This window comes from Veillonella parvula (assembly GCF_018366295.1).
GTDB lineage: Bacteria > Bacillota > Negativicutes > Veillonellales > Veillonellaceae > Veillonella > Veillonella parvula_P.
Genome location: NZ_JAGZIJ010000002.1, coordinates 1 through 57,671 on the forward strand (window position 1 = coordinate 1; position 57,671 = coordinate 57,671).

The window sequence follows — 57,671 nt, forward strand, 5'->3', positions numbered from 1 at the left end:
TTAAAGGCATCGTATACCTTGAGTTCATCCGCATCAGGAGCCACCTTACCAACGAGCAAAGCACGCACATGTTGAATGAGGGCTTCCATAATTTGCGTCGCATCGCGACCTTCTGCCAATGCATCGTGAACGTAGGATAATACTTTCGGGCCATCTCCGTTGCGCAAAGCATCTAAGAAATGAATGATCCATTCCTTACTTACAAGACCGATTAACTCTTCCACCACTTGCGGTGTAATAGAGCCCGTTGCCATACCTGCACATTGGTCTAGAATACTCAAAGCATCACGCAAACCACCGTCTGCATGAACAGCGATGAGCTGAGCCGCCGCAGAATCAAGGTCAAAGCCTTCTTTTTCTGCTACATAAGATAGACGCTGTGCGATGTCATCAGAAGTAATACGTCTAAAAGTATAGCGCTGACAACGAGACACGATAGTAACAGGCAATTTTTCAATTTCTGTAGTAGCAAAGATAAACATGACGTGAGCTGGCGGCTCTTCGATAGTTTTTAAAAGCGCGTTCCACGCCTCTGTAGTGAGCATATGGGCTTCGTCGATGATGAAAACCTTTTTACGCCCCTCAACAGGCATAAATTTGACGCTTTCACGAAGAGCACGAACCTCATCGATACCGCGATTTGATGCGGCGTCGATTTCAAGAACGTCCATGGACTGGCCGCTCAAAATCGATTTACAAGCACTACACTCGTTACAAGGGTGATCCGTTGGCCCCTGCTCGCAATTGATAGCGCGCGCAAAAATCTTCGCCATGCTCGTCTTACCAGTCCCCCGAGGACCGGCAAATAAATAGGCATGAGCTACCTTGTCTTCGCGGATAGCACGCATCAAAGTATCAGACACCTGATGCTGGCCGACTACATCGGTAAATATCTGCGGACGATACTTACGATATAGCGCAATATATGCCATTGGAACACCCCCTTTTTCCGAAACTTACAATACTTTATTATACCATATTCAAGAAAATCTGACTTCTTTAATATAGTTCTCTCCACATTTTCAAAGTGATATGTTTATTTATAAACTTTGTAGATATTTACTAGTCAAAATTCCATCATATGGTTCACAATAAAACATCGTATAGTCCAAAATAAAGTATCATACATTCCTATATTAGACATAAAAAAAGCGGCCTCACAGGCCGCCTTGCAATATTCGATCACGACAGCCCCCGGGTTCCCCGTGGCACATGAAGGTTACCGCTTAGTGCTGCTACCTCTCAGTCCTGACACGATTCACAGGCCCCCATTGCACAGGCCCGAGAACTGCCATGATCCAATATTGCAATACAAATATTATACATGAAAAAGCCTCTATAGTCAAAGCTATAGAGGCTTTTCACTGTATTCTTATATAACAAAAATTAACTAAGAAGAAATATATTATGCATATTTTTCTTTAAATGCAGCTAATTGAGCTTCCTCTAAGGACAAGCCTTGTTCTTTAAAGCGTTCAATAGCAGCTTGCATTTCCTCGTATGCTACAGGTACAACCTTTGTAAATCTGTTTACAAAGTTATTCCAGTTTTCTAAAAGGTGACGGCCTTTAGCGGAGTTAGTATGCAATACATGTTGTTCTACTAGTTCTTTAATGCGTTTAAGGTCATCATTATTGGCAGGACGTAGTTCTACGAGACCTGGATTTACATAGCGTTCATCGCAATCGAGGATGTACGCATAGCCACCGGACATACCTGCTCCGAAGTTACGGCCGATGTTACCGAGTACGAGCACTTCGCCACCGGTCATATATTCACAACCATGGTCGCCGACACCTTCCACAACAGCCGTGATACCACTGTTACGAACGGCAAAACGTTCACCAGCTACACCGTTGATGTAGGATGTACCAGAGGTTGCACCATAGAAGGCGACATTACCAATTAGGATGTTTTCGTCCGCTTCAAAGATAGATTTCTTAGGTGGGTACACCGTTATAGTACCGCCGGACAAGCCTTTACCGAGGTAATCATTTGCATCCCCTTCGAGTTCTAAGGTCATGCCTTTAGGGATGAAAGCACCAAAGGATTGACCCGCAGAGCCTTCAAAGTTCAACTTGATTGTGTTATCTGGCAAACCGCTTTCACCATAACGACGAGTCACCTCAGAACCAACCAAGGTACCTACAACACGATTGATGTTAGTGATAGCCAATTTAGCGCGAATCGGTTTTTGGTCCTCAATAGCAGGACGGCACATACGCAAGAGCTTGGACATATCCAAGATGCGTTCTAACTCGTGATCTTGGTCAACCATGTGCATATGCCCTACAGAGGCGTCGATGTACGGACGGAACAATATACGTTTAAGGTCAACGCGAGACAACTTGAAGTTATCGTCTTGCGATTTTTGACGTATAAGATCGATACGCCCAACGAGTTCAGCTACGGAGCGAATACCTAGACGAGCCATGATTTCACGCAATTCACGTGCGATGAAAATCATCAAGTTTTCAACATATTCAGGCTTACCTGTGAAACGAGCACGCAATTTTTCATCTTGTGTAGCTACACCATAAGGGCATGTATTAAGATTACATACACGAGCCATTTTACAGCCTACCGCAACGAGTGGCAATGTGCCAAAGCCAAATAACTCAGCACCGAGCATAGCGGCTACAGCCACATCGAAACCAGTCATCAATTTAGAGTCTACTTCTAATTGAACACGGTCACGCAATCTATTGAGCATCAATGTTTGATGAGTTTCAGACAAACCTAATTCCCAAGGCACACCAGCGTGTTTAACAGATGTACGACCTGCCGCACCAGTACCACCATCGTATCCGGAAATCAAGATATTATCCGCTTTCGCTTTCGCAACACCAGCAGCAATCGTGCCAACGCCTGCTTCAGATGTCAATTTAACGGAAATACGCGCATCTTTGTTGACGCATTTCAAATCGTAAATCAACTCAGCCAAGTCTTCGATGGAGTAAATATCGTGATGTGGTGGTGGAGATACGAGCTCAACGCCAGGAGTGGAGTGACGAGCTTTCGCGATTTCAGGATATACCTTTTTGCCTGGTAATTGACCACCTTCACCTGGTTTTGCGCCTTGAGCACATTTAATTTGCAACTCTTTTGCATTGATCAAATAATTCGCTGTTACCCCGAAACGACCAGATGCAATCTGTTTTACTTCGGAGTTCATGCTATCGCCGTTTGGCAATGGTTTAAAACGCTCTACATCTTCGCCGCCTTCACCAGAGTTGGATGTGGAGCCAAGACGATTCATAGCGATAGCAATGGCTTCATGTGCTTCTTTACTGATGGCACCGTAACTCATAGCTCCCGCTTTAAAGCGTTTTACGATAGACTCTTCCGGTTCAACCTCTTCGATAGGAATACCACCGCCTACAGGATAGTTCAATTCCATCAAAGAACGCAATGTAACATGGTAATCGTTGCGAATCGCTTTGGAGTATTCTTTATATTTTGCATAATCCTTTTCGATAAGGGATGCTTGTAACAGGTCGATAGTCTTAGGATTGAATAGATGCTCTTCCCCATCTTTTACTGGACCATACCAACCGCCTGGTTCGAGTACTGTTTCATCGGATTTGAAAGCCCGTTCAAAACGAGCTAATGCTTCATGTGCTACACCACCAAGACCAATGCCGCCAATACGTGTTGGTGTATTTACGAAGAACTTGTTAATAAAGTTAGTATTCAAGCCCAACGCTTCAAAGATTTGTGCACCGTGGTAGGAACGAACTGTAGAAATACCCATTTTGGACATGACCTTCATAATACCACCTACAGCGGCCTTGATGTAGTTCTTTTCTGCCTGTTCTGGCGTAATATCGCCAAGACGTTTACGAGCTTGTAAATCGCGTACAGTTTCAAGCGCCAAGTATGGGTTGATAGCTGTTACACCATAACCGATTAATGTACAGAAGTGATGAACTTCGCGTGGTTCACCAGATTCAAGGATGAGGCCAATTTCTGTACGCAACACTTTGTTAATCAAGTGATTGTGAACAGCAGCTACAGCCAACAACGCTGGAATTGGTGCATGATTTTCATCGACACCGCGGTCGGATAAGATCAACACATTTTGATCTGTACGAGCTGCTTCTTCTGCCTTTTCGCATAAATCATTTAGCGCATCGCGCAAGCCTTCAGCACCCTTAGTAGGATCGAAGAGAATTGGCAAGGTTACGGATTTCATGCGACGACAATCAAGAGCTTTGATGGACGCCAACTCTTGGTTCGTAAGGATTGGTGTGCGCATAGACAGCGCATAGGTTCCTGCTTTGTTAGGCTCTGTTAGATTACCAGAGTTACCAAGCATAACCCGTGTAGATGTAACCATCTCCTCACGGATAGAGTCGATAGGAGGATTTGTTACTTGCGCAAACATTTGCTTGAAGTAGCTATATAGCAATTGTGGTTTATCGGACAAGATAGCTAAAGGTGCATCGGCACCCATAGCACCTACAGGGTCTTTACCATCTTTTGCCATAGGCACGATCATGCGCACAAGGTCTTCTTGGGTATAACCAAAAGCTTGTTGTTCTTTAAATAAATCATCTACTTTTGGAATTGTACTTTCATCGGCTTGCGTAATTTCAGACAAATGAATAACGTGTTCCTTTACCCATTCATTGTATGGTAATTCAGTAGCGACGCGATGTTTGATTTCTTCATCGGAGATGATACGTTGCTCCTCTGTATCGATGAGCAGCATTTTACCTGGTTCTAAACGGCCTTTAGCGCGTATGTTTTCAGCATTTTCGTTTACAACGCCAACCTCGGAAGCCATAATAACGCGGTCATCTGTTGTCACATAGTAACGAGCAGGACGTAAACCGTTGCGGTCAAGGACACCGCCGATAACTGTACCATCCGTAAATCCCATAGCCGCAGGACCATCCCATGGTTCCATCATAAAGCTATTGAACTCATAGAAATCATGTTTTTCTTGGCTCATGAGATTATTGCGTTCCCAAGGTTCAGGAATCATCATCATAATCGCATGAGGCAAGGAACGGCCTGTCATGTGCAAGAATTCCAATGTGTTATCAAACATAGCCGAGTCAGAACCGCTATCATCTACTACGGGGAATACCTTTTTGATATCTGGGAACAATGGAGATTCCGCTTTACCTTCACGAGCGTTGATCCAGTTTACATTACCGCGAATGGTGTTGATTTCACCATTATGAACTAAGAAACGGTTAGGATGTGCCCTAGCCCAGCTTGGAAATGTATTCGTACTGAAACGAGAGTGCACCATTGCCAACGCAGATGTAAAGTCAAGGTCGCTCAAATCAAGGTAGAAGTCTCGCAATTGACCAGGTGTTAACATACCTTTATATACGATTGTTTTAGAAGACAAAGATGCGATATAAAAATCGCTAGATAATTCCTTGCTTAATGGAATGATGCGTTTTTCCGCCAGTTTACGGATGATATATAATTTACGTTCAAATTCCTTATTGTTAGTTACATCGGGACCTTTGCCGATAAGGATTTGAATCATCCAAGGTCGAATCGCAGCTGCCTCTTTACCGACCTTTGTACCATCAACCGGTACTTCACGCCAGCCGAGGACAACTTGCCCCTCTTCGCGTACAACCTCTTCGAGAATTCGTTTTTGCTCGTTACGGAGACTTTCATATTTATGAGCAAAGACCATACCTACGCCATATTCGCCAGCTGCAGGCAGTTGAATACCAAGCACTTCGCACTCACGCTTGAAGAACTCGTGCGGAATTTGTACCAAAATACCGGCACCATCCCCTGTGTCCTTATCGGCACCGGCACCACCACGATGTTCAAGGCGCTCCAAAATGCGCAAACCATCGTCGATAATATCATGAGATTTCTTCCCCTTAATATTAACAACGAAGCCCATGCCACACGCATCCTTTTCAAATTGGCTGCTGTACATGCCATTGGCTTCGAGTCTAGCTTGATCTAGACGTTGTTGCTCTATTGTGCTTTGCTTCATATCCATAACGTGCACTCCTTCATATCACTTGATTATTCCAAGCACTGCGGCATCGTTCCGTTCGGTCTTGGTAAAAGTATAACTAACAAACTATTTCTCTATAAAATTATCAATTTAACATTCTATAGAATTTTATGTCTATACACAGTATACTCCTGTCCACTGTGAATTGAAAATATAAAAAAAACATAGTCTATGCTTTTCATGCATAGACTATGAGTTTTTATCACTATTGTTTTTTGTATACAAGGATACAGGGATAATAAGCATCTCGTCCGATAGATGCGATAGGCATATTATTTAGAACAGAAAAATCAACGGTTATTATTCTCGACCAAAATTATCCCCTACTTCACAAGTAATCGTGATAGCTTCGTCCTTACCATACGGCACGAAGGTTAGCTCCGATGCATGTAAACATTGGCGTGTATAAGGCTTATTGCGCGTACCATACATAGCATCACCTACGATAGGATGACCAATGTGTTCCATGTGTACGCGAATTTGATGAGTTCTACCAGTCAATAACTTAAAACGTAACAGAGTATTGTCTCCCTCATGATTAAGAACAATATATTCTGTTTGAGCAGGCTGCCCAAATTCATCGATAACGCGGCGATTATCAAATACTGGATCGACCCCGATAGGCGCATCTACCATACCATCCGCATCAATACGCCCTTCTACAAGGCCTGTATAAATGCGGTCGATACGACCTGCTTGTAGCTCATCCGTATAGTATTGTTGTGCTTCTTTTGTTTTACCAAAGAGAATGCACCCCGATGTATCTCGGTCGAGGCGGTGCACAGGTCGAACCTTATGAACTACGTTTTTCTTCGCATAATACCCTGCCACATAGTTACTCAATGTACAAGACTTCGTTTGCCCTGCAGGATGAACGAGCATAAAGGGATCCTTATTTACAACTAACGTATGCGCATCTTCATAGAGAACTGTAATCGGTCCCTTTTCTACATCAACCCCATAATCCTTATCTTGTGGTAACTCCAAGGTTAATACATCACCCTTTTTAAGTGCTCGCTGCGAATGAGCCACACGGCTATTAACTTTTACCCGTTTCTTGCGAAATACCATTTGGATATCCCGAGAGGATAGGGAAAATCGTTCCTTTACATATTTAGAAACCGTCAACTCTGTCGGTTCTTTCACCGTATACGTTTTCCAGCTCATATTACCACCATTCGTTAATATATGTTTTTTGTTCAGGATAGAGAATATCGAAATAGTCTAACCATTCTTCACTTACTGAAAGTTTCCCTTCAAAAACAAGGTCTCGAGCCGTAAGAGTGCCCATTAATAACTGGCTTAATGCACCGACCTCAACGGTAATATCCGCTTCACCATCAAATGTATCAGAAATCTTTTTAACGGATGGAGTTAATGCACCGCCATATTCCACTTCATAACGGCCTTCGTTCCAGCTGCAAAGCCCATCTTTTACTGCAAAGGTCATTGTTATAGGCATCATCAATGCCTCTGGATTTACAGGAATCGCTTCAAAAGCAGCTTTTACATCTACAATACGACTCATCATATACGGCATCGTAGCGTGACCAGTTCTACCATCAGGATAAAAGCGATAGTATGTATCATGAAGACCTTCATTCCAACGAATAGAAGTGCCTTGAGAACGGTGATTATAGAAGTAGTTCAATAATGCACGTTGTGCACGGCGTGTCGTGTAAACCAATTCAGAAACAGGAATTTCAGGCTGACCTAAACGATACACTGCATAGCCTTCGATGACGTTATCATCGTTGCGCACTACAGTAATGTTTACGCCTTCTGCAAAGAAGCTGCCTAATAATCGTTTCCATTCCTTTTCACCGCGCTCTGCGTAGCCGGAAAGACGAGCCGTATAGGTTTTATATACTGGATCTAACAAAGTCCATTGATCTACGCTATTTAGCAAGCCAAAGCTCAACGTTTTATCTGTCATAGGGCGCAAGTCGTCTAGCGACATGGTGTTCACCCATTGATGAGCATAAAGTTCCCAACCATATTGTTGATAGAATGCCGCCTTGGATGGCATCAAAATCGTCATAGCTTGGCCGCGTTTACGAAGCTCTTCTAGTGCAGAGGTCAATAATGCACCGCCTACACCACCACGGCGAGCCGCAGGATGTGTTGCTACGCCTACCATATAACTCGTAGGTAATACAGCACCGCGAACGTTAAGATTGTATTGACGCAAATGAACAGTGCTCAACAATTGGCCCTGTTCTAGGCCGACCATTGTATTTTCTGGTTCATAGCAATTTGTAAAATAATATTGGAAGAATGGATCTTCCTTTGGTTCAAAGCAGTACGCCCATAGATTCTCCACATGAGGCGTATCTTGAGCCGTCGCAATTCTAAATTCCATATTTATATCCTCGTTATATCATAAGAGCCATTATCTATCTGTCGTTTCACAGCGTATAATATCTAATCTAAGCACATCGCATCGTCATATCGCCATATCGCCATATCGCCATATCGCCATATCGCCATATCGCCATATCGCCATATCGCCATATCGCCATATCGTCATGATGATACAATAGTTACATTCAAATAGATAGGCTAACAATTCTATTATAACAAAATGAGCTATGGAGCACATCGGCTTCATAGCTCAAATTTTTATTTACCGCCTGTCGCATTATCAGCTTCGTTAGCATATACTGCGTCATATTTTTCAGCAAAATGATCTGGGTTATAAGATTCTTTTGCTTGACGAAGACCAGGCAAGCCCATATCTTCTTCACGGTTGATGAATTCTACTTCGCTAAATTCATGACGAATGAATTCATTATTGATAGCTTGATACAAACCACGAATATCTGGATTTGCTTTTTCAATGTGAATCAAAGCAATTCTGTCATTGAGAAGTTCACCGATACTAAAAGCCTCAACACGGCCGAATAATTTAATGGCGCCGCCTTTAAGACCCAACACATCCCAGTTGTCAAACAACAAATTGATGGCTACCAATTCATCTTCGATACCTTCTTCATGATGCGTTTCTACCCAAGATGCTGCCGTTTCACGACATAATGGGATGATATCATCTGTAATTGGCACATATTCATAGTTAGAATATTGCATGCGGAATTGGTTTAAATGGTTTTTCTTTTGACGGAATTTCTTACCAGACAAGTTGATAAGATCTTCGGACTTGTAAATATATTCATAGTTGTCACGGTCAGGTGTAAATGCATAGCGACCAGGACATAGGTCTTCCATACGTTCTTTTACATCTTTGCTAACGCCTTTAAATCGGAACGGCAATTTATTTTCTACGAACCATTCTTTAGCACGCAACAAACCATCAAGGAACTTTGCATCTTTACCAGCAAATGGAGGCAAAAGGAATGGCTCACGCTTGCCACCACCTTGGATGTACAATACGCCATTCTCTTCAGCCCAGCGAATACCGTACGGATCTTGCCACATAAACAGTGTAGTAAAGCAATTATCGGATGCTTCATAATGATGTTGTTCAAAATACTTGTCGATTAATGGTTTATCTCGCAATTCAAAACGTTTAAATTCTAAAATAATAATCCCTCCTATCAGATTCCTCTTTTGAGGTTACTTTCACGATTTGTGAAAGTTTCGATTCTATTATGTTTAAACATAAATTCTAACAATCTAGTATTAAACCCATAGGGTTCGTAATTACAATTTTACAGATTCACCTAACTCAAAGGTGCTATCCGTTGTGATAACCTTGTCACCTTCGTTGAGTCCAGAAATAATAGCTACGTCATCACCTTCAGTAATGCCTACCTCAACAACACGTACATCAACTGTATTATTCTCGGTTAATACATATACATATTTGCCATCTTGATTTTCCCGAACCGCCTTAGTTGGAACGGTCAGCATCTTGGCTTTCACATTAGATTCAATAACAAGTGTATAGAATTCACCAGCCTTGATAAGGCCTTTCTCATTGTTGAAAGTAGCTTTTACGAGGACACTTGGCACATTTTCAGGCTGAGTAATATCTACATAAGTCAATTCACCTGGTATTTCTTGGTCCCCCACCTTGAGAAGTACCTTCATACCATTCTTGGCTTCAGCTGTACCTAACTTCATAGCCGCATCACGGGGAATGCTGAGGGATGCTACCATCGGTGTGGATTGCTGAATCATCATAAACGGACGATCCGCAATCGCCATTTGACGATCCTCGTTATAAATAGATGTCACCGTACCTGCTATAGGGGCCACGATTGTAGAAGCTGCCATCTGTGCAGATACTTGAGCAATTTGTGCCTCGATAGCCGCCGTATTGACACCTCCCCCACCACCAGTTGTGACTGTTGTAGTTTGTGGTTGAGATCGTTCCAAAATACGATCATATTCTTTTTGTGTGATTATGCCTGCTTCGCGCATGCGTTGAGCCTGTTCCAGTTGGGTACTGTCTATAGATGCTGCAGTCGTAGTCGTCACAGCTGTGGCATATGATTGTGATTGGGCTTGTGCTAATTGTCCTTGCAAGGATACTAGCTGTTGTTGTAAAGCCGATGTATCTACAGTTGCCACAGTTTGACCTTGCTGTACTTGGTCGCCTACTTTCACAGCATACACGACCTGCCCCGTCAAGGTCGGCGTTATCGTCGCCTTATTAAGGGCCGTTACATTGGCATCATTATGAATCTGCAACGGCATATCCTTGTACGTTACCTCTGCGACGGATACGGTTTTCGTACCACATCCCGCAATAGCGAGTGTCATAATCATAACACCAAGGATAGCAATTACAGAGCAGAAACGATTTATTTGCATTCTGTCACTTCCTATCATATTGATTTTTATCAATACCTTAGTATATCATAAAATCAGTTAGAATTGTATGAAAGCTAATTCCTTTAATTTATGGATATAACGGAGGTTCTCATGGAAGAACGGATGGACTTTAGAATTTTAAACAATGGTAGCTTCATTCCCTCCATCGGTTATGGTACCTATAAAACAGGTACCGAAGGAGAGACTGAACAAGCCGTTGCCAATGCACTTGGCGTAGGCTATCGTTTACTCGATACGGCTGCCTATTATGGCAATGAAGAAGCCGTGGCTAAAGGAATCAAAGCATCTGGTATTAAACGAACAGATATAATCATCACTACTAAAATTTGGCACACCGATGCAGGCTACGATAATACGATGCGTGCTGTTGAAAGCTCCTTAAAGAAACTAGATACCAATTATATTGACATCATGCTCGTTCACCAACCTTTGGGCGATTACTACGGCTCTTGGCGCGCCATGGAGGAGTTATACGACCAAAATATATTGCGTGGGTTAGGTCTTTCTAACTTTTATGAAGACCGATTAATCGACTTGCTATATCACTGTAATGTAAAACCTGTAGTGAACCAAATTGAATGTCACCCATTCAACCAACGCCAAGCTCTTATACAATTGATGAGAAAACATCAAGTGGTGGGCATGGCGTGGTCTCCATTTACCCGTGATCGCCAACCGATTTTTGATCATCCTATCATCAAAAGCTTGGCTGAAAAATACGGTGTAACAAAGCATCAAATCATCTTGCGTTGGCATATTCAACGAGGCATCATTCCATTACCAAAGGCAAATAATGTAAGCCATATGGAAGCTAACTTTGATGTATTCGATTTCAAACTCACTAACATCGACATGGATGTTATGGAATTATTAGATCAACAAGACTTCTTAGAGGACCACCACACTGCACTAGGTCTTGAAAGATTATTACAACTTAAATAGAACATAAAAACAAAACCACTTATATCCTCCTTTAGGAATAGATATAAGTGGTTTATTTTAGTGCTCTTTATTTTATTATAGTTTATGTTAGTATACTTTATTTTATTTAGGTATATTAAATACGGCTTGAACAAGTATCATGTATACTACAGTGCCGGCTCCAATAGACATAAACATATTTCGTTTCCATACATGCATGCCAACGGTCACTAATAAAGCAATAAGTTCCGGTACTCCATATGGATAGGATAACACAATTGTATCTTTAAAGGTATACACAACAAGCATCCCCATAACCGCTGCAGGTAATGCCTTGCCTAAATACTGTACAAAATCTGGGTCCTTCTTACCAGGTGGGAAAATAAGAAAAGCAGAGAAACGTGTAAGTAATGTGCCCGCTACAACAATGGCAATGGTAATGACTATTTCAAAACTAGTCAAGATGTACACCTCCCCACTTATACGCTATATAACATACTACGAGCATACACCCCATAGAAGCAAGCATAAATAAGGATTTTCCCGTTAATAGAAGCATTGCTAGGGCTACAACGGCTCCAACAGCACCTAAGCCTCGAATATTATTACTTTTAGCATTAAATAACATTTCAAGGAATATAACAATAAATAAGCCAGGTAATACAAAACCAATACCTCGCAAATCTACAGATGCTAATAAATCGCCGAACAATCCCCCTACAAGAGTACTCACAACCCAGAAGATATAATTAAGCCACGATACATGGAAGTAGAACCATTTTTCATCTACATCATCGGGTAACTTCGTAGATACATTAATTGCAAAGCTTTCATCACACATCCACGCAACTGTAGGAAACCATTTCCATCCCATATGCACATATCGCTGTAGTGCAGATAGACCATAGAAGAAATGGCGCCCATTGACAAACAAGGTCAACATAAAAGTATTCACTGGATCAAAGCCTGCCATTAACAGCCCAATAGTTACGAACTCCATGGAGCCTGCAAATATGGTACTAGCTAAAACAGGAGCGGTCCACCAAGGAAACCCTTGACTGGTAGCATACAAACCAAAGCCTACTCCAAGAAAAAGGAAACTAAGCCCCATGGGAATCATAATAGGAAGTGCAAAAGAAAATGCACTTCTATTTTTTATTTTATTTATAGGGAGCGCCTCCTTTCCATATCATACAAGTTTACACTGTTAATCCCCTTAATTATAAGGCACGCATTAAAATCTCGCGAGCTACTTCTGGTGTTACATCACCATTTTCACCAAGTTGTGTCATGCCATGGTCCTCTAATTGTTTCACAATTTTATCAACTGCTTCTTCACCAAGACCATAGTCTTTCAAATGCGTAGATACGCCAAGGGACTCGAAGAATTCACGAGTTTTAGCGATGGCCTTGTCCGCTTTTTCTTCGTTTGTACCTTCTGTAATATGCCATACCCGTGTAGCATATTGTGCCAATTTTTCAAGTTTGTCTGCTTTTTTCACTTCTAACAATGCAGGTAATACGATAGCCAATGTAATACCATGGTCAAGATGGTACGCCGCAGTTAACTCATGGCCAATCAGATGAGTTGCCCAGTCTTGTGGCACGCCGGCACCAATTAAACCATTTAATGCCAATGTAGAGGCCCACACGTGGTTAGCACGAATATCGTAGTTTTCTGGATTTTCTACTGTTTCTTTGCCGATTTCAATCATAGTTTTTAAAATACCTTCGCTGAAACGATCTTGAATACGACCTTCTACAGGGTATGTTAAATACTGCTCTGTGGTATGCACAAAGGTATCGATAACGCCATTCTTAACTTGTCTTTCAGGCAAGGTGAAAGTCAATGTTGGATCAAGCATGGAGAACTTAGGGAATACTAAGCTACTGAATACAGGGTATTTACCGTCACCATAAGTAATAACTGCACCATTGTTCATTTCGGAACCAGTTGCAGGTAGTGTCATAACTGTGCCAAATGGTAATGGATTTGGTACCATGTCTACCGGAACCTCTGGCACACCAACTTTCATTACCTCAATAACGGGACCATCATAGGTAGCACCCATAACGATAAGTTTTGTAGCATCTACTACAGAACCGCCGCCTACAGCGAGAACGAAATCTACGCCATGTTCTTTAATGAAAGCTACCGCACGTTCACAAGTTTCAAGAGATGGGTTTGGCTCAATACCACCAAACTGCTCAACCTTGCGGTTACCAAGAGCTTTCACAATGCGATCAATAAGACCACTGTGCACAGCGGAGCCACCACCATAAGTAATGAGCACCTTTGCATCCTTTGGTACCAATGTATCTAATTCATCTAAACGGTCTTTACCAAATACGATATGTGTAGGGTTATAAAAATCAAAATTATACATACATCCTCCATTAATCCGACATATAGATATATGAATCCATATTAGAATTATACAAAAATATTTAAAATATAAATTTACTACCTAGCGATCACACATTCAATATAACACATTAATCAATATATTATATTGAATTGTATTATAAATGAGCTAGAATTTCACCATAGTTTTAATCTATAGCTAACTGATATGCTTTTATCATATACAAATCCCCTTCATCCATGATAGGATATAACCATTATAAGACTTGAAAGGGATGATTATATGAAATTAAAAACATTGTTAGCACCATTACTTATCGGTGCTCTTGCATTTGCTATCGCTGGTTGTGGTAGTACATCAAATCAATCAACACAAACACAAAAAGAAATCAAAATAGGTGCTACATCTGGTCCTCATGCACAAGTAGCTGAAGCTGTAGCAAAAGAAGCTAAAAAACAAGGAATCGATCTTAAAGTAGTTGAATTCTCAGACTATGTAACACCTGATAAAGCCCTTGCAGATGGCGATATTCAACTGAATGCTTATCAACATGTACCATTTATGGAAAACTTTAACAAACAAAATGGTTCCAACTTAGTAGCAATCGGTAAAACAATTTTGGTGCGTATGGGCTTATATAGTAATAGCGTACACAGCGTACAAGATGTACCTGAAGGCGCTACTGTTTCTATCCCAAATGACCCTACTAATGGTGGTCGTGCATTAGCATTATTAGCTAAAGCTGGATTAATTACGTTAAAAGATGGTGTCGGCTTCAAAGCAACAGTTGCAGATATCACATCTAACCCGAAGAATATAAAGATTCAAGAACTAGAAGCAGCTCAATTACCTCGTAGTCTAGATGATGTAACAATTGCAGTTATTCCAATGAACTATGTGCAAAGTGCTGGTCTTAGTGTAGAAAAACAAGGTTTCTTCTTCGAATCTAAAGATGAACCACTAACAGTTATCGTACTTGCAGTTCGTAGTGAAGACAAAGACAACGAAACATACAAAAAAATTGCAGATATTTACAAATCTGATGCTATTAAACAATACATCGACGAAACATTCAAAGGCACTATTACAACTGCCAACTAATAAAGTTTATATCGTCACTATATAACTAAAAAGAGATGCCCCAATGATTACAATCATTGGGGCATCTCTTTTTTACTCTTCTGTATCAAATGTAACATCTAATGGTTGACGCTCTACAATATTGCGATATCGTACTTTAGGATATCCCATAAGAATGCCACCAGCTACAATTTTATCATCAGGTACACCTAATTCATCTAATAATGGTTGGTATTCAGCTTCTCCAGCATGTTCAAAGAAACCAGCCCAACAAGTACCAAGGCCTAAAGTCGGCGCATATAGCTCAGCATAAGACAAGCAAGAGTGACCACTATCATGGGTACGATGAATATCTTTTTTAGAGCCAATTGCCACTACGAGAGCCGGCGCATCGCGCAAGATATACTCCTTGCCTTTATCTACCTCTGCTTGAGCAGCACGAGCATAGAGACGCATAATCGGTACTGTTTTTGCAGCCAGATGCATCCACTCTAGAACAAGATCAGCAATACGGCGCAACGTTTGTTTATCTCGGATTACTATATACGAAATACCTTGTGTGTTAGTCGCTGTTGGCGCCATTCTTGCAACGTTTAGCACTTTGCGAATGAGCTCTACAGGGACTGGTCTATTTTGATAGTTACGAATAGAGCGACGACTACGCATGAATAGCTCAGCTTGCTCAGGCGTTAACTTAGGTTCCTTTGTAATATCGATTTGCTCCTTACGCGGTGTCATATCGCTATCAAGAGCAAGCGTTGGGCATACGGAAATACAATGCCCACAGGAGATACAACCTCCCCTGCCAGTTACAGGTCCAGCATCGGACATCACCAGCAATCCGGTCGGACAGTCAGCAACGCAAAGGCCGCATCGTGTACAGACTTCTGTATTGACGGTAAATAACATCTGAATATCCTCCAAATACTACTATAAAGCCTATTATAACATACAAAATCAAGTCATATCTAGTTTTAAACAATTATTCTAATTGTAATGGAGCTAATCCCTGTTCCTATATTTGCCTTTTGGATGGGGCCCCGTTTCATTAATACAACTTGGTAAAAAAAGTAAGAATACGCTTGCTTGCTCCGTTCTTCGCAAAGTCGTTGCACAAGCGTATTCTTACTTTTTTATCACTGTATTTATAAAGATGCCCCATCCAAAAGCGTAAATAATCTAGCTAATACTTATATAGAGTCATTACAATTACACCTTGAAATAAATCATAGAAAACACTATCATTTTACACATTATAATAAACTTTATAGTAGTGGCGCCATGCCCACCGTATGGGAAGGACTAGCCAGAGGCTAATCTACTGGCTTGTCTTGATGCAAATTCAGTCAAAACTACTTAACCGCTCTCGCCTCTCCGCTCCTCTAATTATAAAAGCATATTGAGTAAATATCGAATGTAGCTTGTCATGGGGCCGCTCTGTATATTAGTAGGGTAAGTCGCTTTGCTATGGGACTAATTTACATCAGGTGTTATAAAAATGAAACTGGATACCCCTGCAGCGACTTTACGAAGGACGGAGCAAAGAAATACCTAGTTTTCTAAAAGCTTCCCCCATCATATAAAAGCATATTGAGTAAATATCAGATGTAGCTTGTGATGGGACTGGTTAATAGCAGACGCTCAAATAATAAAAAGAGTTCCCTATGCAGCGACTTTGCGAAGAACGGAGCAAAGAGGGAACTCTTTTTATTATTTATTAAGTTGTCGCAATCTAAGTGGGCCCCATCACAAGCAACCCAAACATATTTACGCAAATGCTTTTACATATTTACTCAAATGCTTTTATAAGTTCCATGTATTGCGCTTTGTGTGTCATTCTCCATGTCCCAAAGTCTGGTTCTGGAGATTCGTTTAGAATATTTGCCAAAGATTCCAAAAATTCTGGAATTTTTGTAGCTACAATATTGCCAGCCATTTTACCGAAGTTTTCAGAACCCATGTGTTCTGATCCACCATCTACAAGGATGAATGCTACCATAGGTTTTTTATCTACTAATTTTACAGCACCATGGAATCCAATTTCACCGATTTGGTGTGTACCACAAGAATGTGGACAGCCGGATATATGTAAACGAGGTAGTTTTCTTGTGTCTACACCCTTTTTTTCAAGGTGTGCGAAGATATCTTTTAACAGACCGTTAGAGTCTTGCATACCAATCTGACATATAGTAGAACCAACACAAGATACGGAACGGCGGAAATCATTTTCGGCACTATCATCAGTTATTTCCGCAATTTTGCGTGCTTCATCAGCTGTAAGATTAATGAAGAACAATGCTTGGTCTGGCGCAATACGTGCTTCTACTTGGTCAAGTGTCACCGCATAGTCAAGGGCAGCCAACAAGTGTTCTACGTTCGCATCACCACCTGCTGGATGGTATTCTACGTAATATAAACCTTCTTGTTTTTGACGGTGAATACGATAATTTTCCACAGAATCATCACGCTTACCAGTTTTTGTAATTTCATAAGCATAATCAGCTGGATTAATAGTTAGGTGTTCTACTTCTTTTACCATAGCTAGAGTTTCTTCATAGATCTTGATGAAAGCTTCCGCCCCACCCATTTCAGCAGGCATATAACGGGTACGAGCCTTACCGCGGTTTTTGAAGTTACCATGGTTAGCAAAAACCATAAGCATAGCTTTCACATGGTACAAAACATCCTCAGGCGCTACATCATGTGCCACCGGAATACCAATGCGAGGATTAGGACCAATACCACCACAAGCATACACATCAAAAGTATTGTGTTTTGTTAAGTTAAAACCTAGGTCCTTGAACGTAGAATGTGGGGTACTATCAAAACCATTATCTATACCCATTTTAAATTTGCGAGGGATCTTGATATAGAACATTTGCTCCATAAGAAATACGCTAATAGCTGTTGCATATGGCGTAATATCTAAAGTTTCACGAGGATCAATGCCACGTAAAATACTAGCCACCACATTGGGATTGTCACCGCCAGCGCCACGGTTATAGATACCGTGGTCATAACATTCCTTATAGAGACTCAATATAGTATCACCATCAAGGCCATGCATTTGTAAGCATTGGCCGGTAGTGAAATGTACGTGTTGCAGGTTATATTTACGAATGGAGTCCGCTAAAAACTGCATGTGCTCGCGCGTCATGCGACCACCGTTGAAGCGCCAACGGCTCATGCCAGTATTTGCACCGCGCTCAGCGTAACTACCATAAGCACCAGATTGTCCTTTATAGTCTGCAATGGATAGTTCTTTCTTATAGAACTTATGTGTCATATCCTCAAACTTTGGATAATCTGCAATTAATCGATCTTTCAATTCTTGTGTAATCATACTATTACCCTCTTGGCTTATATTTATTAAGCATAATTCGTAACTTTATAACGCTTAGTATACCATATATGCATAAGTATGTTAGTAGCTAAGCTCACAATTTCAATATCGATTATTAATAATATAGTTTACAATCTGTAATAATTATCACTTTTAAAAAGGCAAAAGAAGCTGTAACCAAATGTGGTTTTACCACATTCAGCTACAACCCCTTTTTATAATAATTATATGATTAAGTGTTGCTAGTTTTTATACGCGACCTTCGTTAGGATTATTGTATGCGTCTTTATCGATAGTTCCCATGATTTTATCTACTACGAGAGCATTTGTTAAGGAACCAGATACGTTCAAGCATGTACGGCCCATGTCGATCAATGGATCGATAGCTAAGATTGGACTAATGGAGGTGAAGTATGCACCAAGGCCTGTCCCACTAAGGGATACGGATGCAGCCATTGTAGCCGTACCTGGCACACCTGCGATACCAACGGAACCGATAGCGATAACGATAACACTCATGATGTACATAGTCATATCGAATGGAATATTCGCTACATTAGAAATGTAAACAACAACAAGTGCAGGGAATACGCCGGCACAACCTTGCATGCCCGCAGTAGTACCGAAGGAAGCTACCGTATTAGCCGTTGTAGCATTTACGCCAAGACGTTTTGTCAAGGTCTCTACAGTTAATGGCAATACCCCCATCGAAGAACGAGAAGTAAACGCCAATAAGAGTGGTGCTTTCGCTTTCTTGAAGTATGTAATCGGATTGTAACCAAAGCTAGTAATCAAGATCGCTTGTACAACAAACATAATCAAAAGACCAACGTAAAGCAATACTACGAACAAGCCCATATCGAGAATAGCTTGTACACCGCGTGTTGCCAATGTAGAAGCTAATAAGGCAACTACACCATATGGCATAAGACCAATAATGAAATCAGCTACCCAGGAAATCAACTGGTGAAGTTCATTAAATAGTTTTGTGAATACCTCCATAGAGTTTGTCCCTGTTTGTTTTAATAGACGAGCTACGCTACCCAAGATAATTGCAAATACAACAATGCCGATAACATTTGTTTCAGCAGCCGCTTGAATTGGATTGCTTGGAATTAGTGCTCGGAATGTATCAACCATAGGTTTGATTTCACGAATCTTCTTACCAGATTCAACAATATCAAAACCTTGACCTAAACCGAAGGCATTCCCCAAAATTAGACCGACTATAGCCGCAACGGCTACCATGCCGAGATTCGTAGAAATCATAGCAACTACTAACTTTTTGAGGTTAGCACCTGCCTCCATGTGCAAAATAACGTGAACAATAGAGATAAAAACGATAGGAATAACAAGCATGCGGATTAAGTCAATGAAACCGCCCCCTACGAGAGAGAACCACTTTGTACTTTCCTTGATATAAACCACTTTGGATGGATCATCAGGGAAGCCTGCAATAATTTGGACCGCTATACCAAGTACGGCACCAGCAATAGTACCAATAATAACGAGATTACCGAAGGATGTGCCCTTGCGTTGCAATACATAAATACCTATTAACACGAGCACGAACACCGCGATAATACCAATACTTAATGGATTGCTTAACATGAGGTAATCTGTAAAGAATGGAATATTCATAATACACCTCTTTAATTCATATCACAACAATAGGTTATGAACTTAGTATAGCATATATCGAAAAAAATACAAGTACAATATTTAATTTTTGATAACATTTAATGTATTCTGTAATATATGCACCAAAAGGCGATTTTCTAAAAGAAAATCGCCTTTAGTAAATCTAGCTATTATATTATCTATTAACTAAGATATAGGTTACTTGGATAGGACCATGAGCACCATCTACAGTTACCAATTCGATATCCGCTGTACGGGACGGACCAGAAATCAAGCAGATATTTGTAGGGAACTTAGCTGGATCGTTATGATACCGTTCAGCCAAATGTTCCATTGTTTGTGTCATACGTGGATTAATTGTGTCAGTATACAACACAGCAATATGTGTTGTAGGCAACAAACTAATCACACGGCCAGAATCCTCACCAGAAGCTTGTACTACAGTAGCAGTTTCCGCAATACCGCAGTATGGGAATGTAATACCAATATCAGCATTAGCAGTATTAGAAATACATTCTTCACGACCTTTAGCTGGATCCCATTGGAAGTATGTACGAGTGCCGCCATTATTAGTTGCATCTTGTTCGAACAATTCTTTTAATTTATATTCTTCTACTTCAGGAGAGCTTGGGAATACAATTTTACCGTTTCCCCAGTCGTCGATAGCTGCCAAAATTGTTTCACCTAGTTTGTCAGGTGTAGTTTCAACGAATTTTGTACCAACACGTTGACATTGTTCCTTAAACATTGTCAAAATTTGATCGCGATTCAAATCTTGGAACATAGTTTCTTGAGGACCATGGCTATAATCAAAGCCTTCTACAAAAGCAGGGCACATTTCTTGATCACGGCCTAATGCACGAGATAAACGTGCAATAAATTGATTACGTTTAGCTACATCCATTATTTTTTCTCCTTCTTCTTGTTCTTTTCATGTTCAGCATACAAATCACGGAATTTCTTGAATTTCAAGGAACCCAATTCTTTAGATTTAGTCCAACCGTTCATAACTGGAATAGCTTGAGTCCATTCAGGCATGTTACCCTCTTTATTACTAATTAAGTTCATACCGATAGCACCAGCTTTTGTGCCAAGATCAAATAATGTTGCATTACCAAACATCTTAGCAGCTGCTGTGAAGATAGCTTCTTCTGCTTTTGGACGAGTCTTTTCAATATCAGCCATGATATGACGGTGCTCCATCAACAATTCATGCAATGGAATAGCTACTGGACAGTTTTCTGTACATGCACCGCATAATGTAGAAGCATATGGAAGATCGCCGGCTACATCGTAACCTTTGAATAATGGAGTCAATACAGCACCCATTGGACCTGGATATACAGAACCATATCCATGACCGGAAACGTGACGGTATACAGGACAAATATTCATGCATGCGCCACAACGGATACAACGTAGCATTTCTTGGAATGTCCCACCCAAGATGCCAGAGCGTCCGTTATCGATAATAATGATATGAGTTTCTTCGGGACCATCAGCTTCACTAGAACGCGCAGGGCCAGTCATCATGGAGAAGTAGTTAGAAATTTTAGAACCTACTGCAGAACGGTTCAACATTTCCATCATAACATCAAGAGCTTTAAAATCAGGAACAATACGTTCTGTACCTAAGAAGATCAATTGAGTCTTAGGAATAGAGCTAGCCATACGACCGTTACCTTCGTTGGAAACGATTGTACATGTACCAGATTCAGCAACTGCAAAGTTACAGCCGTTAACACCTACATCAGCTTTTAAGAAGCGCTCACGTACATAACCGCGTACAAAGTGAGTCATTTCCGTAGGGTTTTCAGTTCCTGTATAACCTAATTTTTCAGCGAAAATTTCGCGAATTTTGTTACGTTCAAAGTGAAGACCTGGTACTACGATGTGAGATGGAGGACTTACTGCAGTTTGCAAAATAAATTCAGCCAAGTCAGTTTCGTTAACTTCAATACCAGCTTCTTCTAACACTTCGTTCAAACCAATTTCTTCAGTTAAGATAGTTTTGGATTTAACGATCATTTTTGCTTCGCGTTGGCGAAGGATATCTAATGCAATTTGAGTTGCTTCTTTGTCATCGAACGCAAAGTGAACTTTAGAACCAGCTTTTTCAGCGTTGTCAGCAAATTGACTTACATAGTAATCCAAGTTGTTAAGTACGTGATCGCGAATTTTAGCCGCTTCAGCGCGGAAATCTAACCATTCAGGAACATCCGCAACTACTGTATTACGTTTATCATAAAACACGTCTTGTGCTTTTTTAATAGCTGCAACTTTGAAATCGTCAGCCAAACATTCTTTTATACGTGTTTTATAGGGGCGATTGTCATATATAAGTGCCATGTCGTCTCCTCCTTAACGGCAGTTTAAGATTTCAGCAATATGCATAACTTTGATACGGCGATCAATTTCGCCTTCTTTATGAAGACGATCAAGCATACCAGCGATGTTCATCAAGCACGCTTGGTCAGAACCGGAGATAACGTTGGCACCTGTGCCAGCAATTTCCAATGCTTTTTCGCGTGTCATAACTTCACTGATTTCAGGGTTTTTAACTGAGAAAGTACCGCCGAAACCACAGCAACGATCTGCACGTGGTAATTCAATCAAGTTGATATCTTTAACGTTTTTAAGGAGTTTGAAAGGAGGCTCTTTAATGCCCATCAAACGAGTTACGTGGCAAGATGTATGGTATGTTACGGATTCGTTGAAACGAGCCCCTACATCTTCAACACCTAATACGTCAGTAATAAATTGAGTGAATTCGTAAATTTTACCACTCAATTTTTCTGCGCGCGCCAACCACTCTGGTTGATCTTTTAAGAAATGATGATATTCATCGCGGATTGCAAAAGCGCAAGAACCGGACATGCTGACTACATATTCAGCGTTCTCAAAGCATTCGATTGTATTCTTAATTGCATCCATAGCTGCGTCATTGTAACCGGAGTTAGTAAACATTTGTCCACAGCATACTTGTTTCTTAGGTACTACAAGCTCACAACCTAATCTTTCAAGTACTTCTACACCAGCCATACCTACATGAGGGTAGAACATGTCAATCAAACACTGTTGGAAAAGATGAATTTTCATATTATCTTCCTCGTCTTTTCTAGTACTTAACCTAATAAAAAATTTTGATATGTATGTGTTATGGCAATTTTTAGTAGTGAATTTTTCGACTAAATTTCTGCCCTGAACATTACTTATGCTTTCAAATAAATATTCAAAAGCTCATCGCTATAATTATAAATTAATCATGTAGATATTGTCCAAAGAATTGCTATATTCGTATGTACCCTTTTATTTCTTATATCGTTATGACTATTTGTAATAGTAAACATTGAATTTTATCACATCTATTATTTCATTTATCATTTTTTCTTGTAAAAGCCCCATGAAATCTAGATTTTGCGAATGTTTATCATTTTGCATTTTTAACTACTAGAAAATCAACTTTTATCTATATTTCATTCTATATTTATATAATCAAACTTAATTTTTCAAATTCATGTAAGTTTTATCCTTATATATTACATTTTCTTATAGTAGTGTATAAATTTAAAAAGTGTTATAATTTATTTTATATAAGTATAGTTTGAAAGGAGCCCTTTTCATGAAACTAAATAAATTATCTTTGTCTTTAGCAATTACATTGGCCCTTGGCTCTACATTCAGCATGGCTCACGCTGAAACAACTGCGACTCATATAAAATCCGAAGTATCTAATGTGGCTACTAGAGCTGAAGTTTCTGCTAAAGCGGATGAACACCGTGTTGATACATCTGTTAAAAACGATACTAAACGTATTGATACATCCGTAAAAAATGATGCTAAACATGGTAGCACAGTTGTAAAACGTGATGCAAAACATGCTGATGCATCTGCTAAAAACGCTGCTAAACGCACTGATACATCCGTAAAAAACGATGCTAAACGCGTTAACACTTCTGTAAAAAATGACGTTAAACGCATTGATACTTCTGTAAAAAATGATGTAAAAGAAGATGCTGTAAAGGTAGAAGGTAAAAAAGCTGTAAAAGCTAAAGAAAACTTACCTGCTGGTATATACCCCGACACAAAAGATAACTGGGCTCGCGATGCTATCCAAGCAATGACACAAGCCGGTTACCTTTCTGGTTATGCTGATAATACATTCAAACCTAGTGCACAAATTACTCGTGAGCAAGCAGCTGCTATTTATGGCAAAGTGCTACAACACAACTTAAACGAACAAGAATTAGCGGAGATTGCAACAAAAGAATCCTCTACCTCCTACTCTGACGTGGAAGCAGATCGTTGGTCTAGCTCTGCTATCAAATTAGTTAGTGCTGCAGGCGTAATGGAAGGCACATCTAAAACAGCTTTCACACCTAGCAAAACTATGGACCGCGAACAATTCGTTGCATCCGCCGCTAGCCTAGCTAAAAAATTAAATCTTTCTACACCTGTAAAAGCAGAAAAAGTAACATTTAAAGACGAAGCTAGCATCTCCTCTGCTTACTTGGCAGATATCCAATACATGGCTCAACGTGGCATCGTAGCATCTGGGGCAACAGAAAACTTTAACCCTAAACAACCTGTAACAAGAGCACAAGCGGCAACAATCTTGAACCGCATGCTTAATGGTGCTGGCCTTGCAACACCGAAACACAGTACAACTGAAGCTAAAGCTGAAACAACTGTAAAAGAAGATATAAAGAAAGCTGATACAGCAATCGAAAAAGAGGCCTCCAAAGTAAATAAAGATGCAAAAAAAGATATGTCCAAAACTGATAAAGACATGAAAAAAGAGGCAGAAAAGGCAGATAAAGTAGCCAAAGCTGAGGCAAAAAAAGCTGACAAAGACTTAAAGGGCAACAAAAATGCTGCAGTAGCGGAAAAAGCTGAGCCTACTCACACAGTTCGCCCTGTTCGTCGCAGCACACTAAAAGCACTTGATCAAAAACAACAAGCTGCATTAGAAGACAAAGTATTTTCTGAATTAAATAAAACTTATAAAACAGAAGATGCATTCCAAAATTATGGCGTAATGTACTGGCGTGACAATCAATTACACGTAGCTTTGAAAACAGACAGCGATATTTCCACAGTAAAAGCTAACCTTGCAAACCGTGGTGATTCTACTGTAAATAACTATGTTGTAGTTGAATCCTCCCAATACAGCCAAGCTGAATACGATGCAATCGATACAAACTTCCGCAACTACTACAACAAAAATGAAAAAGCAGGTACAATTCTAGCTACATTCCCTGATGTAGAAAATAACCAACTTTACGCAGTTGTATCTACAGCGTCTAAAGAAACACAACAAGGGATCTCTAAATTATTCGGTTCCAAAGTAAAAATGACAGTAAAACGCTAATCGGCGTTACACTTAACCAGCCAAGGCAGCGTATACTCGATAGTACTACGCTGCTTTGTTGTATATCACTATGCATGCCAACTAATTGACTATGATGCGACGGATATAGCTTTTTATGCTGGTGAAAGTTTATATTCTACGGCTATCAAGCGCTAGCCTTTACCATGATTAGGAAGGATTTTTATGTACAAGAATACCCCTCACGCATTACGTGCCCTCGTACTCGGCACATTATTGACTACAACAGGCCTTGGTTTTGCTTCTGCAAACACAACCACTACAACTCATGCTCCTGCAACTACTGTTGAAGCCACTAAAATGGAAACTACTAGAGCAAATGTAGCTAAAACAGAAGTAGCTAAAATGGATGTTACTAAAACGGAAACAACCAAAATCGAAACAGCTAAAATTAAATCTACTAATACTGCATCACCTGCAATTATAAACACCTCTATTGGTACACCTCAAGATATTCAAAAAATCCGCGCCCACATCTTTACAGATGTGCCTAGTGATTTTTGGGCGGCTAACTCGATTAGCACTGTAACAAAAGCAAACCTAATGAAGGGGTATTCCGATGGTACATTCCGACCTAACCAACCTATGACACGTGAAGAAGTAGCAGCGCTCTTCAACAATATCACGGATGATGGTACGGCCGCCTTTTTATCAAGTAAATTTAAAGATATTACATCTGACCGTTGGTCTGCTCTTGCTATTGAATCTGTAGCGCGCAAGAATATCATCAGCGGATATGGCGATGACACATATAAACCAGAAAAATATATGTCTCGCCAAGAGTTTGCTGTAGTAGCAGATAACTATATCCATTATTTAGGATATACCACTGAAGACCCAACAGTTCTTGATAATATATCCTATGGAGACCAAAAATTCGTGGCTCCTTGGGCACAAGATGCCGTTCGCGAGCTTGCCTATCTTGGGTTCACAAACTACGCTCCAGGTACATTGTTTAACCCTGAAAAATATGTAACTCGTGCAGAAGCAGCGGAAATTGCGTACCGCATGACACAAACAGAACAAGCACTTGCCTTCCACAATACATTGTTCAAGCAACAAGTAGAAAACAAAACAGCTAATATCATCGACAAAGCATTAGGCTATGGCAATGATTTCACCAAATTCCGTCAAGACGGGGCCCTCTTCTGGGAGGCAGGCCAATTACATGCATCTTTAACAGATCAAAAGAAAACTGACCTCGTCTCCAACGCAATTACAGAGGCACATGATCCACAGCTAGATAGAACTGTAGTCGTATCAAAAGGTAAATTAAATCAGGCTCAACTAGAAGAGTATCAATCCGATGCCATTGCCCTTTACCAACAAAAAGAACCTCAAGGAAAGATTCTTTCCATCTCCCCAAATACTGATACGAGTGCCCTTCTCATTACCGTTGATTCTATTCAAAAATCGACGTTGAAAGCATTTAAAAAGAAATTCCATGATAATGTATTCTTACAATTACCACCAGAACCGCTTACAAAGTCAGACGGAAATATTCAATTCCCATTACCACCGCGCGTAAACTATTATAACGACAAACAATAACATAGAAAAAAAGAACCGCCCCCTTAGGAGCGGTTCTTTTCACAATTAAACAGCTGTTACTATACACACATAATCGAATTTACACAGTTCGATTATTTTTTTGTTACATCATTTTCGCGGTCACGCAAGATACCAACTGGTACATATACCGTACCTGCGCTATGGATTGAATCTACGTCTTGTTGCAAGATCATTACAACGGAATAATCATCTGTTGTGTAGAATTCAGTAGGCATTTTATCGATATTTACATCGCCACCTAATTTATCTTTCACATCTTGATTATTATTAATCGCATTCACCAATTCTTTTTTATTAAGACCACCAAGATCGTACAAGGACAATTGTCGACCTGTTGTGGTGTTAAATGTGAAGCCTTTTACATAGTTTACACCATTGGCATCATGATCACGCATTGTATATGTGTGAATCAATACGCTGAAAATGCCGTTTTTATCTGTTTTAACATCATAGTACATAACTACATTTGTTTTATCAGATTCTTTAGCATTTAACTTTTCTACATCATTTTGTATTTTAGAAACATACTTTTTGATGGTCGTATTGATTGCTTTTTCTACCGTAGGGCTAACAGATTTAACCTCTGGGAATACTAAATCCAAATGATCTGTAGTAGATTCCACAGGTGATACAGCAACCTCTTTGCGATCCATATAACGATCCGCATTTGGAGCTACCACTTCCACTGCATTACGATCTACTTTAGACGCTTTAGAGCGCAACGCACGGTTCTGCTCAGGTGTAGCAGTGCTAGAAATACGATATGTTAAATCATTACGATTTACACGTTTCGCATTTGTTTGATTTGCTTGTACATTTACAGTATCTTGCGTTACAGGTATTACTTCGCTTGCTGCGAAGGAGACTACTGGCAATGCAGCAGCCATAATGATGAGTACAGACTGTTTTAATTTCATTGTTTAACCTCTTATTGTTCTTGCTCAGCTTTCATAGCAAGAGCTTCTTCTTTATTGAACTTGTGTGTAACAACACGGCGAACAAGATAGAGACCAGCGAATATGAATGCAAGCAATCCTAACCATTGTGCTGTGCTTTCAAATTCAGGACCTACTAATTCAAGTGGGGATTCCCCACCACCAGTTGTAACAGACAATACAATAATAACAGCTATGATTACACCAATCAAGCTTTCACCAACGATCAGACCAGAAGCAAAGAGAACACCGCGGCGATTGGATTGCTCTACATCGTAGTCAGCAAGCTCACCGGCACGCATTTTAGCACGAGCTACAAGATAACGACCTACGAAGTAGCTGATGAAAGAACCAATAATAAGCGGTACTTCTAAAGTAGGTGGTAAATAAATACCCATACCAACAGCCAACGGAGGCAATGTTAAGGTAGCAGTTGTGCTCTTAAGAATCAAGTTGACGATAATCGCCACAACACCAACGCCAACGCCGATTAAGATATAATCCCAATCCATGCTAGAGTTGAAGATACCTTGCGCAATGGTAGTCATCAAAGTCGCTTGAGGAGCAGATAATGCAGCGTTTGGATCCATTTCAGCACGTGGTAACGCACCTGTGAAACCATATGCTTGGTAAAGCAAGTTAAGAACTGGAGCAATTGCAATGGCACCAGCTACAGAACCAAGTAACAAGGCAATTTGTTGACGCCAAGGTGTAGCACCAACGAGTTGGCCAGTTTTCAAATCTTGTAAATTATCATTAGAAATAGATGCAATCGCAATAACTACGGATGTCATAAAGATAGCCATAGCGGTAGCGAACTGAACACCTTCTTGTGTAGCAAATAAATTATTTTCCGCTGCGATAAAGTATACAACCAAGGAAGAAATAATAGTCGCTAAAATACCGATACCAGAAATTGGAGAAGCAGATGTACCGATAAGGCCTGCCATATAGCCACATGCTGCAGCTACGAAGAAGCCAATCAATAAAGCTACTACGATACCTACTACAACGAGTGTCCACATTAAACCTGCACTAATAGGTACGACAGATACGAAATCCCAGAATGTAAATACTAATCCAATAAGAATAAGTATGAATACACCTAAAACGGATTTTGTACTCATATCTGTATCCATACGATGCAATTCACGTTCTGTGGAACTGCTATTCATAGATTTTACAGAAATCTTCATGCCTTCGATGATAGGTTTAATTAAGGTAATCAAAGTCCAAATCGCAGCAATACCAATAGCACCAGCACCGATGAAACGAACTTTAGATTTCCAAACAGCCATTGCAAACTTGGCAGTAGCACCGCCATCTGGAGCAAACATGTTAGTGAAGTAAGGCACGAAGCCAGCCCATGCGATGAGTACACCGACGAGGATAGCGATACCAGAAGCGATACCGATAAGGTAACCAGCACCTAACAACGCTGTAGAGAAGCCCAAAGGAATTTGAGTAATACCTTTGCTACCTACAGGAATCCAGAAGCTCATGCTATCGCCAAGTACTTTGAAACCATTTGCACAAAGGCTAATAAGACCAGCTACAAAGCCACCGGACACGATGTCTGTCATACCGGAGCTAGATTGAGGGCCTTGTTCACCATTGTGAGAGCCAACCTTCAAAATTTCTGCTGCTGCACGACCTTCAGGATATGGTAGATCGCTATTCACTACCATGGCACGACGCAATGGAATGGTGAATAATACACCTAGAGAGCCACCACAGGCACAGAGCAAGAATGTTTGCCAGAATGGAAAGCCATTCCAATACCCAAGCATGAGTAAACCTGGCAAAATAAAGATAATGGCGGACAATGTACCAGCCGCAGAAGCCTGCGTTTGTACCATGTTATTTTCAAGAACATTAGAATCCTTGAAGAACCGTAAAATTGCCATTGAAATAATAGCTGCCGGAATGGATGACGAGAACGTCAAACCTACCTTCAAACCGAGATATACGTTAGACGCTGTAAAAATAACAGTAATCAATGCACCAAGTAGCATCCCACGTAACGTCAGTTCCGGCAGATGAAGGTCATGGCTCGTAAAGTCATGTTTCATAAGTACTTACCTCCTCTGTGAAATCATAAACTTAAAACAATATACTAAGCTACTTCCATTTTATCGTGTTAAAGCGATGATTTCAATATATATGCGACATTTATAATGTATACATATGAAAATTATAAATTTAAGTTTTCCCACAAATATCTTGAAAGGTCTATTCTGTATCCAAAATACTTTATTAAGCGTGGTAGCCCTCCAAAAGCCTCCAAAGCCACCCACCCTGCTTCGCAGGGCCGCTAAGTCGTTTTTGGAGGACCCCCACGCTAATATATACCTAATCGTTTACCCTAAGAATAGACCTTTCATTATTCACCAAATGAAATATTTAATTTATAATTTTTCTACATATAACGCATTATCAATCTTACATATAGATTGAAATCATAAAGTATGGAGAGAAGGAAAGCACAATATACTTCCCCTTTCTTATATGCGCATTATGCATATACACCTATCAATTATATGAAAATAGAAATCATTCTCTTTTATTCTGTACAAATATACAGGATTTTATATAATTAAAGTACCGACAGTAGGGTCGGCATGTCTTTTAAGGAGGTTGTAAACATTATGGAAACAAGAATTGAATATGATTCAATGGGACCAGTCGAAGTCGACGCTAGACGAATTTACGGACCTCAAACGCAACGCTCGTTCAATAATTTTAAAATCGGTGACCACCGCATCCCTATTGAACAAATCAAGGCGCTTGCGCTTGTAAAAAAAGCATGTGCTTTAACCAATGCAAAGTGTGGCGCAGTAACTGAGGAAAAAGCGAAACTCATCGCTCAAGTAGTAGATGAAATCGTGGATGGCAAATGGGATGAAGAATTCCCGTTAACCGTATTCCAAACAGGCTCTGGCACACAAACTAACATGAATGTGAACGAAGTCATCGCTCACCGAGCTAAACAGTTAGATGAATCCAATCCACTTCATCCTAACGACGATGTAAACCGCGGCCAAAGTACAAACGATACATTCCCTACGGCAATGCATATCTGTGCATACTTTGAAATTACAAAACGCGTAATTCCTGCATTGGACGGCCTTATCGGATCCTTTGAAAAATTGCAAAAAAAAGGAAAAGGATTGCAAAAAGTTGGTCGTACCCACCTACAAGATGCTACTTTTATCATGGTAGACCAAGAAATTAGCGCCTTTGTGGACGGCCTAAAAACTGCCAAAACTATGCTCCTTCAAAATGCTGACCACCTACTCGACGTAGCACTCGGTGGTACTGCGGTCGGTACAGGTGTGAACACACCTAAAGGCTATCTAGACGTTATGGAAACTGTATTGCCAGAGGTAACAGGTGCTCCATTCCGTGTTAAGAATAACAAATTCCAAGGACTTGCTCTCAAAGATGCATTTATGATGGCTCACGGTGCACTTAACACATTAGCGACTACCCTATTTAAAATCGCCAACGACGTCCGTTTCTTAGGCTCTGGTCCTCGCTGTGGCTACGGCGAATGGCATCTTCCTGAAAACGAACCGGGCTCCTCCATCATGCCAGGCAAGGTAAATCCTACTCAATGTGAAGCTTTGACCATGGTATGCGCCCAAGTATTCGGCCACAATACAACTATGACGCTCTGTGCAGGCAGCGGTGCGTTCCAATTGAACGTGTATATGCCTATCATGATCTATGACTTTGTTGAAAGCTGTCGCCTCCTCGCAGATGCTATGAACTCTTTCACAACACATTGTATCGACGGCGTAGAATTTGTACCTGAAAAACTCAACTTCTTCGTAGAACAATCTCTCATGATTGCTACATCCTTAACACCATATATTGGCTACGACAAGAGCGCTAAGGTGGTAAAAGAAGCGTACAAACGCGGTTGCTCTATTAAAGAAATCATCTTGGAAGAAAAACTCATGACCGAAGACGAATTTGCCGAAGCAGTTCGCATGAAATAAAATCTCTCACCTCTATGACATATCTGTAACATCCTCTCATACCTCAAATGAACGGAAAATAAAAGGACGCTATAGTCTTGAAACCTTCAGTACTACTTATTACTGAAGATTAGACTATAGCGTTCTTTTGAGTTTTATAAGACTAAAAAAATTAGATTGTAATTTTTTGACCTAATAAAGCTTCTAACCCTTTGAAAACTTTAATAATATTAATATATCCTTCTTGAATAGCGTTTGCGTTATATGGAGATCTATAATCATTTGCTTTTGTATTTATTACCATATTTCTAAAAATTTCTTGGTCGTGTATAGAGAAATCATTAAATGATGTATAAATAACTAATGTGCTACCATAGGCTTTTTTCATATCAGCTATTGTATCATCAGCATAACTTAACTTTTCACCGTATCCTTTTTGATTATAAAAACTATCATTGGGTAGTTTCTCTATATAACCTATAAACGGAACATTTAATATTTTTGTGAACCCTCCAGCCCCATAAACATATATAAAAGGAAAATGTGTTTCATAAGAAAAGACATAACCTTCTATTCCTACTCTTTTCCAATTATCCCGTAATGCCATATTAAATTGATACGGCCATTCATATCGCCCTAAAGCCCAATTCATTGTGCCATCTAAATCAAAATTATAGAACCAACAAAAAGGAAATAAAATTAGAATAGTAATAAGAATATTTTTTAATATCCGCATGTCTAATACCAAATCCAGATTTCTCACGAATTCTAGATTACCACTTGCAAAAACTCACGCTAAACGAATCCAAGCAAAAGTATAATATTTAATAATAGGTTAAAACATATAAATATATGTATAAGGCTACTAGAAAAAGCCAAGAGTATAAGGCGCCTTTAAATAATTTTTGATGCTTTTGTGTTTCAACCGCATCATAATTTTCACTACGAGGTATATAATACATTCCGATTAAAGAAATCCCCATAACAACTGAAGACAAAAAGAATAATACAAATATCGAAACGACTTCATGGAGCAAACCTACCCCAAGCCATATAGACATACCTAACATTGCCACAATTCTGGCTAATGAAAGCTTACCTTCATGAGTAATTAATTTGTATACAAAAAATATTATTCCTATTATTATAATTAAGTCCTGAAGCATTACTTCTCTATATCCTTTTTTAAATTAGATTTGATTCTATCCTTATAATAATCCCCAAATGACGCTCCAGCAACACCAACAGCAAAAACCCTACAGGGCCCGCACTACCTCCTACAACTCCACCCCCTAATCCAGTAGCTACTGGAATCAAATTAGCTCCCCAAGCCTTTACTAGTTCACGCCCACTGTACATTTGGTAATCATTTTGCATATCGTTAAGTAAGAAACCTATTGAAACAGGCCCTCCAACTTTCGCTACAGTTCGAGTAATTTTTGATGCGTTCTCTGCATAATACACATATCCAACCCATGGTTGATTTGCTACTTCAGATAATACATTTTGAGCAACAGACTTGCCTAAGGCATCCTTAGTCCAAACAAATATAGACTTAGATTCAGATACAGGCATTACACTCACTTTATCAGATGTATCAACAAAAATGAATCTTTCATTATTGGATCCATTACTGTATTTGGCTCTAGCCAAAGTAGCCATTTCATCTAGTATGATTGTAGTACCTAATGATACATCTTTATTCATAAGAGTGACATGATAATTTATGCCTAGCTTATTGACTATCCTTGCTCCTAATCCTTTAACCCCTAGAAACATATCATCATCATAAAAATAACCTTCAGCTTTAATAGTATAAGTTCCATCTACATTTTTACTAAGAAAAGGATTCTCAGCTTCTTGAATATAACTTATAGTTACGCCATTTTCAAGTATTCTTATTAACTCTTCAACACTACCATTATTATCAAGGTTTCTAATAATTGCAATTCTTAAAGACTCTATCTGATGCTCACTCAATTGATTTCATTTAGTCCCATATTGTGCTTCAGCTGCACCTGTTACAGGAGAATAACCTAAAGTACCATTTACAGCAGCACCTAGTAATGCACTTAATGTTTGAGCTACATCAGGTTTTTCTTTTGCAATTTTTTGAATTTCTCCAATTAATGCTTCATTGGTAGCACCAGCATAAAAACCACTACCTGGTTTATTCCCTGCCATACGGGAAGATACTTCAGCGACTATGCCATGGGCTATCGCTTTTGCAACTTTACCTTCTTTAGAGGTTGGATTCAAATTATGTAATTGGCCAAAGGCTTCTTTTGCAAATAATTTAGATAATTCTTGACGTTCTTCAATTTTCTTGTTATCAAAGATTTCATCAAGCTTATTCAAGCTATCATTTGTATCTCGTTACAGTGTTTGAATATTAACGCTAGCGTCTCCCTTGTGGATTTATACACCTGATATTATATTGGTATTATACTTAGCTCAATAATAAGGATATAGCTAATAATAAATCAAAATATATAGAAAAATATATAAAGCTATCATAAATATCCAGGAGTATAAAGCCCCTCTATATAGCTTTTGATGCTTTTGAGTTTTATCCTCATCATAATTCTCACTACTTGGCACAAAATACATTCCTATCAAAGAAATCCCGATACATATTAGCCACCAAAATAGTAAAACAAATGGAGATATCAGTTTACTCAGCAATACTAATCCACAACCGACAATAATAGAAAACGTTGCAATAACTCTAGCCATACTAAGCTTACCTTCATGCGTAATAAGTTTGTATATGAGAAATATAATCCCCAATATTATAATCAGATCTTGATACATTACTTATCTACATCCTTCTTTAATCAGATTTAATTTTATCTGTAGCACACTCTCACTTGCCGCAACAGATGTAAAAGAACCGACATTTCTAGAAACGACTTTCTAAATATAAATCTTATAACAACACTACATGATTAGGCATCTTATCAAACGGCATTACATATTCTGAAAGACTTGTTAATTCGTCCAAATCATTACGACTTATTACATATAGATGAAGTCCATCATCTTTTTCAACTATATCAGCTCTCCCACCATACCATGGTCTTTTATATGATAATATCTTGCTTTTTATATCTCCATTGAGATTAAAAATCTGTAATTGATTCTCTGCAACAGCTAATCCATATTTATCAGTCACAGATATGTCATAATACGGAACAGAAATAGGGTTTTGAATCTGAATCTTTTTTAGATTATCTAATATCGTAATATTATTTGTATCCAAGCATACTAATTTTCCATTATGAAGAAAGGACTCTTTTATTTCACTTTCATAAACAAAATATGCAAATTTTTCATCATAGTCTGCTATTTCATCTATAATACGAACAGAATAATCAATCAATGACAAAGATACTACCCCTTTATTGGTACGCATTAAAATTATGTCATCACTAAATTTATATAATTGATAAAAATAGAATTCCTTAATATTATTAGGAATAGGTATTATCTTAACAAAATGTGCATCGATATCTACAAAGCATAAAGACGACTCTAACTTAAATACAATTCTATTTCTCACCACATCTGTGTAAATTGCTTCAATAAGTAATAATTGTTCGCCTATATAAATTCTATTAACTTCTCTCCACTCCAGGTCCAAAACAATTAAACCATTAAGTTTATCATTTATAATCATATAATTTGCACATCGCAAAGCAAAAATTATAACATTTTCTAAACTTGGACTTTTTATCTGCTTAATAGAGTCTAATTCTATCATCTACATTCCTTCTATAGTTTCATTAGATTATAATTCAGACCCTTTACATTAAAAGCAATCCACACTCGCTCTGCTCTATAATATCTTTTAAACTCCTCCCATTTATTAATGGATTTTCTAATAATGGTAAAAAATCATTACATTCTACTAAAAGATCCTCATCTTTCCAGAGTTGCCATAACGTCCTATAAGTAACAACCCCATATGTGGAATCATTATAATATATTTCTAACTCTCTGTTACATTTCAAGCCTTCAAAAACTTCATCATATAAAGAAGCACCCGAATCACTCATTGATGTTTACTCCTTCCTAATTTTTCTAGTCAAACATACTTAGCCTTAAGATGCTGCCAATTACCTTATAAACACTGATATTAAAGGTTTAAAAAATGTACAAAGATTTTTCATCATATAACTCATTAGCAAAAATATCACTAATTGTGTGATCTTCTAAGCAAGGTATCATTAAAAAAGTGTCTAAATCTGGCTCTTTAATGACACATTCATCATTAATCCAAAACTCCCAAATAACACTATTTGGAGTTATAAAACACTCTAATCCTTTATATCTAAACTCAACCTCTTCGTTCATGTCTAGATAACATCTTATCTCTTCTAGTTTATTCATTTTCTCTCACTAATTCAGCTTTTTCATACCCCCTGCTACTAGATTCTCATAGCAGGAGAATATCAGTTATAAAGGATAATAAAAGATTGAGTTACTTTCCTGATCATATAATGCAGATGTTTTATTATATAGTAAATACAGCACATATATATTAACTAAAGGTACAAATAAGCAAATAAGCCAAAAAATACTACTATTGGTATCCATCAAGCGTCTACATATCATAGTAATTACAGTATATGTAAGATAAATGTATAAAGTATATCTTAGAATGGATGGCTCAATAGTATAAGTTACAACAAAATTATACATAATAAAAGCTAAAAACACATTAAACATATGCCACTGACGAACAGTACTGCGTCCATAAAACCATAAACTATCTATTAAAATACTTTTATAGATATCAATCCAAAAAGGGTAGGACTCCTGTCGACTATAATATAACTTTAAGGTCTTAATTTGCCCATCGGTTAAATCATTTCTATTGCCCCACCACACATCAATAACTTTATTATCAAAAATAATCCCATTAGTTTCAATAGTATTATGAGCAGACCATAATTTATCGATTCCAAATGCCCAAAATAGTATCAACCCCATCAGAAAAGGAAAGAACATCTCAGGTGTATCTACGCTCCATAGTACCTCATTCCCCAATATATAATCAGTAGTGCCTCTAAAGCTAAAATTAGAACTAGAAATAGTAATACTTTTACCCAAAAGTAAAACCATTACTAAAGAAATCATTATAATGACATTAAGCCAATTAAAAGAAGCCTTTTTATAATAATTCAACCGCATGTAATTTGTAATAAAAACAAAAAGAATATAAAGAGTATGCCCTACATAAAATAACATATTATAGTATTCTTGATTATATATTCTATCAAAAGGAAGAGAAAGCATGAAAATATTTGCTTCTATGCCCAAGAAAACTAAAATATTTATTGAAAGATAAGTTTGCACATTCATCGTAAGTGTTTTAAGATTTCTTACATATTGAATTAACGCTACTACTTCAATTTTAAACTTACTAAATTCATCAACTAAAAACTGTTTCATACTTTTAATTATCATATAGATACCAATAATGGTGAAAGTTTTTAGCAGTATTTTATATAATCCAATATAAAACAATCACCGAAAAAAGATAGATTCCAGAACTAATGGTAAATGAATGCACACAAATGCTACCCTCTTTTACGTCTTAAATAGTTATAAATATAGTTCCATACCACATAAAACAAAAGTATTATAACATATGCGATAACAAAGAAATAAAAATCTACTTCATCTTCAATCAACTCTGGATTTGTGACAAGACTATATGGAATACATATAAATAAAAAAAGTACTAAGCCTCGCACAAAATAATTATAAAGTTTTAAAAACATATGCTTACTCCCAACATAAAACCTATATATTCATAACACAACCAAAATTTTTAATTCTAATATATCACACTTATTATATAAGTTCATATAATAAAAAGAGGTATTATATTTTCAAATACAATACCTCTTTTTGTTTGTACCCTATATTTTTCTAATATTTCACAAGGTTTATAGTCATTAATACAATCAAGAATATGATGAGAATAGCCTGTTTTGTATTTAACAGTTCATAGGTCTCGTTAAATGTATCATTCTTAAACGCCTGTATTAGCAGTATTTCTTGTTTACTAAGTTCCAGGTATAAATCTAAATGGCATCCAATTGCCACTAGTATTGCTATTTTGAGATATCTCTTATATATATCCGCTGTCATATCGTAGATTAGAGAGATATCAAATAGCATAAGCACAATAATACATATAAGGATTTTATAAATAAAGGATTTACTATACATTAATGTATACCTATAGTGAGTTTGTCTTTCAAACTAAGCTACTCCATCAAAGAATGTAATAACCGTAATTTCTCGTGGACAGTTGATACGAATTGGGAACCAGTGTCCTGTGCCGTTATTAACGTAGCATACGCTTTGTTCTTCTACATAGCGACCTTTTGTATATGGTGTGCCTGTTGGTACTAACGGCATACCCATAAATACGATTTGACCTCCGTGGGTATGTCCAGATAGAGTCAACGGAATCTTTCGTTCAATAGATTCTTCGAAGAATTCAGGGTGATGAGCCAATAGGATAACAAAGGCATAGTCTGGAATTCCAGATAAAGCCTTATCAATCATAGCTTCACGCTTTTCTTTTTCCCGATCGTTATCGTACGCAACGCCCGCAATATATACAGGTTGTTTGCCCCCCATGATTTGAATATTACTATTCACAAGAATATTCATAGGTGTATTTCGTTTAAGTGAATCCAGCACCTTATTTACATCGTGATGATACTCGTGATTTCCCAAGATAAAGTCAACCCCATCTGGGATTTGTTTTGCAAAGGTTGTCAGTCTTTCACAGACTTGCGGCAACCATGCAAGCTTATCAATGAGGTCACCAGTGATGACAACGCGATTAGGCTTTTGTAAAAGCGCTAGTTTTAGGATTTCATCAAAGTCATCTAAGTCGATACTCGGTCCTATATGAATATCACTAAGTTGAACAATTTTATAGTTTTTCAAACCAGGTGGTAGGTTCGTGTAGCCAAAGCTTTCATGAGTTACCACTAGCTCTTGTTGACCCGCAAAGGCAGCATAGCTAGAGCCACCAATAGTAGCCAACGGCACTATAGTTGCAGCAGTTCTAAAGAAGGCGCGACGGCCTGTTCTATTTTCCTCTGGTGTTTTGCTCCAAATCTTATTGATTGTCCAATATAATAGACTAAGTATGATAAATACAGGAATCGCTAGGAATACACCAAAGAGGAATCCGTAGCTTTCAGTACGGAACATATTCATCAAAGGATAGTACATCGTACCATATAAATCCACTTGATTGAGTATATAGTATCGGATAGCCGCGAACCACGCACCGATAATGATTATATAGCCCACCCAGGCTGGCCATTTCTTTTTAGGCTTCCACAAGTTGAGGAATAGAGCCCAAAATCCTACCAGACCTATTGCGAGGATGGCAGAAAAAATGATATTAAATAGAATTCTCATTCATTGCTCCTACAAATTACTTTGCGATTTCCGTCAGTTTACCATGAGGTCCCGCCCAAGCATAGTCGGAGAACTCATCACGCTTGATGAGCATCCAGTCCTTTGGCAATTGCTGTTGGATATCTGCAATCGATATATTATTAGCATCCCCTGTGTACGTTAAATCACCGCGGAATGCTTTCATAAACCATTTTCGGTGAGAGAAAACATGTGTTATTTCTTTCACAAGTACTGGTTGCAAAGATAGATCAAATCCAAGGGCCTGAACTAATTCTTCAAGGCCTCGTTCTCCGTCCTCAAAGGCAGATACCATTTCCACAGATGGGAATTCCCACATGGATCGTAAGAGTCCACGGTTCGGCCGTTTATGCAATAAATAATAGCCTTTATACTGCAAGATCCCCACGAATAAAGGCACCTCTACTACCTTTGTTTTCTTGATGCGCACAGGCAGTTTATCTGTATCCTTATGTTGGTATGCTTCGCACATATTTACAATAGGACATTCGCCACAACGGGGTGTCTTTGGAATACATACGGCAGAGCCAAAGTCCATCAAGGCTTGGTTAAAGTCGCCAGGTCGAACGTGAGGTAAAGTCTCCTCTACGATAGCCGTAATAGCCTTTTTACCTTTAGTGCTCAAAATATCATCAAAGATGCGATACAACCGAGCATAAATGCGCAGTACATTGCCATCTACAGCCACCTCTGGTTCGTTGTACGCCATGGATAGCACAGCCCCTGCCGTATAAGAACCTACGCCCTTCAAGGATTCCATGGTCTTACGGTCATGAGGCACGATACCGCCGTAATTTTCAACGACGTCCATTACGCCAAGACGCAAGTTACGAGCACGACTATAATAACCAAGCCCTTGCCATGCGTGAACCACCTCATCTTCGGAGGCCTTTGCCAAATCCTCCAAGGTTGGAAATAGACGCATCCAGTTATCATAATAGGGTTTCATTGCCTCAATGCGGGTCTGCTGACTCATCACCTCGGATACCCAAATCTTATAAGGGTCCCCACAACCGCGCCACGGCAACTCCCGTTTATGTACATCATACCACGCCAATAGCTGTGGCACCCACTTTGGGTTCTTTTTATCAGTCATATTACCTCAATATATTATAAATTTAGGAGTCTAGTACCACTTTCACGGCTACATACTCCCTATTTTATACTCCAATACCCACCAGATAACGATTTTAACGTTAAATTGTAACAAATCGTACATTCATCATCCATTAATATACAGATCGATGCGCGCCAAGTGTTCGCTTTCAAGAACAGTATCAACAGTGGTCAAATCCATCTTATCCACCATATTATTATCTCGTCCAAACACAATAGGTCCTTTTAATTTCTTACCTTCTAACAACATCGGCAACCATCTGCGGTCACCATCCCACATATGTTCATAAGGAATTTGATTTGGTTCTAGCCAATGAGGCTCCATTTCGTCTGTTTCCTCTACATCGCCTGTGAAAGCACGCAAGAAATACACATAACTCACGTGCGTTAAGCTTTCATCAAAAGGAAATTGAAAATCAAAAGCCGCGACACATTCTAAGTCTTCAAGATTTCCCTGAAGGCCAGATTCCTCATAGAGTTCGCGAATGGCACACTCTCGGAAGCTTTCACCATCATCAAGTTTACCACCGAAACCATTATATTTATCGGCCCCAAAACCACGCTTCTTACGCCCTAACAATATACGATTTTGTTCATCAATGGGAAATACGAGCGTCGTTGGTTTCATAGGGCCTCCTTAGTCACAAAAATAACACACTATTATTATACCATTATTTCATGTACGAATGCGCTAGTTGTGGTATGATTAAGAGTATAGAGTTTCTTACAAGGAAGGAGGCACATGATGAACAAACCACTTAGATTTAATATCGAATTAGGACGAACAAAGCCCGTCAATATTCGCAATGAACAAGTGCGTTGTCCCTTCTGTGATCGTTCCAAATTAACGGATATTCTCGATACATCAGGTCATATTATATGGCTCATGAACAAGTATCCTGTATTAGAAAAAACTTGGCCTACCGTCATTATCGAAACGGAAACTGACGAAGGCGAATTTTCTACCTTACCTACAGACGAAGCCGCCCACATTCTCCAATTTGGTCTCGATAAATGGCGCGAAACTCGTCAACGTAAAGAGTTTAAATCCGTACTCTTCTTCAAAAATTATGGCTATATGTCCGGTGGCTCTATTCGCCATCCTCACAGCCAAATCATAGGGCTTGAGAATTACGATTACCATAAAGATATTACGGCCCAAAATATGGAGGGTTGGCTCTTGCACGAGGATCAAGATGTACGCATCACCTTGTCTACCCATCCAATTATCGGGTTCTTTGAGTACAACATTCGCTTCAAACCAGATGCACCGGTTCGTACTGTAGCCCTTCGACTACAGCAAATTTTGCGCTATGTATTGCATAGTGTAGCAAACTTTAGCCAGTCCTATAATTACTTCGTATATAATCTTGAGGACGGCTATGATTACATCAAGGTAGTGGCGCGTTATGTAACGACGCCCCTCTATGTAGGCTACAAAATTCCTCAAACTTGTGATGAGGGACGAGCTGCTAAAATCAAGCACGATATTACGCCTTATTTTCAAGCTACTAAATAGCTCTAACCATATACCGTATATAATTTGATATATTATTTTATATGGTTTTAACCATACATAATTGAAAGGATTTTTATGAAAGTATTTGCCATCGGCGACCTCCATCTATCTGGCAATCCTCCGACAAAGCCGATGGATATTTTTGGCCCGCACTGGAATGATCACTGGTCCCGCATCAAAGAGCATTGGAATGCCAATGTAAGCGATGAAGACATCGTCTTTCTCGTAGGTGACATGAGCTGGGCGCTCCGTCTCAATGAAGCTGCCTGCGATTTACAAGAAATTGCATCTTTACCTGGTAAAAAATATATGATTCGTGGCAACCATGATTATTGGTGGGCATCAGCAAACAAGATGCATAATCTCATGAGTGACGCTATTACCTTTATACAAGGTCACGGCACCGCAGAAGTTATCCAAACCGAAGAAGGGCCGCGCCTTATTGCATTCGGTGGAACGCGCGCCTACCTCTGTCCTGGAGACTCCCACTTCTCCCCAGAAACGGACCAATCCATTTACGATAGAGAACTGATGCGTACCGAAGCAGCACTACAGGAAATGGATAAGGCAATACATAAAGTACTTGAGGAACTCAGGACGGAAACAAAGGTCTGTATAACAGAATCATCCGGTTCTAAAAAGTCCTATTCACCAACACCTGATTCAATTAGAGATATAGAGAATATTCCTGTAACAAAGTTATTGTTGCTACATTACCCTCCATTTAACGAGTCCAACGCACCTTCGGGCTTTACGGATCTCATGGAGCAATATAACGTAGATATCTGCATTTTTGGCCACTTACACGATCAAATTTCTTTTAACCGGATTCCAAAAGAATTTGGTACGACAAAACTAGAGTTGGTATCTGCAGACTATCTAGATTTTAAGCTAAAGCAAATTATCTAAGGAGAGACCATGAGTCGTATTCATAAAGAACATTTACAAGCTGGCTATATCTTTGGTGACAATGTTAACCAAGAATATATTTACTTGCCTTCTGGTGAGGTAGGCACGGAGCATCCGTTAGCAGTCCTAGAAACACCAACGAAGCGCGAAGATATTACATTGGACGAAGCAGTCCATATGATTGATACCCTAACACTAAAACGTTGTAGCCACCCTACACTAGGTAAAAAATCATTTTAATAACGCCATCAATAATGTAATTAATTGAACAAAATAATAAAATAGCGGATAGTTGACTATAATCTGCACTCCAGAAAAGGATCATAATTTCTGATTTCTGAAAGTGCAGATTGTTATTAACTCAACTATCCGCTAGATGAAAAGAGGCTGTTTATCACGACTTCTTTTGTTTTTTCTTTAGTTTATAAAAGAACTATTTTGTTGTCTTCCTTTTAGTTTAAAAGGTTATTTCAAGACAAGTAATTACTTCGCATTACGCTCGATATGACTACCGTAAACATCTCTGTAATCATTAGTTTGCTTATTGTCTTTATTGTTTACACGAAGTCGTTCTACCTTATGACGGTCATTGTCTTTACCCGAGATTCGATCTACACGAGTGCGATCCAAGTCACGAAGACGAGCCAATTCAGGATTAAATTCGTTAATTGCACGTCCCATTTTGCCATCAATTGGAGCCCCCAATTGTAAAGCACGGTAAATAATCGCAGCATATTCATAACGAGTCATTGCGCGATCGCCTTTAAATTCGCCATCAGGATAGCCTTCAACAAGACCTTTATCAGCCAAGTCTTTTACATATTCATAAGCCCAGTGATTAGCTGGTACATCAGGGAAGTTCACATCTTTCATTTCATACTGAGGTGCCATTCCCATGGATGCTTTCATTTGTTGAATTTCTACATTTTGTGCTTTTACAATGGCCTTTAAGTCTTGAACCTCTTTAGCCAAAGCTACTCTAGATGTAGATACACCATTTTTTTGACCTAATTTCAATGAAACGCCAGCATTGACCATGTTTTCACCGTTACCCATGGATCCAGCTACGCTGAACATAGTGTCTTCATTTGGTCTGTAGAAAGCACCTAATGCCATCGCATTTTCACCGGCATAGTTACCGTAACCAGCCGCAAAATTCCACTTATCATCTGGATCAAAATCCAACGGATGAATGGCCGCTAATGCAGCTGCACCGGCACCAACTTTTCCTATTTTACTATTTAATAGGTTCACACCATTACTAATACCGCTAGTAGCTTGATACAATTGGCTACCGTTAACGGCATCTTTAGATGTAGCGGATACTTCACCATCGGCTACATTAGTGATTTTATTGCCACCATTATTTAGACCTTTATTGTCCAAAGAAACATTACCAAATTTAACTTTATCTACAGATACTTTGTAATCAGTACCACCAGCAGCATTTGTGCTTGTAGTTACAGTTACATTATTACCTGCAGAAATGCTAGTATGTTTTTTAGCTTCTTTTAATGCTTCTGTGGCTAAAGTCTTATTATATTCAATACGACGTTCATGACTTTCGATACGCTCACTATGATTTTCAATTCGAGCATCATGATTATCAACACGATTATCTAAATAATCTAAACGCTTATCTTGATTGTCAATACGTTTTTCTTGATTATTCATACGTTCAGTTTGATTTTTTAATTGAATGTCATGATTTTGAATTTGATCTTCATGACGAAGTAAATCAGCATCTTGACGAAGATTTTCTTTAGTTAAACGAGTAATTTGATTATCATGATTTACAATTAATTTATTATGTTTTTCTAATTCTTGACTATGTCCATTTAAAATATCTTCATGTTTTTGTAAGACATCTGTATGATCTTTTAATTTTCGTTCATTGTCGGCAATTTTTTCTTTATTTTTATCGATTTCATTAATATTATTTTGAATTAATGTATTGTGATTATTAAGAATTCCGCCCACTGTATTTGCTACTGCATATAATTGACTACCATTTATAGCATCCGTGCTATCGGAAGACACTTTCCCAGATGCTACATTAATCACCTGACGTTCTTTACCAGATGCACCAACACTCGTAACGCCGTTACGAGCTGACCCTACCCCAGCAAAGCCGGAATAGTTAATACCATTTATATTAGCTTGTGTTTCTGTTGTGGCAGCTCTATCGGTAGATGCATTGCCTAAGAGAACACTATTTCCTTGTGTTGACGTCACATTACTGCCCAGTACATATGTATTTGCTTGCGCTACGTTATTTCTAACCCCAAAAGCGCCAGAATCAATGCCAGAGACAGAATTACTGCTACCAATTCCAACTCCACCACGTGCAGTAATCGTATTACCTGAACCTAGTGCAACAGCATTTGCAGCACCAGCATTAGCATTATTACCTACAGCAGTTGCACTCTCTTCAGCTTTTGCATTATATCCAACAGCTACTGAACGATTTCCCTTTGCTCTAGCATCATTACCATATGCTGAAGAGAAATTACCAGATGCCTCAGCATTAAAGCCAGTAGCGGTACTTGAAATACCACTAGCCTTTGTGCTATTGCCAACCGCTGTAGAAGCTTCAGCAGATGCTTTAGCGGATGAACCAAAGGCATTTGAATTACGCCCTGAAGAAACTGATCCATGACCTATTGCAGTAGCATTTTCACCTTCTGCCCGTGCACTCCGACCAATAGCATTAGTATTATTAGCAGTTGCCTGTGCACTTCGTCCGATAGCTAGTGAAGTCTCACCAGATGCGGTAGAAGACTGTCCTACAGCAGTTGAATATGAACCGGATACCGTATTTCTGAAACCTACTGCTGAACTATGGTCACTGGTAACCGTATTTTCATCACCAAAGTGACGTGAATACTCTGTCGGATTTCCTTGTGCTTCTACATGTAATACAGTTCCCGTACCTAACGCAAGTAGTATTGCCAATGATAATGCAACTTGTTTGCTTTTCATCGTTTACTATTCCTCCCTACATCTAAAATTATAAATACAACGGATAATATATTATCATTTATAATATATATTCAACAAAACTCAGCATAAAATATGTCCATTATTAAATAATGTATTATCATTATCCTTAACTATTATTGTACTTTAAATATTAAATGAAGTAAACGAAATTTTTAATAAAATCGATAAAAATATCAATTTTATCGATAAATAAAAATTCTACCAAATTCATCATACTATAAATTAATAGCATAATAACAATATAAGGAGATAAGATTTATCTTATCTCCTTATATTGGCTATATTAACTATATTCATTATACTAGCTATACTAATTATTCTAGTTATATTATTTGCTTTAGCTATATTACTTAAAATAGCTATATTGGTTATTCTAGCTAATCTTATTATACTAGCCTATTAGCCCAAGAATCCTCCATGACCCATAGCTATACAATCTTCTTTGGTGATTTCATCATCTGCGATGAGGCGTGGCACAATTTCATCAAAAGCAGTCGGTTTGCTGAACAATACACCACCTGGTACACCAAGAATTGGTGTGCCATCTGCACAGTAAGCAATGCAAACCATGGACCCTGGTAACACAGGTAATCCATAAGTAACTACGCGATCTGCATAGCGTTTAATCGCTCCTGGAGTGAGATCATCTGGGTCAACGCTCATACCGCCAGTGCAGAAAATGATATCTGCGCCTGCTGCTTTCACCTTGTCGATAGCCGCCACGATATCGTCTGTATTATCCGTTACAATTTCGTGAGCTACCTTTGTAACACCAAATTCAGCACAACGTTCTTCAATGATTGGTGTGAAAGCATCTTTAATACGACCTTCAAATACTTCAGAACCAGTCGTAACAATCCCCATTGTTTTGCGCACGAACGGCTTTACATGTAACAAAGGCTTACCATCAGCAATTTTTTTTGCATCTTCTACTTGTTGTTCTTCTAACAATAATGGAATACAACGCATACCTGCTAGTTTATCACCAGCTTTCACAGGTGTGTTATTAAATCTCGTTACAATAGTCAGTTCGCCAATGCTGTTGATAGCGTGTAAACGTTCCACATCGACCTTGAAAAGACCATCTACATCTGCAATGGCTTCAATTTTACCTTGCGCCATAGGGCCATCGTGCATGTTTTCGCCGCCTGCCATATGGTACAAAGCACGAGCTACATCCTCTTCGTGCAAGAAACCTTCATCTTCCGGTTCCATCACAAAGATATGTTCCTTACCAAGGTCTAACAATTTTGGAATATCCTCTTCTGTGATAACATGACCACGGCGGAAGGGCGTGTCTTTCACCTCACCTATGACGATTCTTACGAGATCGTGTAATAATATTTGCCCTACGGCATCTTGTGTTCTAATAGATTTCATAATATCTCCCAAGTCATTAATAACAAAATACGTTACTGTATAACATCAAAATGTATTTAATACTATTATTCAATATTAATATGTTTAAATAGTACAGAGTAGACGCACTAATAGCATACCAACCCAACAGAGGATTAAGCCCCCTACGACTTGTACTGCACCGTACCATAATGCTTGTACATAGGATTCAGCCATCATAAGCTGTAGCATTTCAAAGGCAAAGGTTGAGAAGGTGGTAAATGCACCTAGCCCACCTACAACGAGGAAGAATCTCGCCCATTGAGGTAGATCTGGCTTTTGCATATAAAGGCCTAAGACTAGACCGATAATGAGGCAACCAACGAGGTTTACTACTACCGTACCATACGGAAACGAGCTGACCTTTGTCATAACCCATTCACCGAGAGCCATACGGCATAAGGCCCCAGTGGCGCCACCGAGGGCAACGGCTATATATTTTTCCATATTGCCTCCTCTACTTAAGATAACATACTAGATGGTATGCTCACATTACTATAGCATACATGTAATACTACTTTCACAATTCGTGTAATTATCTGTAATAACCGATAATTATCTAGTTTTCTATATTAGTCAGATGCTAACAATCTCAGTATACTATATTTAGAGAGTAGGGAAAAGGAAGGAGTCCCTATGAACCCCTCGTCTACACCACTCACCGAACTGCGGATCAACACGTACGAAGACCCATTTTTACAACATCAATATGTGTGTTTAGGTCATAAAATCGCCATTATTCGCGTATCCCTAAATATGTCTCAGCAAGAGTTAGCTCGTCACATTGGTATCAGTCGCAGTTATTTAAGTAAATTAGAATGTGGTACAGGCATCTCCGGCATGTCTTTGGAAATTCTTTTTAAAATCGCTCAAGCCTTTCAAATCAACGTAGGTCAGCTCGTAAGACTGCGTGTTGTAGACTATAAAAACTGTAATGCTCACCTAACATCACACTATAAACGACTAGAGTTTCTAAACCACACCAAAAGGACGTCTCAAAACAAAACAAGAACAAACTAATCCGATAGGCTAAAATAGCGGTTAATTAAATACAACAAATGATACCTAATTTATATCAAGATACGCTAAATACTCTAAATGAAAGTTGAATTAACTATTCAAAATAACAATCAAAAAAGCTCCGTCAATAGCGGAGCTTTTCATATGTCATTATGCCTATTACAGCATCAGCAGGCATTATACTTCATTAAGTTTTTTATGTTGTACTTCTGCATTTGCTTTTTTGAAGATAAATGCATTGTTAATATGCTGACGCATAGCTGTTTCTGCAGCAACTTCGTCGTGACGTTCAATAGCGTCTACGATTTGATCATGTTCGTCATCACAGTCATGTGTACGTACAGCATTGAAAGAACTGATGTACATGTCGCGATTAACGCGTTCACGGAAACCTGCTAGATAATCTACAATGCGTTCATTGCCAGAGTAATGAGCAATCATTGTATGGAATCGGCTATTCACATCAACACGTTCTGTGGCATCTTCAATTTCATGCATTTCTTTACAAAGGGTTCTTAGCTCTTGTACTTGCTCAGGTGTAGCATGACGAGCACATAATCTAGCACCAAGTCCTTCCATTACTTCACGAACTTGGTAAAGTGCTACGATTTCTTCTGGCGTGTCAGCTTTTACAGTAACGCCTTTCCAAGGAACGATAACTACGAGATTATCTTTAGCCAATTTGCGGAATGCCTCACGTACAGGTGTAGCACTCACTTGTAATTGTTCTGCAATCTTTACTTCGTTAAGCTTCTCTTGAGGCATCAATTCGCCTGTTAAGATAGCTGTTTTTAATGTTAAATATACTTGTTCACTGAGAGGTAATCTTTCGATAGAATCCACTGCGGACAATTTGTATTTATCTTTTGAACTTTGTCTTCCCATTACTAGCCCCTAAACCTTACTAACCATTCATGCTTTCAGACTTTCAAAGAACGGTTAAAATGAGTATAATATAGTATACAACATATCTTAGACAGTATGTTGTGCGAAATTAAGTGCATACATTACAATTATAGAACTCATCATTAAGACTGTCAATTTAACTATAGATAATAGCTATATCTCATTTTTGAAAGTAAGGAAGTATACTATGAGCCGTTGTTTGATTATCATCAACCCTGTCTCAGGAGGCGGTGCAGCGCGCCGTTACGCCCTCGATTTACAATGGAAATTGAGTACCTTGTTCGAAACGATTGAGGTCAAATTCACCAGAGGCGAAGGCGATGCTACACGTTTCGCTAAGAACGCTTGTGAACGTGGGTTTGATGCCGTATTTTGCATGGGTGGTGACGGCACTGTTAACGAAACCGTTAATGGTATTGCCCAAGGTGGATTCTCCTGTACCTTTGGATTTATCCCCGTTGGTACAGTAAATGATATGTCTCGTGCGCTCGGCATTCACCAAAATCCAACACAAGCTATCAGGCGTATCGATATCAATGAAACTCGAACCATTGATATCGGCCGTTGTAATGATCGGTATTTCTGCAATAACATTGCAGCTGGCGTTATTCCTAAAGTTGTAGATGAGGTTACACCAAAGGAAAAAAGCATACTCGGCCCTCTTGCGTATTTCTTGCGAGCAGGCCAAGCGTTGTTCACTACAAAGGACTACACGTACCGCATCAAAACAGAGAACGACGATTTCATCTGCAAATCCCCTCTCGTTTTAGCCCTACTTACCAATGTAGTGTCTAGCTTTGAACGTTTTATGCCAGAAGCCTCTGTAGATGATGGTTATATGCGTATTATCATCTTCAAGGAATATTTTATCCTCGATATTCTCAGCGTATTACCACTCATTATCAGTGGTGCCATCTATAATTCTCGTTATACAACGACATTAACGGTGAAAAAAGCTCATATCGAACTTCTATCTGACGTCGATGATTTATCGACTAATATGGATGGTGATGCAGGTCCGGATATGCCTGTGGATATTGAAGTATTGCCACGCGTACTCAAAGTATTTGCACCTGCAAAGCACAAAAAGAAAAAAGCCTTAAATCTGCCTAAACTACCACATATATAATAAGTAATTGGTAACACAAAAGCTCTCTATCAAAAGATAGAGAGCTTTTGTGTTTATTAATTTATAAGAATCTATGCGCATTAGTCCACAATAATTGCATCATGCAAGCGGAAGCTATAAATGTAACATGCTTTCACGGGCATTCCCGTCAATCGCTGCAAGGCCTCTTTATAGAGGTCCATTTGGATTTTATATCGTTTAATGAGTTCTTCTCCGGATGTAACGCGATCCGTTTTGTAATCTACGAGAACCCATTCGCCATCCTCTTCAAAGGCCGTATCAATAATACCTTGGAGGAACAAATTTTCCCCGTCCTCTAAGGTGTCGTATACGCGTTTTCCTTCAAAGAGCATGCTAAACGGCAACTCTCGTTCGATACGTTTTGCATTGATAAGGCGCTTACCAAGATCAGAGCTAAAAAATTTATACAAACTCGTATCGCTTAATAAATTCCGTTCTTCCTCTGTAAAAGTCCCATTCGCCACCAGTGCATCGAGTTCTTTCGTCAAAGAAGCTTGCGTATACATCACAAGAGGTAGCCATTGCATAGCCTCATGCATCAAGGTCCCCCATTGAGCACCGGTTAATACATCATCTTCAGACTGTAATGCTTGTGGCTTTCGACCGAATACGGAGTTTGCTAGGTCATCTGCTGAAACTTCTACCGTTGCAATCGGTTCATTCAAAGTATCAATAGTTCCTGCTTCAAGTTCTCGTTCTTGGAATCGTCGTTTTAATTCACTGACAGAAATTTTTGCGGTTCGGCGAGTAGCATCATTGTACGGATAGCTATAGTTGAAGCGGTCCACGATTTCCTGCGGTAATTCTACGGAATTAACAGCTTTTAACTCACGCACCTTGTTGATGGTTATCTCGTCGATATCCGCTTTGTAATCGAGATCACCATAAAGAGAGCCATCATGGATTTCAACCTTTAAACGGCACTGTTTATCCGGTAAATCAAAATAAGTTGGCCCTTCGTACTCAATGGCTACGCGCAATGGATTGCCACCATCTAAATGACGGGCAAATCCCATGATCATCCAGTCTAGATAGGTATTAGCTTGTGTAATAATATCTGTCGGTAACTGTTGAGTTTCTACGGAAGCCGCATTTTTAATGAGCTCACCTATGGTGCTTAACACACCTTTAGAATTTTTAAAGCCTTTAATAAAGCCTGTCATAAACAGCTTATCTCGTGCCCGTGTCAAGGCAACATAGAGAATGCGCTGCTCCTCCGCCTTGAGGGCCGCTTCTTTTACGTCTTTCACATAAAACCAAGGCATGGTCGGGAAGGACACTCGAATATCTGGGAAATACCCTTTCAAACCAAGACCTGCATTTTTATCGATAAGAAGCTCTGAACGCAAGTCCATCATGTTGAATCTTTTTTGTACACCAGATAGGAACACTACAGGGAATTCAAGGCCCTTACTCTTATGGATGGTCATGAGGCGCACCACATTGTCTGCCTCGCTCACCACATTGGCAAGAGGCATATCTTGGTTGCTGTCGCGTAAGCTTTCCACAAAGCGCAAGAACCTAAAGAGCCCTCGGAAGCCAGAGGCTTCATAGCCCTTGGCTCTATCGTATAAGGCGAGCACATTGGCACGGCGAACGAGGCCATTCGGCATAGCTCCCACATAGTTTACATAGTCTTGAGATTCGTAAATATCCCACAACAAGTCGGTCACACCATGACGACGCGATAAGGTGCGCCACCTTTCCATATGCCCAATAAAGGCCAATAAACGCTCATCTTGAGCCTCTTCTGCATAGGCTGGCATAAGAGACCATAAGGAGCCATCACCAGACAGGCGCAATGCACCTAGTTCATTGGCATCAAGACCTACCAGGCCAGAGTGCAACACGGCAGCCATCGGTAAATCTTGTTCCGGATTATCTATGACGGATAACAACGCCAATAAGAGTTGAATCTCTTGGGCTTCAAAGTAACCGTCTCGCTCATTTACAACTGCAGGAATCCCCGCTTGCCGCATGGCTTCTACGGCACGGGTGCCCCAGCCCGCTAAGGATCTGCGCAAAATAGCAAAGTCTCGCCACTCGATTTGACGGAATGTGCCATCTGGATTTTGTACCTGCTTCTTAGCCGCATGAATTTCCTTGATTTTTTGAATGATGAAATCTAGCTCACGCTCGTTGTTTTCAGGATCATCTCCTTCGTCCTCGTCACTTTCACTAGCACCAAGGGTATCCTTACTCACATCTAAGAGCTGTAATTCCACGTCACCACCGATCCAATCCTCTGGCGCATCCTCTACGATGCGGCCAGGAATGAGCGATTCAGCCTCTGTATAATTGAGCTCTGCCGCGTCTGCCGTCATGATTTGGTAGAACAAGAAATTCGTTGCAGCCAAGATATTTTCGTGAGATCGGAAATTCTTCGCTAGGTCGATACGACGTTCTACCGCATCATTGCCGCCGTACGTATTATATTTCTCCATGAACAGAGAACTATCGGCCATACGGAAGCTATAAATAGCCTGCTTCACGTCCCCCACATAAAACCTATTATCGATGCGAGAAATCAAGTTAATAATCGTCTCTTGCACGCCGTTCGTATCTTGGTATTCATCAACCATGATTTCTTTGAAAGTATCTTGTAGTTCCTTCGCTACTTCAGATGGCTGAGGATCATCCTCTGTGCCAGGCTCAACGAGAAGGGCCAAGCATAGATGCTCAAGGTCGCTAAAATCCATGATGCCTTGCTCTTGTTTCATATCCCGATACGCTTGATGGAACGCAATCGTCAGTTCTACTAACCCTTCTATGATTGGATATTGAGCCTTAAACTGCTCTTGCAAGGTAGCCTCCGGAACGGTGAATATAGCGGTTTGCATAGCTTTGAGGTCATCTTTATTTTGACCACCCAAAGATTTAAACTCTGCCACCAATATAGGGTCATAGGCTTGCGCCTCTTTTGAGCCCATACGGAACTGATCTTTAATAAAGGTATCCATATGTTTACAAGCTTCCCCCATGTCGTCCCAAGTTTGAGCCGCTGAAAGCATGCCTAGTGCAGCCAGTTGATTATCGTATATGTTTTGCCATTTATGAGGTCCTGTTGGATCGAGCAAGATTTGTTCCATCCGCTCTAAGCGCTCGCGAATGCGATCGATGACAGCCATGTGATTAGACCACATATATTGACCCCACAACGTATCACTAGGGTTTATGTCCATCGCCTCTTTATAAGGCTCTAAGGCTTTGCGTAGCCATCCATCGGGATTGGCGAGGGACATGGCGTAGTTATACAGGGACATAATCTTCGCCGTTAAGCCTGCATCGGATTTATCATCGCTGAAGAAATCCGCTAGCTCATAGATATTATAAAGGCCCTCTTCATAGGATTTAGTTAATAAATCGGCTAATACCTCTTGTTGTAGCAATGCCATTTCTGCTTCATTGCCGATGCGCGCTGTCGGATTAATGTCGAGCTTATAGAAATAGGAACGAATCACCCATTGGCAAAAGGAGTGCAATGTAGAAATATGAGCCGAGGGCAACAGATTGAGCTGTCGTTCAAGGCGCGCTTGTAGTGCAGCATCATCTGTAGATTCCATGGCTTTAGCCAAGGCAAGGCCAATACGAGCGCTCATCTCTTGGGCCGCAGCCTTTGTGAAAGTTACAACCATGAGTGCTTGAACAGATAAGGGATTATCCATGTCCTTAAGGCGCGTAATAATGCGTTCTACTAGGACCGCTGTCTTACCTGAACCGGCAGCGGCCGCAACAAGTAAGGTCTGATTATCTAAAGAGGAGTCCTTAGGCGCTATGATGGCAGACTCCTGCTCTGGCGTCCATTTAACACCCATGGTTTTCACCTCCTTTGCTACTATTATTTCCGTCGTTTAAGACCTCTTTCATCCGTTCTAATGCATCATCTTCGGACAATTTAGACAAATAATTATATCGATTACGGCTAGAGTCAAAGCGACATACCGTTCTGTAGTCGCAGAATGTACAAGGTCTAAGGCCATTCAATTGATATGGCTTAATCGGGAACTGCCCTTCCCCAATGTGACGACCCGTCTCAGCCATCACGTGATTTGTATAGCGGCACATTATGTCAAATTCACCTGTAGACTTAACCTTCCGCAAATCTCTGCTAGAAATGGTTTGATCTTTTTTCGTAGCAATCGGCACATAAGGCCCTCGCTTAGATCCATAGGACAAGAACTTATTGTCAATATGCGTCAACAACTCTATATCATCGGAGAAGTACCCACTGTTTTGCCAAGCATCGCTTTCATTAGCCAACGAAACGGCATCTTCATAAGATATAGGCGCATCAGCAGGGATTTTAGGGTTCTTCACGTAAGAGTAAACCACCGCCGCAGGGGACATAGATCCGCCATGTGTTTTACCATAAGCGGACTCCAAAGCCAACAGATAGGTCATGAGTTGCAGTTTAAGTCCATAATAGACATCTTGGGCCGTCACATGAGCACCACCCGACTTGTAGTCGATAACCATGCCATAGGTTTGATCATTTTTTGTATATTCGTCGATGCGGTCAATTTGACCGATGAGTCGCAAGTAACGGTTTTCACCAAGAGGGACTCGAATAGGATCCCAGCCACCTTGACGACCAAAGTCTTGCTCTAAATACTTCGTATCAAAATCGCTGCGCTTAGACCACTCTATGAGGCGGTCTACCGTCACATGTAATGTTCTCTGTACACGCTGTTCAATGGCCTTTTGGTAGGCATCGCTCGTTTCTTCACCTAGCTGATTTTCTTGCAAGATTTCGTCTGCCACAGTACGGCATAGATTTTCTTGTTCCTCTTCGTCGAGGTCACGCCATTGTTTGTTATTTTCTAATAGATAATTACCTAAGCGCTCTAAATTAGCATGTAAGAACGTACCGATTTCAGGAGCTCCAAAGGAGCGTACTGGACGTGGTTCTAGTTTCAAACCATATTGGGCATAGAACTTAAACGGGCATTGTTGGTATCGTTCAAGGCGTGTCACAGAACCAGACATGTAGCCTTTAGACAAGAATAGACCATTCACTAAATCCTGCGTTATGACAGGCACATCGTTGTTATCTCGAATGCCACGTGACACCTCCGCTAAACGAGGACGATAGGTTTCGCTTTCACGAGCCCAGTTATAGAGTCCCCACCAAAGAGGATTGACCTCATAACCACTAAAGAGAGCCCCCCAACGCTCAGATAGCAATGACAGACTTTGGAGTGGGCGCCACACGTAATCTGCCTCTGTATCAGGTGCAATGGAGAGAGGAATATCTACTGCCTGATCTATGTACCCAAGAGATTCTAATCGTTTCACAACGAGGGATGGCTCAAGACCTGTTCCATCCTCACCAGAGCCCGCATAGGACAAGGTCAACGAATCAGACGCCCGTGTCATGGCGAGATATAATAGGAAATTCTCGTTGAAAGCCTTCGGCAAGGCCCCTTCTGCTAAGGTAATTCCTGCATCGGCCAATTCTTGACGCTCCTTATCCTTAATGAGCCCTTCATCGCCCATACTTTGAGGGAATACACCTTGGTTGAGACCCATTACAAACACCTTAGGCCACCACTGGCTGTAGCCACGTTCGATGGTAGTAATCACCACATGATCTAAAGAAGGTGGAATCATAGAGTAGTTTACATCGCTAAGGCCTTCTTCGAGGAGGAGCATCATCTCATCCAGAGTCAATATTTCATCCTTCATGACCATAGAAATTTCGTCTATAAAGGAAAGAACCGCATTATACATCTGTTCATGACTAGCTTTGGATTCTTGATCACCTATAGTTTCTGCGTCCTTCGCCCATTCATAGAGCCGCTCTGGCACTTGTAAGATTTCTAATAAACCATAAAGTTGTGTACCCCACTCAGCCCCTGTATGACCCTCCGCATTAGCAGCAAAGTCAAACCATGGAGATAATATATCCATAATGGTTTCTCTTGCTTTGTTAACACGTGCTCTGCGTGGTGCATCTACGTGGCTCTCTTCATCTTGCCCCTCATGAAAGCCTCGTAGGTACGGCCAGCTTTCACGTTCCCATTTATAATGGTCGATACCAAACTCGAGAACGTAGTTCTCTAACTCATCTACAGCCTCACGAGTAAGCGGCATCAAGTCCGTCTTGAGCAATAGAAACATGCTGTCCCGACTATAGTTATGACGCACGATATCAAATAGAGCCGTCAATAGCTCGCCTAATGGATGGTTTTTCATAGGCCGCTGACGGTCAATAAAGTGCGGAATGCCGTAGCGAGCAAAAACCTTTTCTAAAGTGTCACCATAGCTTTCAGACTCGCGGAGCATAATACATACATCTCGGTAACGAGCCTCTTCAGATGAGTCTATATAGGCTAAAATACGACGAGCCACCGCATCGGCTTCGCGTTCCCTGTTATAGCCTCGAATAAGCGGAATCATTGCATCTGTAGTATTTTTCTTACTAGGGCTAGCAAAATAATTAGCCTCTAGCGCTTGAACGATTTGAGGTCCTCGTTTCCCATCAAAGCCAACCCAGTTGATACTAGAGCCATAACGAGCAACTAAGGTGTCGTAAATCTCTAAAGGGCGGCTGAAGAGATGCTCCCCTCGACGAACTAGATTTAACGCCTTTGGGGCCATCGGTAAATCGATAGTAATAACGGCTTCCTTTGCCAAGTCAAACAAGGTATAAATCAACTCGTAGTGTGTGGGCGTAAACCAATGAAAACCATCGATAAAGACGTGGCTATTCTCCATGAGAGGAGATTGTGGCAAAGCCTCTACGATTTCCATGATAGGATCGATGTCGCGCTCCCCATGACGACTGAGTTCCTCTTCATAGGCGGACATACAGATAGCTAGCTCGCGCAATTTCTTTTGTAATACATTATTTTTAACAGATTCTGCCCCTCGTTCTAGATCAGCAGGGCCTACACGGAAGGCGCGGAATTCAGAAAAGAGCTGTTGCAATACGGAGGAAAACTCAGGCCGCTTTGTAGCCTGTTCTAACAGCCCCAGTTCCTTTTGCTTTCGTTTCATTACAAGGCGCAACAACATAGACCGGCCAAAGCTTGATAAACTTGATTGACCAGCCCCTTTTGAGCCTATAGATTGATATACCTGATAACCCAAACGCCCAAAGCCTACGACACGAACCGTAGTAAAGCCTTTTTCAGGCATAAA

The 57,671-nt window shown here is 39.8% G+C and carries 45 protein-coding genes and 1 other RNA gene (1 of these 46 running past the window's edge); 10 read left to right on the forward strand and 36 right to left on the reverse strand.

Annotated elements, in window-relative coordinates; genetic code table 11:
• The 7 genes from dnaX to KHY58_RS03080 all read right to left on the reverse strand — a co-directional run.
• Positions 1-932: DNA polymerase III subunit gamma/tau (gene dnaX, locus KHY58_RS03050; RefSeq protein ID WP_278471946.1), on the reverse strand; the 932-nt coding region annotated here is incomplete at its 3' end.
• A gap of 256 nt (positions 933-1,188) precedes the next feature.
• An RNA gene (gene ffs, locus KHY58_RS03055) (signal recognition particle sRNA small type) lies at positions 1,189-1,288 on the reverse strand.
• 117 nt (positions 1,289-1,405) lie between these two features.
• Positions 1,406-5,986: a glutamate synthase large subunit gene (gltB, locus tag KHY58_RS03060; protein ID WP_278471948.1), complete on the reverse strand. Its 4,581-nt coding sequence runs from the start codon at positions 5,984-5,986 to the stop codon at positions 1,406-1,408.
• Positions 5,987-6,304: 318 nt separating this feature from the next.
• Positions 6,305-7,171 carry an RluA family pseudouridine synthase gene (locus KHY58_RS03065; protein ID WP_101928525.1) on the reverse strand — a complete coding sequence of 289 codons (867 nt, stop codon included), beginning with the start codon at positions 7,169-7,171 and terminating at the stop codon, positions 6,305-6,307.
• A 1-nt stretch (position 7,172) separates the two neighbouring features.
• A complete protein-coding gene (locus tag KHY58_RS03070; RefSeq protein ID WP_278471950.1) occupies positions 7,173-8,366 on the reverse strand; it encodes a GNAT family N-acetyltransferase in 1,194 nt (397 codons plus the stop codon).
• Positions 8,367-8,626: 260 nt separating this feature from the next.
• Positions 8,627-9,562: a DUF2156 domain-containing protein gene (locus KHY58_RS03075; protein ID WP_316062400.1), complete on the reverse strand. Its 936-nt coding sequence runs from the start codon at positions 9,560-9,562 to the stop codon at positions 8,627-8,629.
• Between the two features lie 102 nt (positions 9,563-9,664).
• Positions 9,665-10,780 carry an efflux RND transporter periplasmic adaptor subunit gene (locus tag KHY58_RS03080; protein ID WP_278471952.1) on the reverse strand — a complete coding sequence of 372 codons (1,116 nt, stop codon included), beginning with the start codon at positions 10,778-10,780 and terminating at the stop codon, positions 9,665-9,667.
• Positions 10,781-10,891: 111 nt separating this feature from the next.
• Here KHY58_RS03080 and KHY58_RS03085 point away from each other — a divergent pair, with 111 nt between their 5' ends.
• Positions 10,892-11,743: an aldo/keto reductase gene (locus KHY58_RS03085; protein WP_278471955.1), complete on the forward strand. Its 852-nt coding sequence runs from the start codon at positions 10,892-10,894 to the stop codon at positions 11,741-11,743.
• Between the two features lie 102 nt (positions 11,744-11,845).
• Here the strand turns inward: KHY58_RS03085 and KHY58_RS03090 are convergent, their stop codons facing one another.
• The 3 genes from KHY58_RS03090 to KHY58_RS03100 form a co-directional block, all read right to left on the reverse strand.
• On the reverse strand, positions 11,846-12,184 hold the full coding sequence (locus KHY58_RS03090; RefSeq protein WP_278471958.1) for a branched-chain amino acid transporter permease: 339 nt from the start codon (positions 12,182-12,184) through the stop codon (positions 11,846-11,848).
• Positions 12,177-12,842: an AzlC family ABC transporter permease gene (locus KHY58_RS03095; RefSeq protein WP_004694895.1), complete on the reverse strand. Its 666-nt coding sequence runs from the start codon at positions 12,840-12,842 to the stop codon at positions 12,177-12,179. The genes KHY58_RS03090 and KHY58_RS03095 overlap by 8 nt, the downstream gene beginning before the upstream one ends.
• A gap of 100 nt (positions 12,843-12,942) precedes the next feature.
• Positions 12,943-14,109, reverse strand: a complete 1,167-nt coding sequence (locus KHY58_RS03100) for an iron-containing alcohol dehydrogenase (RefSeq protein WP_004694893.1) — start codon at positions 14,107-14,109, stop codon at positions 12,943-12,945.
• A 261-nt stretch (positions 14,110-14,370) separates the two neighbouring features.
• Between KHY58_RS03100 and KHY58_RS03105 the strand changes: the two genes are divergently transcribed.
• Positions 14,371-15,189, forward strand: a complete 819-nt coding sequence (locus KHY58_RS03105; protein ID WP_004694891.1) for a MetQ/NlpA family ABC transporter substrate-binding protein — start codon at positions 14,371-14,373, stop codon at positions 15,187-15,189.
• Between the two features lie 72 nt (positions 15,190-15,261).
• On the opposite strand, the gene KHY58_RS03110 is transcribed toward KHY58_RS03105, so the two are convergent.
• From KHY58_RS03110 to KHY58_RS03135, 6 genes are all read right to left on the reverse strand, one after another.
• Positions 15,262-16,077: a nitroreductase family protein gene (locus KHY58_RS03110; RefSeq protein WP_004694890.1), complete on the reverse strand. Its 816-nt coding sequence runs from the start codon at positions 16,075-16,077 to the stop codon at positions 15,262-15,264.
• 880 nt (positions 16,078-16,957) lie between these two features.
• On the reverse strand, positions 16,958-18,511 hold the full coding sequence (locus KHY58_RS03115) for a nitrite/sulfite reductase (RefSeq protein WP_123138143.1): 1,554 nt from the start codon (positions 18,509-18,511) through the stop codon (positions 16,958-16,960).
• Between the two features lie 249 nt (positions 18,512-18,760).
• Positions 18,761-20,152: a cation:dicarboxylate symporter family transporter gene (locus KHY58_RS03120; RefSeq protein ID WP_004694886.1), complete on the reverse strand. Its 1,392-nt coding sequence runs from the start codon at positions 20,150-20,152 to the stop codon at positions 18,761-18,763.
• Positions 20,153-20,327: 175 nt separating this feature from the next.
• Positions 20,328-21,056 carry a LutC/YkgG family protein gene (locus tag KHY58_RS03125; protein ID WP_058948152.1) on the reverse strand — a complete coding sequence of 243 codons (729 nt, stop codon included), beginning with the start codon at positions 21,054-21,056 and terminating at the stop codon, positions 20,328-20,330.
• A complete protein-coding gene (locus KHY58_RS03130; RefSeq protein WP_278471959.1) occupies positions 21,056-22,501 on the reverse strand; it encodes a LutB/LldF family L-lactate oxidation iron-sulfur protein in 1,446 nt (481 codons plus the stop codon). The genes KHY58_RS03125 and KHY58_RS03130 overlap by 1 nt, the downstream gene beginning before the upstream one ends.
• A gap of 12 nt (positions 22,502-22,513) precedes the next feature.
• Complete coding sequence (locus KHY58_RS03135; protein WP_004694880.1) at positions 22,514-23,251, reverse strand: (Fe-S)-binding protein; 738 nt, start codon at positions 23,249-23,251, stop codon at positions 22,514-22,516.
• A gap of 523 nt (positions 23,252-23,774) precedes the next feature.
• Between KHY58_RS03135 and KHY58_RS03140 the strand changes: the two genes are divergently transcribed.
• On the forward strand, positions 23,775-25,523 hold the full coding sequence (locus KHY58_RS03140; RefSeq protein ID WP_008714802.1) for an S-layer homology domain-containing protein: 1,749 nt from the start codon (positions 23,775-23,777) through the stop codon (positions 25,521-25,523).
• A gap of 183 nt (positions 25,524-25,706) precedes the next feature.
• Positions 25,707-27,092 carry an S-layer homology domain-containing protein gene (locus tag KHY58_RS03145; RefSeq protein WP_278471961.1) on the forward strand — a complete coding sequence of 462 codons (1,386 nt, stop codon included), beginning with the start codon at positions 25,707-25,709 and terminating at the stop codon, positions 27,090-27,092.
• 92 nt (positions 27,093-27,184) lie between these two features.
• Here KHY58_RS03145 and KHY58_RS03150 read toward each other — a convergent pair whose 3' ends face one another.
• Together KHY58_RS03150 and KHY58_RS03155 are read right to left on the reverse strand one after the other, a co-directional pair.
• Positions 27,185-28,030 carry a hypothetical protein gene (locus KHY58_RS03150; RefSeq protein WP_278471963.1) on the reverse strand — a complete coding sequence of 282 codons (846 nt, stop codon included), beginning with the start codon at positions 28,028-28,030 and terminating at the stop codon, positions 27,185-27,187.
• Between the two features lie 11 nt (positions 28,031-28,041).
• Positions 28,042-30,120, reverse strand: coding sequence for an OPT family oligopeptide transporter (locus tag KHY58_RS03155; protein ID WP_120054951.1), 2,079 nt, complete (start codon positions 30,118-30,120; stop codon positions 28,042-28,044).
• Positions 30,121-30,696: 576 nt separating this feature from the next.
• Here KHY58_RS03155 and KHY58_RS03160 point away from each other — a divergent pair.
• On the forward strand, positions 30,697-32,052 hold the full coding sequence (locus KHY58_RS03160) for a class II fumarate hydratase (RefSeq protein WP_004698284.1): 1,356 nt from the start codon (positions 30,697-30,699) through the stop codon (positions 32,050-32,052).
• Positions 32,053-32,203: 151 nt separating this feature from the next.
• Here the strand turns inward: KHY58_RS03160 and KHY58_RS03165 are convergent, their stop codons facing one another.
• The 12 genes from KHY58_RS03165 to KHY58_RS03220 all read right to left on the reverse strand — a co-directional run bounded on the left by KHY58_RS03165 (position 32,204) and on the right by KHY58_RS03220 (position 41,251).
• Positions 32,204-32,683 (reverse strand): hypothetical protein, encoded by a 480-nt coding sequence (locus KHY58_RS03165; RefSeq protein ID WP_229039607.1) that lies wholly within the window; start codon positions 32,681-32,683, stop codon positions 32,204-32,206.
• A 172-nt stretch (positions 32,684-32,855) separates the two neighbouring features.
• Positions 32,856-33,197, reverse strand: a complete 342-nt coding sequence (locus KHY58_RS03170) for a hypothetical protein (protein WP_038150492.1) — start codon at positions 33,195-33,197, stop codon at positions 32,856-32,858.
• A gap of 19 nt (positions 33,198-33,216) precedes the next feature.
• Positions 33,217-34,011: a hypothetical protein gene (locus KHY58_RS03175; RefSeq protein WP_004698307.1), complete on the reverse strand. Its 795-nt coding sequence runs from the start codon at positions 34,009-34,011 to the stop codon at positions 33,217-33,219.
• Positions 34,012-34,017: 6 nt separating this feature from the next.
• Positions 34,018-34,389 carry a hypothetical protein gene (locus KHY58_RS03180; protein ID WP_004698225.1) on the reverse strand — a complete coding sequence of 124 codons (372 nt, stop codon included), beginning with the start codon at positions 34,387-34,389 and terminating at the stop codon, positions 34,018-34,020.
• Positions 34,390-34,503: 114 nt separating this feature from the next.
• Entirely contained in the window at positions 34,504-34,767 is a 264-nt protein-coding gene (locus tag KHY58_RS03185) for a hypothetical protein (RefSeq protein ID WP_229039608.1), read from the reverse strand.
• A gap of 193 nt (positions 34,768-34,960) precedes the next feature.
• Positions 34,961-35,794 carry a hypothetical protein gene (locus KHY58_RS03190; protein ID WP_278471969.1) on the reverse strand — a complete coding sequence of 278 codons (834 nt, stop codon included), beginning with the start codon at positions 35,792-35,794 and terminating at the stop codon, positions 34,961-34,963.
• Positions 35,795-35,837: 43 nt separating this feature from the next.
• Positions 35,838-36,089: a hypothetical protein gene (locus tag KHY58_RS03195; RefSeq protein ID WP_004698184.1), complete on the reverse strand. Its 252-nt coding sequence runs from the start codon at positions 36,087-36,089 to the stop codon at positions 35,838-35,840.
• Positions 36,090-36,177: 88 nt separating this feature from the next.
• Positions 36,178-36,423: a hypothetical protein gene (locus KHY58_RS03200; protein WP_038150490.1), complete on the reverse strand. Its 246-nt coding sequence runs from the start codon at positions 36,421-36,423 to the stop codon at positions 36,178-36,180.
• A 66-nt stretch (positions 36,424-36,489) separates the two neighbouring features.
• A complete protein-coding gene (locus KHY58_RS03205; protein ID WP_229039609.1) occupies positions 36,490-37,488 on the reverse strand; it encodes a DUF805 domain-containing protein in 999 nt (332 codons plus the stop codon).
• Positions 37,489-38,307: 819 nt separating this feature from the next.
• The gene (locus tag KHY58_RS03210; protein ID WP_004698274.1) at positions 38,308-39,489 is read right to left on the reverse strand and encodes a metallophosphoesterase; all 1,182 of its coding nucleotides are present in this window, start codon (positions 39,487-39,489) and stop codon (positions 38,308-38,310) included.
• 16 nt (positions 39,490-39,505) lie between these two features.
• A complete protein-coding gene (gene mutY / locus KHY58_RS03215; protein WP_004698160.1) occupies positions 39,506-40,603 on the reverse strand; it encodes an A/G-specific adenine glycosylase in 1,098 nt (365 codons plus the stop codon).
• 126 nt (positions 40,604-40,729) lie between these two features.
• Positions 40,730-41,251 carry an 8-oxo-dGTP diphosphatase gene (locus KHY58_RS03220; RefSeq protein WP_004698142.1) on the reverse strand — a complete coding sequence of 174 codons (522 nt, stop codon included), beginning with the start codon at positions 41,249-41,251 and terminating at the stop codon, positions 40,730-40,732.
• A gap of 117 nt (positions 41,252-41,368) precedes the next feature.
• On the opposite strand from KHY58_RS03220, the gene KHY58_RS03225 reads away from it, so the two are divergent.
• From KHY58_RS03225 to KHY58_RS03235, 3 genes are all read left to right on the forward strand, one after another.
• The gene (locus KHY58_RS03225) at positions 41,369-42,142 is read left to right on the forward strand and encodes a DUF4931 domain-containing protein (RefSeq protein ID WP_004698244.1); all 774 of its coding nucleotides are present in this window, start codon (positions 41,369-41,371) and stop codon (positions 42,140-42,142) included.
• Positions 42,143-42,217: 75 nt separating this feature from the next.
• Positions 42,218-43,051: a metallophosphoesterase gene (locus KHY58_RS03230; protein WP_004698105.1), complete on the forward strand. Its 834-nt coding sequence runs from the start codon at positions 42,218-42,220 to the stop codon at positions 43,049-43,051.
• Positions 43,052-43,060: 9 nt separating this feature from the next.
• Positions 43,061-43,291, forward strand: a complete 231-nt coding sequence (locus KHY58_RS03235) for a hypothetical protein (protein ID WP_004698256.1) — start codon at positions 43,061-43,063, stop codon at positions 43,289-43,291.
• 243 nt (positions 43,292-43,534) lie between these two features.
• On the opposite strand, the gene KHY58_RS03240 is transcribed toward KHY58_RS03235, so the two are convergent.
• From KHY58_RS03240 to crcB, 3 genes are all read right to left on the reverse strand, one after another.
• The gene (locus KHY58_RS03240) at positions 43,535-46,033 is read right to left on the reverse strand and encodes an S-layer homology domain-containing protein (RefSeq protein ID WP_004698239.1); all 2,499 of its coding nucleotides are present in this window, start codon (positions 46,031-46,033) and stop codon (positions 43,535-43,537) included.
• 420 nt (positions 46,034-46,453) lie between these two features.
• Entirely contained in the window at positions 46,454-47,434 is a 981-nt protein-coding gene (locus KHY58_RS03245; protein WP_004698147.1) for a molybdopterin-binding protein, read from the reverse strand.
• Between the two features lie 84 nt (positions 47,435-47,518).
• The gene (gene crcB, locus KHY58_RS03250; RefSeq protein ID WP_004698140.1) at positions 47,519-47,899 is read right to left on the reverse strand and encodes a fluoride efflux transporter CrcB; all 381 of its coding nucleotides are present in this window, start codon (positions 47,897-47,899) and stop codon (positions 47,519-47,521) included.
• Between the two features lie 189 nt (positions 47,900-48,088).
• On the opposite strand from crcB, the gene KHY58_RS03255 reads away from it, so the two are divergent.
• Positions 48,089-48,472: a helix-turn-helix domain-containing protein gene (locus KHY58_RS03255; protein ID WP_038150489.1), complete on the forward strand. Its 384-nt coding sequence runs from the start codon at positions 48,089-48,091 to the stop codon at positions 48,470-48,472.
• A gap of 177 nt (positions 48,473-48,649) precedes the next feature.
• On the opposite strand, the gene KHY58_RS03260 is transcribed toward KHY58_RS03255, so the two are convergent.
• Positions 48,650-49,357 (reverse strand): GntR family transcriptional regulator, encoded by a 708-nt coding sequence (locus KHY58_RS03260; protein ID WP_004694848.1) that lies wholly within the window; start codon positions 49,355-49,357, stop codon positions 48,650-48,652.
• Between the two features lie 208 nt (positions 49,358-49,565).
• Between KHY58_RS03260 and KHY58_RS03265 the strand changes: the two genes are divergently transcribed.
• Positions 49,566-50,507, forward strand: coding sequence for a diacylglycerol/lipid kinase family protein (locus tag KHY58_RS03265; protein ID WP_008602199.1), 942 nt, complete (start codon positions 49,566-49,568; stop codon positions 50,505-50,507).
• Between the two features lie 80 nt (positions 50,508-50,587).
• Here KHY58_RS03265 and addA read toward each other — a convergent pair whose 3' ends face one another.
• Together addA and KHY58_RS03275 are read right to left on the reverse strand one after the other, a co-directional pair.
• Positions 50,588-54,343 carry a helicase-exonuclease AddAB subunit AddA gene (addA, locus tag KHY58_RS03270; protein WP_278471978.1) on the reverse strand — a complete coding sequence of 1,252 codons (3,756 nt, stop codon included), beginning with the start codon at positions 54,341-54,343 and terminating at the stop codon, positions 50,588-50,590.
• On the reverse strand, positions 54,333-57,671 hold the 3' portion of the coding sequence (locus KHY58_RS03275) for a PD-(D/E)XK nuclease family protein (protein WP_120054959.1). The gene runs 156 nt beyond the window's last position; 3,339 of the gene's 3,495 nt are visible here — the last part of the coding sequence; its start codon lies off the right edge, out of view; it ends in the stop codon at positions 54,333-54,335. Before KHY58_RS03275 ends, addA begins: the two co-directional genes overlap by 11 nt.

What these genes read in the sequence shown, in the direction of transcription:
- gltB (WP_278471948.1), bottom strand. Translation starts at nt 5,986, where the DNA reads ATGGATATGAAGCAAAGCACAATAGAGCAACAACGTCTAGATCAAGCT.
- KHY58_RS03065 (WP_101928525.1), bottom strand. Translation starts at nt 7,171, where the DNA reads ATGAGCTGGAAAACGTATACGGTGAAAGAACCGACAGAGTTGACGGTT.
- KHY58_RS03070 (WP_278471950.1), bottom strand. Translation starts at nt 8,366, where the DNA reads ATGGAATTTAGAATTGCGACGGCTCAAGATACGCCTCATGTGGAGAAT.
- KHY58_RS03080 (WP_278471952.1), bottom strand. Translation starts at nt 10,780, where the DNA reads ATGCAAATAAATCGTTTCTGCTCTGTAATTGCTATCCTTGGTGTTATG.
- KHY58_RS03085 (WP_278471955.1), top strand. Translation starts at nt 10,892, where the DNA reads ATGGAAGAACGGATGGACTTTAGAATTTTAAACAATGGTAGCTTCATT.
- KHY58_RS03095 (WP_004694895.1), bottom strand. Translation starts at nt 12,842, where the DNA reads ATGATTCCCATGGGGCTTAGTTTCCTTTTTCTTGGAGTAGGCTTTGGT.
- KHY58_RS03100 (WP_004694893.1), bottom strand. Translation starts at nt 14,109, where the DNA reads ATGTATAATTTTGATTTTTATAACCCTACACATATCGTATTTGGTAAA.
- KHY58_RS03105 (WP_004694891.1), top strand. Translation starts at nt 14,371, where the DNA reads ATGAAATTAAAAACATTGTTAGCACCATTACTTATCGGTGCTCTTGCA.
- KHY58_RS03110 (WP_004694890.1), bottom strand. Translation starts at nt 16,077, where the DNA reads ATGTTATTTACCGTCAATACAGAAGTCTGTACACGATGCGGCCTTTGC.
- KHY58_RS03115 (WP_123138143.1), bottom strand. Translation starts at nt 18,511, where the DNA reads ATGATTACACAAGAATTGAAAGATCGATTAATTGCAGATTATCCAAAG.
- KHY58_RS03120 (WP_004694886.1), bottom strand. Translation starts at nt 20,152, where the DNA reads ATGAATATTCCATTCTTTACAGATTACCTCATGTTAAGCAATCCATTA.
- KHY58_RS03125 (WP_058948152.1), bottom strand. Translation starts at nt 21,056, where the DNA reads ATGGATGTAGCTAAACGTAATCAATTTATTGCACGTTTATCTCGTGCA.
- KHY58_RS03130 (WP_278471959.1), bottom strand. Translation starts at nt 22,501, where the DNA reads ATGGCACTTATATATGACAATCGCCCCTATAAAACACGTATAAAAGAA.
- KHY58_RS03135 (WP_004694880.1), bottom strand. Translation starts at nt 23,251, where the DNA reads ATGAAAATTCATCTTTTCCAACAGTGTTTGATTGACATGTTCTACCCT.
- KHY58_RS03140 (WP_008714802.1), top strand. Translation starts at nt 23,775, where the DNA reads ATGAAACTAAATAAATTATCTTTGTCTTTAGCAATTACATTGGCCCTT.
- KHY58_RS03145 (WP_278471961.1), top strand. Translation starts at nt 25,707, where the DNA reads ATGTACAAGAATACCCCTCACGCATTACGTGCCCTCGTACTCGGCACA.
- KHY58_RS03150 (WP_278471963.1), bottom strand. Translation starts at nt 28,030, where the DNA reads ATGAAATTAAAACAGTCTGTACTCATCATTATGGCTGCTGCATTGCCA.
- KHY58_RS03155 (WP_120054951.1), bottom strand. Translation starts at nt 30,120, where the DNA reads ATGAAACATGACTTTACGAGCCATGACCTTCATCTGCCGGAACTGACG.
- KHY58_RS03160 (WP_004698284.1), top strand. Translation starts at nt 30,697, where the DNA reads ATGGAAACAAGAATTGAATATGATTCAATGGGACCAGTCGAAGTCGAC.
- KHY58_RS03165 (WP_229039607.1), bottom strand. Translation starts at nt 32,683, where the DNA reads ATGAATTGGGCTTTAGGGCGATATGAATGGCCGTATCAATTTAATATG.
- KHY58_RS03170 (WP_038150492.1), bottom strand. Translation starts at nt 33,197, where the DNA reads ATGCTTCAGGACTTAATTATAATAATAGGAATAATATTTTTTGTATAC.
- KHY58_RS03185 (WP_229039608.1), bottom strand. Translation starts at nt 34,767, where the DNA reads ATGGCTAGAGTTATTGCAACGTTTTCTATTATTGTCGGTTGTGGATTA.
- KHY58_RS03190 (WP_278471969.1), bottom strand. Translation starts at nt 35,794, where the DNA reads ATGATAGAATTAGACTCTATTAAGCAGATAAAAAGTCCAAGTTTAGAA.
- KHY58_RS03195 (WP_004698184.1), bottom strand. Translation starts at nt 36,089, where the DNA reads ATGAGTGATTCGGGTGCTTCTTTATATGATGAAGTTTTTGAAGGCTTG.
- KHY58_RS03200 (WP_038150490.1), bottom strand. Translation starts at nt 36,423, where the DNA reads ATGAATAAACTAGAAGAGATAAGATGTTATCTAGACATGAACGAAGAG.
- KHY58_RS03205 (WP_229039609.1), bottom strand. Translation starts at nt 37,488, where the DNA reads ATGAAACAGTTTTTAGTTGATGAATTTAGTAAGTTTAAAATTGAAGTA.
- KHY58_RS03210 (WP_004698274.1), bottom strand. Translation starts at nt 39,489, where the DNA reads ATGAGAATTCTATTTAATATCATTTTTTCTGCCATCCTCGCAATAGGT.
- mutY (WP_004698160.1), bottom strand. Translation starts at nt 40,603, where the DNA reads ATGACTGATAAAAAGAACCCAAAGTGGGTGCCACAGCTATTGGCGTGG.
- KHY58_RS03220 (WP_004698142.1), bottom strand. Translation starts at nt 41,251, where the DNA reads ATGAAACCAACGACGCTCGTATTTCCCATTGATGAACAAAATCGTATA.
- KHY58_RS03225 (WP_004698244.1), top strand. Translation starts at nt 41,369, where the DNA reads ATGAACAAACCACTTAGATTTAATATCGAATTAGGACGAACAAAGCCC.
- KHY58_RS03230 (WP_004698105.1), top strand. Translation starts at nt 42,218, where the DNA reads ATGAAAGTATTTGCCATCGGCGACCTCCATCTATCTGGCAATCCTCCG.
- KHY58_RS03235 (WP_004698256.1), top strand. Translation starts at nt 43,061, where the DNA reads ATGAGTCGTATTCATAAAGAACATTTACAAGCTGGCTATATCTTTGGT.
- KHY58_RS03240 (WP_004698239.1), bottom strand. Translation starts at nt 46,033, where the DNA reads ATGAAAAGCAAACAAGTTGCATTATCATTGGCAATACTACTTGCGTTA.
- KHY58_RS03245 (WP_004698147.1), bottom strand. Translation starts at nt 47,434, where the DNA reads ATGAAATCTATTAGAACACAAGATGCCGTAGGGCAAATATTATTACAC.
- crcB (WP_004698140.1), bottom strand. Translation starts at nt 47,899, where the DNA reads ATGGAAAAATATATAGCCGTTGCCCTCGGTGGCGCCACTGGGGCCTTA.
- KHY58_RS03255 (WP_038150489.1), top strand. Translation starts at nt 48,089, where the DNA reads ATGAACCCCTCGTCTACACCACTCACCGAACTGCGGATCAACACGTAC.
- KHY58_RS03260 (WP_004694848.1), bottom strand. Translation starts at nt 49,357, where the DNA reads ATGGGAAGACAAAGTTCAAAAGATAAATACAAATTGTCCGCAGTGGAT.
- KHY58_RS03265 (WP_008602199.1), top strand. Translation starts at nt 49,566, where the DNA reads ATGAGCCGTTGTTTGATTATCATCAACCCTGTCTCAGGAGGCGGTGCA.
- addA (WP_278471978.1), bottom strand. Translation starts at nt 54,343, where the DNA reads ATGGGTGTTAAATGGACGCCAGAGCAGGAGTCTGCCATCATAGCGCCT.